Source organism: Streptomyces sp. NPDC093801 (genome assembly GCF_040701585.1).
GTDB lineage: Bacteria > Actinomycetota > Actinomycetes > Streptomycetales > Streptomycetaceae > Streptomyces.
The window spans coordinates 230,687-284,455 of record NZ_JBFBDP010000007.1; the positions used below are offsets into that span (position 1 = coordinate 230,687).

At 72.4% G+C, this 53,769-nt stretch carries 60 protein-coding genes and 1 tRNA gene (2 of these 61 only partly in view); 17 read left to right on the plus strand and 44 right to left on the minus strand.

Annotation, left to right across the window (positions count from 1 at the left end; all coding sequences use genetic code 11):
- A protein-coding gene (locus tag AB0469_RS10460; protein ID WP_366450924.1) for a TetR/AcrR family transcriptional regulator crosses the window boundary here: on the plus strand, positions 1-167 show its 3' portion. Its footprint begins 463 nt before the window's first position; only the last 167 of its 630 coding nucleotides appear in the window; its start codon lies beyond the left edge, outside the window; it ends in the stop codon at positions 165-167.
- Positions 168-229: 62 nt separating this feature from the next.
- Positions 230-305: transfer RNA gene (locus tag AB0469_RS10465), tRNA-Arg, on the plus strand.
- Positions 306-369: 64 nt separating this feature from the next.
- Here AB0469_RS10465 and AB0469_RS10470 read toward each other — a convergent pair.
- The 18 genes from AB0469_RS10470 to AB0469_RS10555 form a co-directional block, all read right to left on the minus strand.
- Positions 370-1,515: a site-specific integrase gene (locus tag AB0469_RS10470; RefSeq protein WP_366450925.1), complete on the minus strand. Its 1,146-nt coding sequence runs from the start codon at positions 1,513-1,515 to the stop codon at positions 370-372.
- Positions 1,515-1,679, minus strand: coding sequence for a helix-turn-helix domain-containing protein (locus AB0469_RS10475; protein WP_366451003.1), 165 nt, complete (start codon positions 1,677-1,679; stop codon positions 1,515-1,517). Before AB0469_RS10475 ends, AB0469_RS10470 begins: the two co-directional genes overlap by 1 nt.
- Positions 1,680-2,221: 542 nt before the next feature.
- Positions 2,222-3,697 carry an ATP-binding protein gene (locus AB0469_RS10480; protein ID WP_366450926.1) on the minus strand — a complete coding sequence of 492 codons (1,476 nt, stop codon included), beginning with the start codon at positions 3,695-3,697 and terminating at the stop codon, positions 2,222-2,224.
- A gap of 2 nt (positions 3,698-3,699) precedes the next feature.
- Positions 3,700-4,545, minus strand: coding sequence for a bifunctional DNA primase/polymerase (locus AB0469_RS10485; protein WP_366450927.1), 846 nt, complete (start codon positions 4,543-4,545; stop codon positions 3,700-3,702).
- Entirely contained in the window at positions 4,542-5,225 is a 684-nt protein-coding gene (locus AB0469_RS10490; RefSeq protein WP_366450928.1) for a DNA cytosine methyltransferase, read from the minus strand. The genes AB0469_RS10485 and AB0469_RS10490 overlap by 4 nt, the downstream gene beginning before the upstream one ends.
- A gap of 84 nt (positions 5,226-5,309) precedes the next feature.
- Positions 5,310-5,654: a hypothetical protein gene (locus AB0469_RS10495; RefSeq protein WP_366450929.1), complete on the minus strand. Its 345-nt coding sequence runs from the start codon at positions 5,652-5,654 to the stop codon at positions 5,310-5,312.
- A complete protein-coding gene (locus AB0469_RS10500) occupies positions 5,654-5,842 on the minus strand; it encodes a hypothetical protein (RefSeq protein WP_366450930.1) in 189 nt (62 codons plus the stop codon). The genes AB0469_RS10495 and AB0469_RS10500 overlap by 1 nt, the downstream gene beginning before the upstream one ends.
- A gap of 34 nt (positions 5,843-5,876) precedes the next feature.
- Positions 5,877-6,119: a hypothetical protein gene (locus AB0469_RS10505; RefSeq protein WP_366450931.1), complete on the minus strand. Its 243-nt coding sequence runs from the start codon at positions 6,117-6,119 to the stop codon at positions 5,877-5,879.
- A gap of 151 nt (positions 6,120-6,270) precedes the next feature.
- Positions 6,271-8,337: a cell division protein FtsK gene (locus AB0469_RS10510; protein WP_366450932.1), complete on the minus strand. Its 2,067-nt coding sequence runs from the start codon at positions 8,335-8,337 to the stop codon at positions 6,271-6,273.
- A gap of 93 nt (positions 8,338-8,430) precedes the next feature.
- Complete coding sequence (locus AB0469_RS10515; RefSeq protein WP_366450933.1) at positions 8,431-8,643, minus strand: DUF6257 family protein; 213 nt, start codon at positions 8,641-8,643, stop codon at positions 8,431-8,433.
- Between the two features lie 360 nt (positions 8,644-9,003).
- Positions 9,004-9,387, minus strand: a complete 384-nt coding sequence (locus AB0469_RS10520) for a DUF6251 family protein (RefSeq protein WP_045949199.1) — start codon at positions 9,385-9,387, stop codon at positions 9,004-9,006.
- A gap of 18 nt (positions 9,388-9,405) precedes the next feature.
- Positions 9,406-9,675 carry a hypothetical protein gene (locus AB0469_RS10525; protein WP_045949198.1) on the minus strand — a complete coding sequence of 90 codons (270 nt, stop codon included), beginning with the start codon at positions 9,673-9,675 and terminating at the stop codon, positions 9,406-9,408.
- An 18-nt stretch (positions 9,676-9,693) separates the two neighbouring features.
- Entirely contained in the window at positions 9,694-10,086 is a 393-nt protein-coding gene (locus tag AB0469_RS10530; RefSeq protein ID WP_366450934.1) for a DUF3307 domain-containing protein, read from the minus strand.
- 21 nt (positions 10,087-10,107) lie between these two features.
- On the minus strand, positions 10,108-10,446 hold the full coding sequence (locus AB0469_RS10535) for an RRQRL motif-containing zinc-binding protein (RefSeq protein ID WP_366450935.1): 339 nt from the start codon (positions 10,444-10,446) through the stop codon (positions 10,108-10,110).
- A complete protein-coding gene (locus AB0469_RS10540; protein WP_366450936.1) occupies positions 10,443-11,579 on the minus strand; it encodes a conjugal transfer protein in 1,137 nt (378 codons plus the stop codon). Before AB0469_RS10540 ends, AB0469_RS10535 begins: the two co-directional genes overlap by 4 nt.
- Positions 11,576-11,854 (minus strand): DUF6303 family protein, encoded by a 279-nt coding sequence (locus AB0469_RS10545; protein ID WP_366450937.1) that lies wholly within the window; start codon positions 11,852-11,854, stop codon positions 11,576-11,578. The genes AB0469_RS10540 and AB0469_RS10545 overlap by 4 nt, the downstream gene beginning before the upstream one ends.
- Positions 11,851-12,120, minus strand: coding sequence for a DUF6284 family protein (locus tag AB0469_RS10550; protein WP_366450938.1), 270 nt, complete (start codon positions 12,118-12,120; stop codon positions 11,851-11,853). The genes AB0469_RS10545 and AB0469_RS10550 overlap by 4 nt, the downstream gene beginning before the upstream one ends.
- A 106-nt stretch (positions 12,121-12,226) precedes the next feature.
- Entirely contained in the window at positions 12,227-12,475 is a 249-nt protein-coding gene (locus AB0469_RS10555; RefSeq protein WP_366450939.1) for a hypothetical protein, read from the minus strand.
- A 438-nt stretch (positions 12,476-12,913) separates the two neighbouring features.
- Between AB0469_RS10555 and AB0469_RS10560 the strand changes: the two genes are divergently transcribed.
- Positions 12,914-13,756 (plus strand): sigma-70 region 4 domain-containing protein, encoded by an 843-nt coding sequence (locus tag AB0469_RS10560; protein ID WP_045949191.1) that lies wholly within the window; start codon positions 12,914-12,916, stop codon positions 13,754-13,756.
- A 1-nt stretch (position 13,757) separates the two neighbouring features.
- Complete coding sequence (locus AB0469_RS10565) at positions 13,758-14,606, plus strand: protein phosphatase 2C domain-containing protein (RefSeq protein ID WP_366450940.1); 849 nt, start codon at positions 13,758-13,760, stop codon at positions 14,604-14,606.
- A 191-nt stretch (positions 14,607-14,797) separates the two neighbouring features.
- Here AB0469_RS10565 and AB0469_RS10570 read toward each other — a convergent pair whose 3' ends face one another.
- The 3 genes from AB0469_RS10570 to AB0469_RS10580 all read right to left on the minus strand — a co-directional run bounded on the left by AB0469_RS10570 (position 14,798) and on the right by AB0469_RS10580 (position 19,826).
- On the minus strand, positions 14,798-15,019 hold the full coding sequence (locus AB0469_RS10570) for a hypothetical protein (protein WP_366450941.1): 222 nt from the start codon (positions 15,017-15,019) through the stop codon (positions 14,798-14,800).
- Between the two features lie 109 nt (positions 15,020-15,128).
- Positions 15,129-16,847 (minus strand): MFS transporter, encoded by a 1,719-nt coding sequence (locus AB0469_RS10575; RefSeq protein ID WP_366451004.1) that lies wholly within the window; start codon positions 16,845-16,847, stop codon positions 15,129-15,131.
- Positions 16,848-17,084: 237 nt separating this feature from the next.
- Positions 17,085-19,826 carry a hypothetical protein gene (locus AB0469_RS10580; RefSeq protein WP_366450942.1) on the minus strand — a complete coding sequence of 914 codons (2,742 nt, stop codon included), beginning with the start codon at positions 19,824-19,826 and terminating at the stop codon, positions 17,085-17,087.
- 311 nt (positions 19,827-20,137) lie between these two features.
- Here AB0469_RS10580 and AB0469_RS10585 point away from each other — a divergent pair, with 311 nt between their 5' ends.
- The 3 genes from AB0469_RS10585 to AB0469_RS10595 all read left to right on the plus strand — a co-directional run bounded on the left by AB0469_RS10585 (position 20,138) and on the right by AB0469_RS10595 (position 22,564).
- Positions 20,138-20,878, plus strand: a complete 741-nt coding sequence (locus tag AB0469_RS10585) for a GPP34 family phosphoprotein (protein WP_079427798.1) — start codon at positions 20,138-20,140, stop codon at positions 20,876-20,878.
- 337 nt (positions 20,879-21,215) lie between these two features.
- The gene (locus AB0469_RS10590) at positions 21,216-22,100 is read left to right on the plus strand and encodes a helix-turn-helix transcriptional regulator (RefSeq protein ID WP_366450943.1); all 885 of its coding nucleotides are present in this window, start codon (positions 21,216-21,218) and stop codon (positions 22,098-22,100) included.
- 251 nt (positions 22,101-22,351) lie between these two features.
- Positions 22,352-22,564, plus strand: a complete 213-nt coding sequence (locus AB0469_RS10595; protein WP_042817928.1) for a DUF397 domain-containing protein — start codon at positions 22,352-22,354, stop codon at positions 22,562-22,564.
- 110 nt (positions 22,565-22,674) lie between these two features.
- Here the strand turns inward: AB0469_RS10595 and AB0469_RS10600 are convergent, their stop codons facing one another.
- The gene (locus AB0469_RS10600) at positions 22,675-23,532 is read right to left on the minus strand and encodes a hypothetical protein (protein WP_366450944.1); all 858 of its coding nucleotides are present in this window, start codon (positions 23,530-23,532) and stop codon (positions 22,675-22,677) included.
- Between the two features lie 127 nt (positions 23,533-23,659).
- Between AB0469_RS10600 and AB0469_RS10605 the strand changes: the two genes are divergently transcribed.
- Positions 23,660-24,865 carry a PLP-dependent aminotransferase family protein gene (locus tag AB0469_RS10605; protein ID WP_366450945.1) on the plus strand — a complete coding sequence of 402 codons (1,206 nt, stop codon included), beginning with the start codon at positions 23,660-23,662 and terminating at the stop codon, positions 24,863-24,865.
- A gap of 7 nt (positions 24,866-24,872) precedes the next feature.
- On the opposite strand, the gene AB0469_RS10610 is transcribed toward AB0469_RS10605, so the two are convergent.
- Together AB0469_RS10610 and AB0469_RS10615 are read right to left on the minus strand one after the other, a co-directional pair.
- On the minus strand, positions 24,873-26,438 hold the full coding sequence (locus AB0469_RS10610; RefSeq protein WP_366450946.1) for an alpha/beta hydrolase: 1,566 nt from the start codon (positions 26,436-26,438) through the stop codon (positions 24,873-24,875).
- A 195-nt stretch (positions 26,439-26,633) separates the two neighbouring features.
- The gene (locus AB0469_RS10615; RefSeq protein ID WP_366450947.1) at positions 26,634-28,499 is read right to left on the minus strand and encodes a long-chain fatty acid--CoA ligase; all 1,866 of its coding nucleotides are present in this window, start codon (positions 28,497-28,499) and stop codon (positions 26,634-26,636) included.
- 237 nt (positions 28,500-28,736) lie between these two features.
- On the opposite strand from AB0469_RS10615, the gene AB0469_RS10620 reads away from it, so the two are divergent.
- A complete protein-coding gene (locus AB0469_RS10620) occupies positions 28,737-29,510 on the plus strand; it encodes a hypothetical protein (protein ID WP_366450948.1) in 774 nt (257 codons plus the stop codon).
- On the opposite strand, the gene AB0469_RS10625 is transcribed toward AB0469_RS10620, so the two are convergent.
- On the minus strand, positions 29,507-30,451 hold the full coding sequence (locus tag AB0469_RS10625; protein WP_366450949.1) for a DUF1648 domain-containing protein: 945 nt from the start codon (positions 30,449-30,451) through the stop codon (positions 29,507-29,509). The genes AB0469_RS10620 and AB0469_RS10625 overlap by 4 nt on opposite strands.
- Positions 30,448-30,795, minus strand: coding sequence for a GntR family transcriptional regulator (locus AB0469_RS10630; RefSeq protein ID WP_366450950.1), 348 nt, complete (start codon positions 30,793-30,795; stop codon positions 30,448-30,450). The genes AB0469_RS10625 and AB0469_RS10630 overlap by 4 nt, the downstream gene beginning before the upstream one ends.
- 175 nt (positions 30,796-30,970) lie before the next feature.
- Between AB0469_RS10630 and AB0469_RS10635 the strand changes: the two genes are divergently transcribed.
- The gene (locus AB0469_RS10635) at positions 30,971-32,842 is read left to right on the plus strand and encodes a serine/threonine-protein kinase (RefSeq protein ID WP_366450951.1); all 1,872 of its coding nucleotides are present in this window, start codon (positions 30,971-30,973) and stop codon (positions 32,840-32,842) included.
- A gap of 28 nt (positions 32,843-32,870) precedes the next feature.
- A complete protein-coding gene (locus tag AB0469_RS10640; RefSeq protein ID WP_366450952.1) occupies positions 32,871-33,191 on the plus strand; it encodes a hypothetical protein in 321 nt (106 codons plus the stop codon).
- An 18-nt stretch (positions 33,192-33,209) separates the two neighbouring features.
- Here AB0469_RS10640 and AB0469_RS10645 read toward each other — a convergent pair whose 3' ends face one another.
- The gene (locus tag AB0469_RS10645) at positions 33,210-33,644 is read right to left on the minus strand and encodes a MarR family transcriptional regulator (RefSeq protein WP_366450953.1); all 435 of its coding nucleotides are present in this window, start codon (positions 33,642-33,644) and stop codon (positions 33,210-33,212) included.
- 111 nt (positions 33,645-33,755) lie between these two features.
- Between AB0469_RS10645 and AB0469_RS10650 the strand changes: the two genes are divergently transcribed.
- The 3 genes from AB0469_RS10650 (at position 33,756) to AB0469_RS10660 (ending at position 36,712) form a co-directional block, all read left to right on the plus strand.
- Entirely contained in the window at positions 33,756-34,637 is an 882-nt protein-coding gene (locus AB0469_RS10650; RefSeq protein ID WP_366450954.1) for an MBL fold metallo-hydrolase, read from the plus strand.
- A 176-nt stretch (positions 34,638-34,813) separates the two neighbouring features.
- The gene (locus AB0469_RS10655) at positions 34,814-35,080 is read left to right on the plus strand and encodes a hypothetical protein (RefSeq protein WP_366450955.1); all 267 of its coding nucleotides are present in this window, start codon (positions 34,814-34,816) and stop codon (positions 35,078-35,080) included.
- A gap of 429 nt (positions 35,081-35,509) precedes the next feature.
- Positions 35,510-36,712 carry a hypothetical protein gene (locus tag AB0469_RS10660; protein WP_366450956.1) on the plus strand — a complete coding sequence of 401 codons (1,203 nt, stop codon included), beginning with the start codon at positions 35,510-35,512 and terminating at the stop codon, positions 36,710-36,712.
- A 7-nt stretch (positions 36,713-36,719) separates the two neighbouring features.
- On the opposite strand, the gene AB0469_RS10665 is transcribed toward AB0469_RS10660, so the two are convergent.
- The 6 genes from AB0469_RS10665 to AB0469_RS10690 form a co-directional block, all read right to left on the minus strand.
- The gene (locus tag AB0469_RS10665) at positions 36,720-37,688 is read right to left on the minus strand and encodes a glycosyltransferase family 2 protein (RefSeq protein ID WP_366451005.1); all 969 of its coding nucleotides are present in this window, start codon (positions 37,686-37,688) and stop codon (positions 36,720-36,722) included.
- A 102-nt stretch (positions 37,689-37,790) separates the two neighbouring features.
- Positions 37,791-39,113: a dicarboxylate/amino acid:cation symporter gene (locus AB0469_RS10670; RefSeq protein ID WP_366450957.1), complete on the minus strand. Its 1,323-nt coding sequence runs from the start codon at positions 39,111-39,113 to the stop codon at positions 37,791-37,793.
- A 389-nt stretch (positions 39,114-39,502) separates the two neighbouring features.
- Positions 39,503-39,808: a DUF4229 domain-containing protein gene (locus AB0469_RS10675; RefSeq protein WP_366450958.1), complete on the minus strand. Its 306-nt coding sequence runs from the start codon at positions 39,806-39,808 to the stop codon at positions 39,503-39,505.
- Between the two features lie 117 nt (positions 39,809-39,925).
- Positions 39,926-40,450, minus strand: a complete 525-nt coding sequence (locus AB0469_RS10680; RefSeq protein WP_366450959.1) for a GNAT family N-acetyltransferase — start codon at positions 40,448-40,450, stop codon at positions 39,926-39,928.
- A 108-nt stretch (positions 40,451-40,558) separates the two neighbouring features.
- Positions 40,559-41,722 carry an aminofutalosine synthase MqnE gene (gene mqnE / locus AB0469_RS10685; protein ID WP_366450960.1) on the minus strand — a complete coding sequence of 388 codons (1,164 nt, stop codon included), beginning with the start codon at positions 41,720-41,722 and terminating at the stop codon, positions 40,559-40,561.
- Between the two features lie 60 nt (positions 41,723-41,782).
- Entirely contained in the window at positions 41,783-42,238 is a 456-nt protein-coding gene (locus tag AB0469_RS10690) for an Lrp/AsnC family transcriptional regulator (protein ID WP_042811055.1), read from the minus strand.
- Positions 42,239-42,359: 121 nt separating this feature from the next.
- Between AB0469_RS10690 and AB0469_RS10695 the strand changes: the two genes are divergently transcribed.
- Positions 42,360-42,494: a hypothetical protein gene (locus tag AB0469_RS10695; protein ID WP_281187172.1), complete on the plus strand. Its 135-nt coding sequence runs from the start codon at positions 42,360-42,362 to the stop codon at positions 42,492-42,494.
- Positions 42,495-42,514: 20 nt separating this feature from the next.
- On the opposite strand, the gene AB0469_RS10700 is transcribed toward AB0469_RS10695, so the two are convergent.
- Positions 42,515-43,186, minus strand: coding sequence for a UbiX family flavin prenyltransferase (locus AB0469_RS10700; RefSeq protein ID WP_366450961.1), 672 nt, complete (start codon positions 43,184-43,186; stop codon positions 42,515-42,517).
- Positions 43,187-43,268: 82 nt separating this feature from the next.
- Between AB0469_RS10700 and AB0469_RS10705 the strand changes: the two genes are divergently transcribed.
- On the plus strand, positions 43,269-43,871 hold the full coding sequence (locus AB0469_RS10705; RefSeq protein WP_366450962.1) for a rhomboid family intramembrane serine protease: 603 nt from the start codon (positions 43,269-43,271) through the stop codon (positions 43,869-43,871).
- Here the strand turns inward: AB0469_RS10705 and mqnP are convergent.
- The 3 genes from mqnP to AB0469_RS10720 are packed head-to-tail and all read right to left on the minus strand — an operon-like array spanning position 43,868 to position 46,712.
- Positions 43,868-44,791 (minus strand): menaquinone biosynthesis prenyltransferase MqnP, encoded by a 924-nt coding sequence (gene mqnP / locus AB0469_RS10710; protein ID WP_366450963.1) that lies wholly within the window; start codon positions 44,789-44,791, stop codon positions 43,868-43,870. The two genes, AB0469_RS10705 and mqnP, sit on opposite strands and share 4 nt — an antisense overlap.
- Positions 44,788-45,258, minus strand: a complete 471-nt coding sequence (locus AB0469_RS10715; RefSeq protein WP_366450964.1) for a hypothetical protein — start codon at positions 45,256-45,258, stop codon at positions 44,788-44,790. The genes mqnP and AB0469_RS10715 overlap by 4 nt, the downstream gene beginning before the upstream one ends.
- A complete protein-coding gene (locus AB0469_RS10720) occupies positions 45,255-46,712 on the minus strand; it encodes a menaquinone biosynthesis decarboxylase (protein ID WP_366450965.1) in 1,458 nt (485 codons plus the stop codon). The genes AB0469_RS10715 and AB0469_RS10720 overlap by 4 nt, the downstream gene beginning before the upstream one ends.
- 91 nt (positions 46,713-46,803) lie before the next feature.
- Here AB0469_RS10720 and AB0469_RS10725 point away from each other — a divergent pair, with 91 nt between their 5' ends.
- Positions 46,804-47,115 (plus strand): PLD nuclease N-terminal domain-containing protein, encoded by a 312-nt coding sequence (locus tag AB0469_RS10725; protein WP_366450966.1) that lies wholly within the window; start codon positions 46,804-46,806, stop codon positions 47,113-47,115.
- Here AB0469_RS10725 and AB0469_RS10730 read toward each other — a convergent pair.
- From AB0469_RS10730 to hemL, 7 genes are all read right to left on the minus strand, one after another.
- Positions 47,112-47,603 carry an SRPBCC domain-containing protein gene (locus AB0469_RS10730; RefSeq protein ID WP_366450967.1) on the minus strand — a complete coding sequence of 164 codons (492 nt, stop codon included), beginning with the start codon at positions 47,601-47,603 and terminating at the stop codon, positions 47,112-47,114. The two genes, AB0469_RS10725 and AB0469_RS10730, sit on opposite strands and share 4 nt — an antisense overlap.
- Positions 47,604-47,628: 25 nt before the next feature.
- A complete protein-coding gene (gene ccsB / locus AB0469_RS10735; RefSeq protein ID WP_366450968.1) occupies positions 47,629-48,714 on the minus strand; it encodes a c-type cytochrome biogenesis protein CcsB in 1,086 nt (361 codons plus the stop codon).
- Positions 48,711-50,411 (minus strand): cytochrome c biogenesis protein ResB, encoded by a 1,701-nt coding sequence (locus AB0469_RS10740; RefSeq protein WP_366450969.1) that lies wholly within the window; start codon positions 50,409-50,411, stop codon positions 48,711-48,713. Before AB0469_RS10740 ends, ccsB begins: the two co-directional genes overlap by 4 nt.
- A gap of 13 nt (positions 50,412-50,424) precedes the next feature.
- Positions 50,425-51,201 (minus strand): cytochrome c biogenesis protein CcdA, encoded by a 777-nt coding sequence (locus AB0469_RS10745; protein WP_366450970.1) that lies wholly within the window; start codon positions 51,199-51,201, stop codon positions 50,425-50,427.
- A 4-nt stretch (positions 51,202-51,205) separates the two neighbouring features.
- Positions 51,206-51,835, minus strand: a complete 630-nt coding sequence (locus AB0469_RS10750; RefSeq protein WP_366450971.1) for a TlpA disulfide reductase family protein — start codon at positions 51,833-51,835, stop codon at positions 51,206-51,208.
- 89 nt (positions 51,836-51,924) lie between these two features.
- A complete protein-coding gene (locus AB0469_RS10755; RefSeq protein WP_366450972.1) occupies positions 51,925-52,599 on the minus strand; it encodes a histidine phosphatase family protein in 675 nt (224 codons plus the stop codon).
- A protein-coding gene (gene hemL / locus AB0469_RS10760; RefSeq protein WP_366450973.1) for a glutamate-1-semialdehyde 2,1-aminomutase crosses the window boundary here: on the minus strand, positions 52,596-53,769 show its 3' portion. 149 nt of this gene lie beyond the right edge of the window; only the last 1,174 of its 1,323 coding nucleotides appear in the window; the start codon falls outside the window, past its right edge; it ends in the stop codon at positions 52,596-52,598. Before hemL ends, AB0469_RS10755 begins: the two co-directional genes overlap by 4 nt.

Consider the following 53,769-nt stretch of genomic DNA (forward strand, 5'->3'; position numbering starts at 1 on the left):
TGGTCGACGCCCTGGCCGGCGCCCTGTGGATGCGGATCCTCGTCCGCCGGGACGGGGCGTCCGACGACTACACCCGCGAGCTCGCGGGCCTCCTGATGGACGGAGCCGCACGCTCCGCACCGTCCGCCGCCCCCGGCGGGAAACCGGGCCCCGCAGCCGGTACCTGATCCGCTACGCTGTGCCTGGGCCGCTTTCACCGCGGCCCGGGGCTCCCCGCGGAGCCCGGAACGCCTTCGTAGCTCAGGGGATAGAGCACCGCTCTCCTAAAGCGGGTGTCGCAGGTTCGAATCCTGCCGGGGGCACCAGGGAAAACGGCCCGGAGCGATCACGCTCCGGGCCGTTTGACTGCACCGGCTGACGGCAACGGGGTCACGAACCAGGGCGCTGGCGCCTCAGCATCCGGTCCATGTGGCTGATCGCTTCCCGCTTCGTGTCGTCCACAACGTGTGTGTACACGTCCATGGTGATGCTGATCTGGCTGTGCCCGAGGATCTCCATGATGACCCTGGGCGCGACGCCGGCGGCGGTGAGCAAGGTCGCGCACCCGTGACGGGCGTCGTGCAGGCGGACGACCCTCAGGCCAGCGTCGGCCGCGACGCGGGTGAAGGCCCGGTAGACGTTCCTCGGCTCCACCGTCCGACCGTTCCGGGTGGCGAAGACGGGCCCGGCCTCGGACCACTCGACGCCGGTCTCCCGGAAGATCGCACGCTGCTTGAGCCGGTGCCACCGCAACGGGGCGATGCACATCGCGGGAAGCGGCACAGCCCGCTGACGGCGACTCTTCGGGTCGTCCTGGTAGAGCTGCCCGCGCCGGCGCTGCGTTTGCTGGCGGACGTGCAGCACCCGCTTGTCCAGGTCGAGGTCCGACCACCGCAGCCCGACCAGCTCACCGCGCCGGAGCCCCATGGCGATGGCCAGCACGAACGCCGCGTAGAGCGCCTCGCCCCGCGCAGCCTCCAGAAACGCGAGCGTCTCCTCCAGCGTCCACGGCCGAATCTCCCGCTGCTTCGCCCTCGGCGGCTCGACCAGGGAAGCGACGTTCCGGGTGATCAGCTCATCCCGCACCGCTCCCGACAGCGCGGTGCGCAGGACGCGGTGGGCCTCCTTGGCCGTGGCCACCGTCTTGTCCTTCTGCACGCGGGTGAGGAAACGGCGCACGTCGGCGGTGCTCAGCGACTCCAGACTCCGGGCCCCGAGGAGGGGCACGAGGTGCAGCCGGACGTGTGTCTCGTACTTGTCGTAGGTGCTGAGCTTCCGGCGCGGCTCGATGTGCTGCTCCAGCCAGTAGGGCAGCCACTCCGATAGGCGGGCGGACCGGGTGGGCGTCGGGACGCCCTGCCGGTCGCGCAGGACTAGCTCCTGGCGCTTCTCGTCGCACTCCTGCCAGGTCTTGCCGTAGACGGTCTTACGGGCGCGGGTGCCGTCCGGCTGAGGGACGTACACCCGGGCCTCATAACGACCGTCCTTGCGCTGCCAGATGCTGCCAGCGCCGTTGGGGTTCTTCTTGCCTGCCATCAGGCGGCACTCTCCAGTTCGGTCTTGATGAAGCGGTGTACGGCGTCGGCGGGGATCCTGCGGGCCCGTCCGACGGTGATGCTGGGCAGCCGCTTGGAGCGGATGAGGTTGTAGACGCTGTGCCGGCCGAGCTTGAGCGTGGCCATGACTTCGGGAACGGTCATGAGCAGGGCCGGGGGCGGAAGCGCGGTCGGCACTGGGGCTCTCTCCTGTCGTGGGCTGAAGTGGCTCGGGGGTGCAGGCATGACCGGCGGGCGCGGGGGGCTCTGGGGCACCCCGCACCTGTCCGAGGCTGGGATTTCTGCGTCACCGCGTCATTCGCGTCACTCGGGCGCCTGACCTGCGGTTTTCGGTGACGCTGGCTGCGGTCGTGTGTCACCGGTCTGCGTCACCGCGTCATCGGGTGACGCGGCCTGGTGACGCAGGTGACGCGAGGTGACGCAGCCGTGGGCCGTCTGCGTCACCCATGTATGCGCAGGTCACAGGCGGTTTGCGGGGCTGTGGTGACGCAGGTGACGCAGCTTCTCTTTTCTTAGGAAAAGAGAGAGGGGGTGTTTGTTGTTGTGCGGCGGCTCAGAGCGCGAATGCGGAGCCGCTGCGCGGCACGTCCTTTGGGCCGGCGTTCCGCCGGAACTGCAAGAGAAGCACGCCTCGCCGGGGCCGGGTGCTCCTCTTGCTTGTGCCGGTCCCGCCGTGGCGCCGCCGGTCAGAACATCGGGGCGGGCTGTTCCGGCGGCGGGACGGCGGTACGGGTGAGTTCGATGTAGCGGGCCGTGTTCTTACGGCCCCAGTCCACGAGAACGCCGCGAGCGGCGAGGGTGGGCTGAAGCCGCTTGAGGCGGTCGGAGAGGACCTTGCCGGTGGTGGGCCAGCCCTTGGGCAGGGGGCGGCACTCCTCGCCCGTGTAGAGCTGGGTGAGGGCGTGCAGCCACTCGGCGGACGTCATCCGGATCTCCGCGCCGGGGTCGATGCCGGCGGCGTGCTTGAGGACCGTCTGGGCGAGCAGGTCTCCTTCGATCACGTCGTCGTTGAGGTCGTCCAGGCTGGCCCGATAGGCGGTCAGCGAGGCCAGGCCGGTGGCCGCGTCGAGCTGGGCGCACAGGTGGGCGAAGTCGGCCATGCGCAGATCGGTGGGGATGTCGGCCTCGGTGGCCCGCACCTTCACGGTCAGGTCCAGGAGCGAGCCGAGGATGACGGGCAGGACCTGGGCGTACTCCGCCCACAGCTCCGCTTCCGTCCGCCGGACCCGGGGCCGCTCCAGGCGGAGCGGGAGGAGGCGTTCGGCGAGGTCGGGGCGGATGACGCCCACGTCGATGCCGGTCAGCAGCAGCGGGCGGCGGTAGCGGGAGCGGTGCACGTCGCCGTCGCTGAACAGCGCGCGCTTGATGCTCTCGGCGCCGGTGACGATGCAGCACATCAGGTCGGACAGGTCCGGGGGCAGGTGGGAGAGGTTGTCCAGGGCGGTGACCCACCCGGCCGCAACCGCCGTGATCAGGTTCTCCTCATCCTTCGGCGCGCGGCGCAGGTCGCCGGTCATGCCCTCGATGATCCGCACGAGCATGCGGCCGCCCGTGGACTTGCCGGCGCCCTGGGGGCCGGTGAGGAACGGCGCGGGGACGGGCACGGACGGCTCCAAGCAGCCGATCAGCCACGCGACGGCCAGGCACTCGCTCTCGGCGTTCGCGAAGTTGCACAACCTCAGCAGCAGGTCGATGCCCTTGCCGTCGGTGTCCTTCTCCGGGAGCGGGAGTTCGCCGGTGAGCTGGGTGCGCCGCCAGCACACCTCACGCGGGTCGGGGATGCGGATGTCCCACCCAGTGGAGTGGATGCGGACGGACCGGCCGTCATCGCGGCCCAGGTCCAGCCACGTCGCCCCGTCGAACCCCGGGGCCACCCGGATGTGGGTGGCCTGGACGTCCTGGCTGAGCGCGAGCGCTTCGATCAAGTCCAACGCCTCTTTGAGGGCGGTGCCGTTGAACACGCCGAGACCGTCGTTGAACATGCCGACCATGAGTTCCTGCCGGTGGCTACCAGTCGTGCCCTGGGACCGAACCGGCCGGGCGACAGGGTGGCCGTTGCGCTGCGCGTATACGGTGCCCTCGGTCGTGCGGAAGTACCGGAAGTGGGCCTGCGCGTAGTCGGTGATGATCTCGCGGGCCGGAGTCTTCTCGTCCTCGGCCACGGCTACACCCCCAGTGCGGTGCGGGCGTTCGTCCATGCCGTCGTGCAGTGCCGCGGGGACTCCCCCTTGGCCTGCGCGGCGGTGAACAGCCGCTCGATGTGCGTCTCGGTCAGGCAGCCACACCGGCCGTGGACGGAGAGGACCGCCAGGAACGTCCGGTAGACCGTGTGGTGGATGGCGCTGTCGGCGGCGGTGATGCGCTGCTCCGCCATGGTGATGCCGCGTTCCAGGTAGGCGGGCGAGCGGTGGCGGCATTCCCCGCCCCCGGCCGGCGCGGGCACGGCAGCGGCCAGCACGGGCCGCACCGGGGCCGGTTCCTTGACGGCCAGCGCCCGCACGGCGTCCGGGAGGGCCGTCATGGTGCCGGTGCCAGGGCCGCGCCACCGGGCGTAGGCCATCGTGGACTTCAGGTCGACGCCCGGGCGAACGCCGTTCACGGACCGCATGGTGCCCTGGTAGATCCAGTGTTCACCCCGCGTCGTGGCCACGGTCGTGGTCGCGGGAAGGGTCTGACGGGCCCACGCGACGGCGCCCGGGGTGTCGAGGTCCACAACGGTGAGCCCGGCACCGCCGGGGTGGTAGGCGACAGCTTCGGCGTTCCGCCAGGCACGGGCCCAGGCCGGGGAGGTGAGGACGGCCGGATCGGTCGTGGCGGCGGCCCAGCCGTGGCAGGGGGCGGGGCACTGGCAGGGGCCGGCGGCCTTCATGTGGGGCCGGTCCCCGCACGCCGAGCCCGCGCAGGCCGGGCAGTTGCCGACGGGGGTCTTGTCCTGACGCAGCGGCATGACGGGAAGCCCGGATTCGGCGAGCTGGAGAGCGGTCCGCAGGTGTCCGGTCACGGTGCTCATGCGGCCACCGCCTGGGCGGTCAGGTGGGCGAGGGCCTGGCGGCCGATCCACTGGGCGTAGGCCGGGGGGATGCACTCGCGAATCCCGTCGCGGTTCATCCAGGGCACGCCCATGTCGGCCCGGACGTAGGGCACGTTCGAGAAGTTACCCACGGCGTGGTACCAGTCACCCTCCCGCAGCGGGCGGCCCATCTTCGTCAGCGGCGCGGTGTGGGGCTGGTGGGCGGGCGGGGTGAGGGTGAAGCCGCCGCCGGTCTCGAAGAGGCGGTGGCGGTAGGTGCGCATCCCGAACACGGCCGCGCACATCACCACCGGGTTCCGCAACTCCGGGGCGGCCTCGACAACGTTCTCGATGACCCACGGCCGACCGGTGGCCTCCAGGGCTTCGCGGACCGGGGCGATCAGGTCAGGGTGCTGGCGGCCCTGGATCTTCTGCGCACGGGAGTAGCGCTGGCAGGGCGGGGAGGCGTGGATGAAGTCGAACCCGGCACCGAACTTGCGGATGAAGTCGATGGCGTCGTCCTGGTGGAAGCCGAGCGGGTAGCGGGTCTGGGCGTCCTTGTCGACGCCGGTCACGTCGAATCCGGCCTGGTAGTAGCCCATGCCGGCGCCGCCCTGGCAGCAGAACGCGTCCAGGAGCCGCAGCGTGCGGCCTCGCGGAAGGGGGACGGTGTGGGTCATGCTGGAGTCCTCCAGTTCAGTGGAGATTGCTGGATGAGGGCGGCCCCGGACTTTGCCGAGACGGGGGCCGCCCTTTCGCGCTGTTCAGGCGGCGAACAAGCCGTCCTGGTCCCCGGCCCCAGCAGGGGCGGGGCGCTGGGGGTTGTGGCGGGTGATGACGGCCGGCCGCCGCAGGGTCGGGGTGGTGGGGCCGTCGTTGTGGAAGCGCCAGGTGCCGACGTCGTGCTGGGTCCGGCCCGGGGCGGGCGGGGTGTAGCGGCGGGGTTCGTCCGGGTGGGCGGCGTTCCACTCCTCTGCGCACACCTTGTGGACGGCCTCGTCGGCGTGGGAGCGCATCGGGGTGGGCTTGCCGCACAGGCAGCACGGCCGGGTGGCCCGGGCGTCGAAGTGGCTGCTGTCGCCCCAGTCCAGGAGCGGGACGGCATCCATCAGAGGTTGGGGATGGCGTGGATGATGGCGGCGGCCATCTCGTTGATGGGCCCGGCGGCGCCGGTGGAGGCGAGGAAGAACCCGAATCCGGCGGCGACGAACGCGCTGCCGGGGCCGAGGCTGCGGGAGCGCAGGAGGAAGAACAGGACGAGTCCGAAGAGGGCGACGAGCGAGATGGTGATGACCACGGTCGTGGGCTCCGTTCGGCTGGTGGCGTGGTGGTCAGCGGGTGCCGGCGCGGTGGATTTGGCGGCTGTGGTTGTGCAGGCGGCGCCCGACGCGCAGGCGCTTGCCCTGGCCCTTGCAGCGGCGGCAGGGCCTGACCTTCTTGACCTTCCCGGCGCGGTTGACGGTGGGCTTGGCGCCGGCGCCGTCGCACTTGCGGCAGGTCCCGAAGGGGCTGGCCATGCACAACAGCGTGTAGGCGGCGAGGGCGGCGAGGATGAGGGCGCTAGCGATGAGCATGCGGGTCTACTCCCAAGGCTGGGGCGGTTTCCGGGGCTATTCGCGGGCAGGCCGCTAGACGCTAGTTCCCAGGTCAGAGGCCTGTTGGGGTGCTAGCGGGGGTGCTAGACCTAGCAGGAGCGGGTGCTAGGTCTAGCAGGCGTAATGCGGGTCAGGCGGCGGCCCGGTCGGCGTCACGGCGGGTGATGGCGGCGGTGACGTCGGCGCGCTTGATGCCGCGCCGGTTCTTGCCCTCCCCGTTCTCGTCCTGGCCCCAGACCTGTCCGGGCTTGATGCCCCAGGGCTTGAGTGCGGCGGTCACGCTCTCGCCCTTCCACCCGGCATACGCGTCGGGGCGCAGGGCAGTGAGGCGGGCGGCGATCCGCTCGCACCACAGCGCATCCTCATCGGCCGCCATGACCGCGAGGACGTCGGCGAGGATGTCGAGCCCGGCGGTGGCCTCGGGGCCCTTGCCGATGGCGTGGCCGGTGACGTTGCCGTACTCGTCACGCATCTTGCGGGCCCGGGCCACGACCTGTTCGGCGCCCACCGCGTCCACGAACGCCGAAGCGACAATCTTCGGGTCGTCTCCCTCGCCGGCCATCCAGCAGATGCCCCGGTCGGAGCGGGAGAACATCGTCGCCCGGTACCCGGCCTTGTACATCGAGGTGCCCAGGATCATGTCGTTGGCGGGCTGGCCCATGACCTTGAGCGCGAACCGCAGCACCGCGTTGGCGCTGATGCCGGTGGGCAGGGACTTGGCGTCGGGGCGCTGGGTGCCGAACATGCCGACGATGCCCAGGGCGGGGCCGCGCTTGGTGATGTCGGTGCAGATGTCTTCGAGCTCCGCCCCGTACTTCTCGTGCTCGAACGGCACCTGGCACTCGTCCAGGCCGACGACGATCGGGTGCAGCCCCAGGGACTTGTCGGACGCGAGCTCGGGGGTCACCTTCGACTCCGGGCACCGAGAGCGGGGCAGGGACTTGATGACCTTTGCCCGCCGCCTGAGTTCCTCCTTCACCTCGCGCAGGGCCTGGACGACGTACTCGATGTCCTCGTCTTCCTCGCCGGCGCGGTAGCGGTGGCAGACCGGTTCCAGGGCGGAGAAGTCGCCGGTGCCCTTGAAGTCGAACGCGTGGATCTCGGCGCGCGGGTCGAGAGCGGCGATCAGCAGGAACAGCCGCATGAGGAAGGTCTTGCCCATGCGGGGGATGGAGCCGACGACGACGGCCGCGAACATGAGGGTGACGGTCACGTCGCGCATGCGCTGGTCGTTGCCGAACACAACAGGCTTGAACAGGTCGACCTGCCCGGACTTCAGGAGCGGCCAGGCCGGTTTGGTGGTCTCGTTCATCGGCTTGTCCCCGACCCACAGGATCAGCCGTCCCTCGTGCTCGGACGGGTCCGGGGACGGCCAGACGCAGCCGACCTTCCGGCGCAGACCCGAGGCCAGGGGCTTGCGGGCCTCCATGATGTCCTCGGGCGTCACGCCGTAAGGGAGGTCGAGGTCGGCGCGGTAGCCGGGCCCGTCCCGCACGATCTCCGAGGTGAACCGCAGGCCGTTCATGTCGCCGCCCTTCTTGATGGCGGCGGAGATCTTCGCGTTGCCGATGCTGTCCAGCCCGCGCAGGACGATCGAGCCGGTCATCTTCTGCAGCTCCGTCTTCAGCACCGCCGGGCCGATCACCGGCGCGTCGGGCTGCTGCCCGGCGAACCCCAGCAGCAGGACCCCGCCGGCCGCGAACGCGTACAGGTAGGCCGGGGCCAGCACGTACAGCCACAGGGCGAACCCGAGGCCGAACACGGCGCTGACCAGGGTGACCAGGCCGCGAAGCTGGACGCGTCCCTGCCGGAGCTTGGCCAAGCGCATGTACTCGTCGACGTCCTCGGTACGGACCGCGAAGTCCCGAAGCGGGGCCGCTTCGCGGTCCCACACCCATCGGTTGGTGGAGGAGATGAACCGGCACGCTCCCCGCGGCGACATCAGCGCCAGACGGCCCGCGTAGACGGGCAGGCGCACCCCGTGGAAGAGGGCGGCGTACCCGAGGTTCGCGGCGGCGTGCTTGGCGGTGGCAGTGAAGTCGCGCCGGTTGGTCAGCCATCCGGCGAGGACGGGCTTGCGCTTCTCGTTGCGGACCTTGGGGTCGGGCAGGTTCGGGTTGTCGACCATCTTCGGGATCACCGGCTCGACGTCCTCGTCCGGGACGGCCCGCAGGTGAGGGGTCGGGGAATCGGTCATGCTGTGAACCTCTGCTCTCGCTGAATGGCGGGTGGGCAGGGGCCCCGGAGCGGCGCGGTTTCCTTGGCCGGGACGGCCACTCCGGGGGCACCTCTACTTGCGCTTGCGCTTGGCGTTCTTCGCCTCGGCGGCCTCGCGCTCCTCGCGCTCGGTCCGCTCGCGGGCGGTGTCGATGATCCGGTCGACCTTGCGGGTCAGGTCACCGATGTGGACGTTCTCTCCGGCGATACCGCGCTTGGCCATCCGGGCCGTGTACCAGCCGATCTGGGCGATCTCACGCGCGGTGAAGTTCGGGTCCTTCGCCATCACAGGCTCCGTTCTGGAGGCCGGACTGTCCGGCTCCCCTCACCACCCGCACAGGTCGGGTGGATCGGGCAGCCGTCAGATCTCGGCGAACGGGCGGGGCCGGAAACGGTCATTGCCGGGGTGCCGCTGAGCCACGTGCACACGAAGCTCCTCCATGGCCCGCGCACCGGTGGACCAGTACCGCCCACTGTTACGGCCACACTTGCACTGGTACTTGTAGCGGCGGTGCGACGACTCCGTGCCGGCGTTGTAGACGTACGAGTAGCGTGCGCCTTCCACAGTGCTTCCCTTCCAGGCCGGGGCTGTCCCAGCTCCCCTCACCACCCGGACTCCGTGGGGGCCGGGTGGATCGGGCAGCCGTCAGCCGCGCCGGCGACGGGCGGTGGCCTTGCGGACGTTCTTGGCGGCCTGCGTGCCCTCGGGGCCACCCACGGACTTCACGACCGTGTGCACGCCCCAGCCCAGGACCAGGGCGAGGAAGGCCAGGAACGCCAGGTTCGCGGCGATGGCCGTGAGAGCGCCGATCAGTAGCGGGCCGAAGTAGACCCCGGCCGCGACCGCCCCGGCGCCGACGCCGGAGCCAAGGGCGATCCGCTGGACGGTCCGGTCAGGCGGGGCCTGGTGGATGTGCTGGTGAACGACCTGCGGCCCGGCGAACGTGGCGGGGAGCTGGTCGGCGTAGACGGGGGTGCCGTCCGGAAGGTGGACGACGGCGCCGGGGCGGTGTTCGGGAAGCTGGTGCACGGGTTCTCCCTTCGCGAGTCAGAGGTCCGTGAGGGCATCGGTGGGGATCTCGTAGATGTCGGTCACCGAGTCGACGTCGCGCCAGCGGCCGGGGCCGATGTGGACGTGGGCGACGTGGACGCTGCTGCCGTCGCGGGCGGTCGTTTGGCGGATCTCGACGGTGTCGCCGCTGCGGCGGGCCCGGCGCAGGCACTGCCGGGCGACGTCGACGCTGATCGGCTCGTGCCAGCGGTCGGTGCCCGGCTTGCTGGCGTACTGGACGAAGGTGGTCACCGTGACGGGACGCATGGGTTGAACTCCTTCGAGTCAGGCAGCGAGGAAGAGTGCGGCGAGGGTCAGGGCGAGGACGTGGGCGGTCTGGTCGACGTGGGCGGCCCCGCCGTGCGCGGCCCAGCCCTGCTGACGGGCGATCCGCATCCACACCGCGATCGGCCAGCGCCGGTCGATGAACCCGTGGGTGACGCCGATCCACAGCAGGGCACCGGCGGTGGGCAGGAGCGGGAGGTGCCAGCCCAGCAGCACCGTCCCGAGGGTGAGCATGGCGCCGCAGGTCAGGAGGTGGGTGGCGGCGTGGGTGACGTTGGCGGTCCAGCCCTGCCGCCCGCACTTGGCCTTGTGGGCGGCCTGGTGGTCGGTCTGGAACGGGTAGTCGGCCAGCAGGTGCCCGACGTAGAGGAGAAACGCGATCTCAGCGAACACGGTGAGCCCCTTTCGGGCAGGTCAGGCAGCAAGTTCGGTGTCGGGGTAGGCGCAGGGCACGCACATGCCGAGCGAGACCGGGATGACGTACCCGGCATCCCGGTGGCAGGCGGGGCAGGTACGGCGGGCGGCGTTCGCCCGGTCCAGGGCCCGGCGTTGCGCCGGCGTCATGGGGCGGACCGGCACGGCCAGGTCGACCCGGTAGAGGTAGGCGACCAGCGGGCCCCGCCGGAAGCGGGGCCGCTGGAGTTCGCCGACGACCGGCTGACCGCCCGGCCGTAGCCCCGCCGCACGCAGCTGCCGGCGGGTGGCCAAGCCCTCGGGGGCAAGGCGCCAGAGGTAGACGGGTACCGCGCTCATGCGACGTCCACCGCAGCCGCCTCAGCGGCGGCGGATGCTTCCCGCTCGCGGCGTAGCGTGTCGCGGAGCATCCGGCCGTTCGCCGGGGAGGTCCGCAGCGTCTTGCGCAGCCGATCGGCAGTCAGCTCCTTCACCGACCATGCTTCGGTCAGCGACCTTGCCTCGGCGAGGAGTTCGTCACGCGATCGAGTCGGAGTGGCCGATCGGGCCGACTCCGGGACCCGGCCGGTCGCCCGGCGCGGACGCGGACGGTCCGCCGCCACCACCATGGCAGGACGGGTCGACTCGACTGCCGGACCTACATCGGCCGGGACCGGATCGGGGGCCATGTCCACAACGGGGACGGCTACTTCGGCGGTCGGCAGGGCGGGCGCCAGGGGCTCCCGATCGGCCGACTCCTCCCGGTCAAGGGTAGACCGGTATGTGCCGGTCTGCCCTGATTCGATCGCCGGGGTGGGATGGGTCGATTCGGCGGTGAGGGCCGGTGTGGTCGGGGTGTCGAACATGGCGGCCAGGGCCGAGTCGGCTCCGGCGGTGATCCGATCGCGCTGGACGTCGAGGAGCCGATCGCCCAGGGCGAGATCGCCGGTGCCGACCTTGCGGGCCAGCTTCCAGGCCTCAAGTTCCGACTTCCGCCGGACCTTCTCGTCTGGATGGTGCTCGGCCCGGGCGCGGTGGTAAGCCAGCGCCTGGACGACCTCGGCGGCCCGTCGCTCTGCCTCCCCGTCGCGTCCGTCGCGGTGGACCACGATTCGCCGGGCCAGGAACGCGGCCCCCTCGGCGGAAGCGGTCATGCCCATCGGGGTCAGGGCGTAGATGACGATCTCGCCCGGCGACTTGGCGGCCATGGAGGACATGGCCGACGCGGCGGCCGGGAGCGCCCACAGTCCGGAGCGGATCACCAGCGGCGAGGACTGCCCCAGCATCGTCAGCCCGAGGAGCACCAAGGCCAGGACCGCCGTGGCGCCCTCGCCGGCCGCGACCGCACCCACCGCCGTCCCCGACCCGTAGGCGGTCGAGATGTTCGTGTAGGTGCCGAACCCGCCGGCCAGACCCGTGCCGACCATCGGCACGAACGCCAGCCCCAGGACCGTCTTCTGTGCTGGCGTCAGCGGCTTGCCGGCCGCACTCACGGTGCGGCCTTGGCGGTGACGGTGCGGACCGTGAGGGAGGCAGTCAGCTCGACGCGCTCCGCGAACGTGTTCTGGCTCTCCGTCCACGCCCACTCGCCGGCCTGCGCCGACTCGTAGCCCAGAGCGGTCAGGGCGGCCGTCCGTTCGGCAAGCGTGGGGACCGGGCCGGTCCGGCCGAACTCGTGGAACGGCCAGTCCCGTGTGGGGGCGTCGGTGACGACGTACAGCTCCCACTCGCCCATGAACGAGTTGGTCAGGCGCGCGACGTGGCTCATGCCGCACCGCCCGGCAGGTTCACCGCGAGGGCCTGGTTGGTCAGCGCCCGCCGGATGGCGAGCATCTTGCGGCGGGCCCGGCGGATCCGCCGCTGGTCCAGCTCGGACGGCGTGCGGTCCAGGACGCTGATCTCGACGTCGAGGAGGTCGCGCTCCGCCAGGATCAGCGGCAGCTCCCACTCGATCGCCTCAAGCTCCGCGTCCGTCGGCTCCAGGTCGACGGGCAGCGGGGTAACGGGGGTGTGACGTGCAACGATGGGCTTCATTGGGTCGTGCTCCTCTCAGACAGGAACGGGGCCCGAACCGAAGCCCCCGGCGTTGCAGCGCTGGGGGCTTCACTTCGTCAGGCAGATGCGCCGACGGTCCGGGGTGTCAGTCGTCGTCGCCGAACTCGTCGGGGTTGACCTGGCGGTCCAGGTCGTAGTGGAGGCTGTCGGCCGCCTTCGTGATCCACTCACTGAGGTTGGCGACCCGCCGGTACTGCACGAGCCGCAGCTCCTCGGTCAGCACCGGGGCGATCAGCTCGTCCGCGATGCCGGCCAGGGCCCGCAGGATCCGGCCCAGCTCGCCGGCGGACACGATGCCCGGGTTGGGGAGATCCTCCCCGTCACGGATGCTCATGGGTTCTCCCGATCGGAAGGGGTGGAGCGGAAATCCGGCTCCCCTCAGCCCCGCCCGTACACCGCCGAAGCGGCGGACGGACGAAGGAGGCAACCGGCCGCAGCCGCGAGGGCTGCGGAGGTCGAATGCGCGGACCTCTGCCGCGCTGGCCGCCTTACTGAGGAGGCGGCGGCCTCAACTTCACGTCCACTGTTGAGTTCTCAAGGAACAGCAGCTCTCCGACGTGCGCGGTAAGCCTCGAAGGGCCTCCCGTTTGCACGGGACACACCGGACGCCAATAGGCGTTCAAGCAGGTCAGAGGGTGCATAGGCCCCCTTAGCGATTTTCGCCTAGGGGGTCTATGCGCTGACCTGATAGCCAAGGTAGGCACCCACCCCCATGGCCGTCAAGCCCCCCTCGCGGTATGGTTGCTAGACCCCCTAAGCGTGGAGGCTGTAGGTGCACGAAGAGATCCAGCGGGTGGCCCAGGTGGAGCCCCCTGTAGAGCGAGCCAAGGCAGCAATCGCCCTGATGGGCGACTACCAGGGCCGAGTCACGGAGCTGTCCCGCATCCGGCGCGAGGCCATCGAGGAGGCGGCGGCGAGCGGCATGTCTCAGTCTGAGATCGCAGCCCTACTCGGCGTCAGTCGTGGTCGGGTCGGCCAGCTGGCCGCGCAAGGGCCGCCGCCCGAGCGGGCGTTCTTCGGCACCGATCTCATGACCATCTCGCTCGGAGGCAAGTACGAAGCCGGCAAGGAGACTGGGGAAGCGGGCGAGGTCGTCACGCGTGAGGACTTCGGGAACTTCGAGCACCTGCGGAAGCTGCTCAGCACGCTGAAGCTCGACGCGCAGTACGAGGTCATCCCGCCAACAGGGATCGTGAACCTCAACCGCGACAACCACGTCGTGGTCTGCGGTCCGCGCCTGTCGCCGATCATCGCCCAGGTCCTGGAGGGTGACGATCACCTCCGGTTCCAGAAGGACCGGGCTTGGCACCTGGTGGATCTGAAGACCAAGGAAGTCCATCGCTCGCCGATGGACGAAAGCGGCGAGGCCGGAGACGTCGGGTACCTCGCCCGCCTCCCGCGACTGGACGGCAAGGGGACCTTCATCTACATCGCTGGCATCCACGCCATCGGGGCCAACGGGGTGGTTCACTACCTCGAAAACCACCTGGCGGAGCTGTACCGCGAGGTCCGCACCAACCGGTTCTCCACGCTGATTTCGTGCCGCTACGACCCCAAGACGCTTGAGGTCCTGGAGAGCAAGCGCGTCAGCCCGATCTACCGACACGAGGGATGACATGTACGTCAGCGTTGCGACCGAGCCCGGGGGCTCCGCCCCCAACGAGGACTGGGTGGGCGGTACGCCGTCCCTTGCCCTGGTGCTGGATGGTCTCAGCACAGCGGGGCTGGGGACCGGCTGCCGGCATGGCGTGCCCTGGTACGTCGCCCAACTCGGCAGCCAGCTCGTCGCAGCGCTGGCGACAGGCGAGCGGCCGCTGGCGGAGGGGCTGGCGGAGGCGCTCGAACGCGTTGGGCGACTTCACCCCGAGTGCGATCTCCAGAACCCCGGCACTCCGTCCGCGACGGTGGCCATCCTCCGCGAACGGCCGGGCCACTTCGATCACCTCGTGCTCGCGGACTCCCCCATCGTGCTGGAGGGGGCCGACGGGATCACGGTGCTGACGGACCTCCGGGTGGATGAGGTGTGCCAGGACCTGCGTGCCGAGACGGAACAGTTCGCGACGGGCACCCCGGAGCACCGGGCGAGCGTCGCCAGACTCGTCGCCGCGCAGAGGAAGATCCGAAACACCCCGGAGGGCTACTGGGTGGCCGCAGCATCACCGGACGCCGCGTCTCACGCGCTGACGGGAACCGTCGCCGCCGCCGACGTGCGGTCGGCGGCCGTCATGTCGGACGGCGTCTCGCGTCTGGTCACCGAGTACCGGATGGCCACCTGGGAGGGGCTGCTCGCCCAGCTCAGGACGAGTGGACCCGCCGCCCTTATCCGCTCGATTCGCGAGGTGGAAGCGACCGACCCCCACGGCCAGCGCTGGCCCCGGTACAAGGCCGGCGATGACGCGGCCGTCGCCTTCTGCTCCTTCGCCCAAGGCCCGCAGGATGCAGCGCTTCCTGACGGCAGTGCCTGACGGCAACGTCCGGGAACGACGGCAACCGTCCGGGCCCACTGGGTGCAGACAGCTCGCGCCCTCAGACGTCCCAGGTCAGACAGGGGATGAACTCCTAAAGCGGGTGTCGCAGGTTCGAATCCTGCCGGGGGCACAAGGAAGAACGGCCCGGAGCGATCACGCTCCGGGCCGTTTCGTCTGTGCCGCCGCCGTCAGCTCAGACCCCTGCTGCGTTCGCCGATCCGGTCGCCCTGGGGGGTGCCGGCCCGCTTGAGGTCCGCTTTCGTGTGCGCCCCGCCCTTCACCTTGGTGCGGAGGGGGCCCTCGAAGCCGTGGTGGGGGCCGTGGCCCTGCGCGCGCCGCGTGTTCAGCTGGAGCTGTTCCACCGCCTTCGCGACGGCAGCCTGGACGTCCTGCTTCTGCTCTTTGCTCATCCCGTCGTCAACTCCCTCGGGAAGCACTCGACCCCATTACTGGGATCGTATGCAGATATACGGACCTGTGCACCTGGATGGGGTGCAAGCGGGCCCCGTCCGGACCGGATCAGCGCCGGCCCGGAGTGGCCTGGCCTGCGCGGACCAGCTCCTCCGGGCAGGGCGTGCCGCGCGGGAGCTGGTACTTCGCCGCGATCCGGTACTCCCCCGGCGCCGGGGCCAGCAGCTCCGTCCACACGTCCCCCTCGCCGTCGGGGGCCGCCTTGGCCAGGCAGCCGGCGGTGTTCGCGTACTCCTTCGGCGCCCCGGACCGCGCCGCGCCCCGCGCCTTCGAGGCCGGGGTCTCCTGCGGGGGCTCCACGGCCTTCCCCGAACCGTCCACCAGGCCGAGCCACGGCGAGTGCGGGATCCGCACCAGCACCCGGCCGGGCGCCCGGACGTCGAGGACCAGCTGGTCCGCGCCCGCCCGGACCACCCCCGCCGGCCCGGTCACCAGGCTCGTCGGATCGTCCACCTGGAACAGCCGCCAGTTCTCGTCGCCCCAGATCTGCCGCAGGTACGGCAGCCCCCCGCGCAGCAGCTCGGCCTCGGCCTCGCCGCCCGAGTCCGGCTTGTCCGCGGGCAGCACCACGTAGTGCACGGCCCAGCGCTCCAGCCAGGCCCGGTAGCTCTCGGCGCTGAGGGTGTCGTCGTAGAAGAGCGGGTTGCGCTCCAGGTCGGCCTGGCGGTTCCAGCCGCGCGCGAGGTTCACGTACGCGGGGAAGGCCGAGGACTCCCGGTGGCTGCTGGCGGGGACCACCTCCACCCGGCCCCGGTCGGCGCCGGCCTTCTGCAGCTGGTCGACCAGGGGGGCCAGCTCGCGGTTCCAGGCGGCCACCGGGGTGGTGCGGACGATGTCGGTGATGCTGTTGGTGGTGATCCAGGCGGTCAGGCCCACGAAGGCCAGCAGCAGGGCGTACCAGCGCCGGGTGCGCGGGGCCTCGTACGGGAGGGCCGCGAGCAGGACCGCCCCGCCGAAGAGCATGACCAGGCGGGTGGCGTTCGAGCCGATCTGGGAGTCGACCACCCAGGTCAGGAACACCCCGAGGGCGTAGACGACGGCGGCGATCCGGACGGTCTTCCACCGCTTGGGCACGAGGAAGGCGATGGCCAGCCCGAAGACGAACGGCAGCCAGGCCGAGCCGATCTTCATCGGCTGGGTCCCGGAGAAGGGGAACAGCCAGGCCGACAGCCCCACCACGGCCACCGGGGCCAGCCCCAGCGCGTACGCGCCCGGGCGCCGCCCGCTCAGGAACAGGGCGGCCGCGACCACCCCGAGGAACAGCCCCGCGACGGGGCTCGCGGCCGTGGCCAGCCCGGCCAGCGGCGCGGCGACGGCGGCCTTGGCCCAGCGCCTCCGGGCCCACTTGCGCGGCCAGCAGAAGACGGCGGCGACGGCCCCGAGGGCGAAGAGGGTCCCGAGCCCGAAGGTGACGCGGCCCGAGAGGGCGTTGCAGAACAGCCCGTAGACCCCGGCCAGCGCCGGCCACAGGGGGCGCCGGACGGCGCCCCGGCAGCGGGTGAGGATCAGGGCGAGGAGACCCGCCGAGCAGGTCCCGGCGATCATCATCGTGGTCCGGACGCCGAGCACGTGCATGACGTACGGGGACACGACGCTGTACGAGACCGGGTGCATCCCCCCGTACCAGGCGAGGTTGTACGCCGTGTCCGGGTGCCGGCCGACGAACTCCGCCCACGCGTCCTGGGCCGCGAGGTCCCCGCCGCTGTTGGCGAAGCAGAAGAACCAGACGACGTGCAGGACCGCCGCCGCCGCGGTGGCGATCGCCACCGGGTGGCGGTGCGCCCGGGCGAGGGGGCCGTCCGCCGGCCGTCCGGCGGAGGACGGCCGTCTCTGTCCGGGCACCCGGCTCCCCGGCTTGTTCTGCTCAGCTGTGGTCACGACCGACGCCTTCTTCCCGACACCTCTTCCCGACACGACACGCGAGTCCCGTCCCGGCTCCCTGAACGCGCCGCGGCGCCCCGGGGTTGCCCGGGGCGCCGCGGCCCTGCGGCCCTGCGGCCCGTATCAGCCGATACGGGTCAGCTTGCTGCCGACGCCCGGCGCGGCCAGCTCCGACTGGAGCGCGACCGGCACCTTCACCTGGCTGGCCCCGTCGCCGACGGTCAGCATGCCGACCGCCGTGCCGGCCTTCGCCGTCTCGGGGATCTTCGTGCCGCCGTCGCCGAGCTTGATGTCCACGGTCAGCGAGGACCAGCCGACCGCCTGGACGTCGGCGGTGGCGATGACCTTGGTCCGGCCGCCGACGCCGTCGTCCACGTACCCGACGACGTCACCCTTCTTGACGACCGGCGCGCCCACCAGGGACTTCTGGGTGGCGACCAGCAGGTTCCGGCTCGCGGCGATCACCGTGTCGATGATCGACGGCTTGTGCTGGCCGAGGACCGCGCCGACGATCAGCTGGTTGGTGTCGCCGACCTTCTTGTAGGCGGCGAAGAGGAGGTTGCCGCCGGCCTTGGTCGTCGTACCGGTCTTGATGCCGAGGGACTCGTTGTACGGGACCAGGCGGTTCCAGTTCGGCCAGTTCTTGCCGGTCTGGTCGGTCCAGCTGGGCTTGCGGGTGATGTCCACCAGCGCGTCCAGCTCGACGATCTTGAGGCCGAGCTTGACCTGGTCCTCGGCGGTGCTGACGGTGGTCGCGTCCAGGCCCGAGGGGTCGGTGTAGGTCGTGTTCGTCATGCCGAGCTGCTTGGCGGTGTCGTTCATCTTCTTGACGAACGCCTCCTGGGAGCCGGAGTCCCAGCGGGCCAGCAGCCGCGCGATGTTGTTCGCCGACGGGATCATGAGGGCGGCGATCGCGTCGTACTCGGAGATCTTCTCGCCCTCCTTGACCGTGTTGAGGGTGGACTCGTTGTCGGACTTGTCCTTCTGGCCCTCGGTCTCGGCGGTCTTGTCGACGTCGATCATCGCGCCCTTCTCCCCCTTCTTGAAGGGGTGGTCGCGCATGATGATGTACGCCGTCATCGACTTGGTGACACTGGCGATCGGCACGGGCTTCTGCTCGCCGGACGAGCCGATCGTGCCGAGGCCGGCGGCGGCCATCGAGGCCTGGCCCTCGGTGGGCCAGGGCAGGTCGGGCGCCCCGCCGGGGAAGGTGTACTGGGACTTCGCGGTCAGCACGAGCTTGGGCGCGGGCAGCGGGCGGACCAGCTGCACGACGGCCAGGACGACCACCAGCAGCAGCACGATCGGCGCGTAGATCTTGACGCGCCGTACGACCGTCCGCATCGGGCTGGGCGGCGGGGGCGGGTTGTTGGTGAGGTCCGCCAGCATGTCGAGCGGCGGCCTGGGCGGCAGCGGCTGCTGCGTGGTGCGCTCGCTGGGGTCCAGCCGCCGCACCGTGGGGGCGGTCGCCGGGTCGGGCTTGGGGGCGGCCGGGGCCGGGGCGGGCCCGCCCTCACCGCGCAGCGGTACGAACGTGCTGACCCGCGCCTCGGGGGCCGGAGCCGCCTTCTGCCCGGGTGCGGGCGCGGCGGCGGGCTTCCCGGCGGCGTCCGGCTTCCCGGACGCGTCCGTCCCGGGGGCGCCCGGCTTCCCCGGGGCGCCCGGCTTCCCGGGGGTGCCCGCCGGGGCGGAACCCGGCTTCACGGCACGGAAGACGGCCGTGCGCTCGTCGGACTCGGCGGCCGGCTTCGCGGCACGCGGGTCCTGCGCGGCGGGCTTGCCGGGCTCGGCGGGCTTCCCCGGCTCGGCGGGCTTGCCGGGCGCGGCGGGCTTGCCGGGCTCGGCCGGAGCGGCCTTGCCGCCGTCCGCCGGACGGGTACCCGGCTTGACCGTGCGGAAGACGGCCGTGCGCTTGTCCGACTCGGCCGCGGGCGCGGAGGAACCGGCCGGCTCCTCCTTCTTGCCGGCGTCGGCCGGGGCGGAACCCGGCTTCACGGCACGGAAGACGGCCGTCCGCTCGGAGTCCTCGGACGGCTCGGCGGGAGCCTTCTCACCCGCCTCCCCGGCCTTCCCGGGCTTCCCCGCCTCCGCGGCGTCCGGCGCCGGCTTCGCGGCACGCGGGTCCTGCGCAGCGGGCTTCCCCGGTCCGGAAGGAACCGCCCCGCCCTCGCCCGCGGCGGAGCCGGGCCTGACGGTACGGAAGACCGCCGTGCGCTCGGATCCGGCGGAAGCGGAACCGGAACCCGGCTTGGCGCCCGCCGGGCGGTCCTCGCCGGAGTCCGCCGGAGCGGAGCCGGGCCTGACGGTACGGAAGACCGCCGTGCGCTCGGATCCGGCGGACGGCTTACCGGCGTCCGCGGACGCGGGCCGGTCCTCGTTGGAGGCACCCTGGGCGCCACCGGAAGCGGAGTCCCGCCCGCCGGTCGGCTCCGGGCGGGCGTCCGCGTCCCGCGGGGCGGGGTCGGAGGTCACCACGCCGAAGGCAGTGGTTCGCACGTCCCCTGCGGGCTTCTTGCCGGATCCGGCGGAAGCGGAACCGAAACCCGGCTTGGCGCCCGCCGGGCGGTCCTCGCCGGAGTCCGCCGGAGCGGAGCCGGGCCTGACGGTACGGAAGACCGCCGTGCGCTCGGATCCGGCGGCGTCCCGCCCGGACGGCTTCCGGTCCGCGGCCTCGGGGGCGGAGTCCTCCGCGGTCTCCTCGGAATCCTCGGAAGCGGAATCCTCGGAAGCGGAACCCTGGCGGACCACCGCGGCCTTCGCCGGCGAGGGTTCGCCGTCCACCCGCGCGTCGACGCCGCCGTCCGCGGCCGCGCTGTCGTCCGCGTCCGCGTCCGAGGCGCCGGCGGCGGCCGCCCGGGCCGCCACGGCGTCCTTCACCGGGACGCGCGGCTGGAACAGCGAGACCCTCGGGTCCTGTTCCCCGGCCTCTGAGGACTTCGCCGCCCCCGACGCTCCTTCACTTACCGACTTGTCGGGGGACTCGCCCGCCACCGTTCCTCCTCGATCGCCGTCCGGTCACTGCCCGAACCGTCTAACAGTGTCCCGTCTCGGGGGCCTCGCCCACGTGCTAGACGAGAACGACATAGCTACTGGTTCCCCCACAAAGCGTCCAGGCGCTCTCGACAGATGAATGTGAGAGGCGTCACCCTGTCACTCATCCACGCGGGGAGGCATGGATGGGCAGGAGCCGCAGAACAATTCCAGAGGAGCTTTTGCTGCTCGCCCTGGACCCGGCCACGGGTACCACGGCGCAGCCGCAGTCGCTCGACCTCGGCCTGGCCGGGGCACAGCTAGTGGAGCTGGCTCTGGCAGGACGGATAGCCCCTGACGGGGATCGTATCGCCGTGGTGATGCCACGGCCGACAGGAGATCCGACTCTGGACTCCGCACTGGAGCTGTTGCGCAGGCGCGGCAGCCCGGTACGGGCGGTCCACTGGATCGGCGGACCCCGGCTGGGGCTCCGCCAGATCTACCTCGCGCACCTGGAGCGCTGCGGCATGGTGCATGCCGTCGCGGGACAGATGTGCGGGGTGTTGCCGACGACTCGCTACCAGGCGACCGACACGGCGATCAGCCGGGAGATCCGTGCCCGGCTCGACAGTGCGATCCGCACCGGTGTACCGCCGGACCCGCGGACCGCGGCGCTCGCCGCACTGGCCCACGCGGTCGGACTCGGCAAGCACCTGTACCCCGGCAACGAGGGGCGGTCGTCCAGGTCCCGGCTGCGGGACCTGATCCGGCACGACCCCATGGGCGGTCTGGTGGCGCACGCCGTCATGGACGTCCAGAACGGCGTGGCCGCACAGCCGCGCCGCGACCGCGCTCCGGCTCCGCAGCCGGCCGCCCGGGCCACGGCGGGCGGCGTGCCGCTCCAGCCGCGCCGGACGGGTGCGATGGCCCGGGCGGCCGCGCACTGAGCGCACGGCACGTACGACACGCACGACACGCACGACATGTACGACACGCACGGCACGTACGACCCGAAGGGCCGTGAGACCCGGAGGGCGCAGAACCCGCTACACCCCTTGGTCCACCAGCGGGACACCGATCCACCTCCGCAGCCGGCCGTCCCCCCAGAGACCCGGTGCGCGAGCCGCGGACACGCGGGGTGGCGGGGCCGATACGTCGGCCCCGCCACCCCGCGTGGCTGCTTTCCGGGCCGTTCCCCAGCGCCGTCGCACCCTTCGGTGGCAGTCTGCTGAACATCAGACACGCAGAGAGACAGCTACTGAAGAAGGCGGAGGTGCCGATCCCGTGGCGTCCAATGTCAATCCCACCGTCCGACGCCGCCGACTGGGCATGGAGTTGCGCAAGCTGCGCGAGGACAAGGGCATGACGGCCGAGCAGGTCGCCGAGCGCCTCCTCGTCTCCCAGTCGAAGATCAGCCGTCTGGAGAACGGCCGCCGCTCCATCAGCCAGCGCGACGTCCGCGACCTGTGCGAGGTGTACGAGGTGGAGGACCCCCGGCTGGTGGACTCGCTCATGCAGATGGCCAAGGACTCCCGCCAGCAGGGCTGGTGGCACGCCTTCGGCGACATCCCGTACAGCGTCTACATCGGCCTGGAGACGGACGCGGCCAGCCTGCGCACCTACGAGCCGCAGATGGTCCCGGGGCTGCTCCAGACCCCCGAGTACGCCCAGGCCCTGATCCGCGGCGCGCTGCCGGAGACGGCGCCCGCCGACGTGGAGAAGCGCGTCCAGGTCCGGATGCACCGGCAGAAGCGGCTGTCCGAGACGGAGAACAACAATCCGGAGGTCGGGCCGCTGCGCCTGTGGGCGGTCATCGACGAGGCGGTGCTGCGCCGGCACGTGGGCGATCCCCAGTTGATGATCCGGCAGTTGCAGTTCCTGATAGAGCAGTCGCAGCAGCCGTACATCACCGTGCAGGTGATGCCGTTCTCGATGGGCGCCCATCCGGGAGTGAACGGGCAGTACGCGATTCTGGAATTCCCGGACGCCTCGGACTCGACGGTGGTCTACATCGAGGGCGTCACGAGCGATTTGTACCTGGAGAAGGCGAACGACGTCCAGAAATACAGCGTGATGTACGAGCACTTGCGCGCGCAGGCCCTCAATGTGGAACAGACCCGGGAGTTCATCTCCGGGATCATCGACCACTACGCGGCCCTGACGAAGTAGCCGGAGGCGTCCCGCGGGTAGCCGGAAGTAGTCGGGCATGTGCGGGAAGTAGGGAGGTGGCGGGGGGTCCGGCACGGTACACCGTCGGTCCCCGGCCACAGAAGGCCTGAATGGAATATGCCACCCGGTCGAGTGAATGTCTCCTTCCCCTCTCGGAAGGTGCCGGTAGCGTCGATCACGTCGGCCCGGGGAATTGGTGCCGGCGTTCAGCCGGGAACTCCCGGAACCACTCTCTGAACCGGAGAAGAACCATGGGCATTCGTCAGGGCGGCACCGAGAACTGGACCAAGTCCTCCTACTCCGGCGGAAACGGCGCCTGCGTCGAGGTCAAGTCCCCCGTCACCGAGGCGATCGCGGTCCGCGACTCCAAGGTGCAGGACGGTCCCTCGATCACCTTCGCCCCCGGCTCCTGGACCTCCTTCGTGACCGGCGTCGCCGAGGGCGGGCTGGGGCACCTCGTCTGAACCCCGCACCACGCAACACCCACTGGAGCCCTCTCGACCGGCCCGCCGTCCTGGCCGAGGGGGCTCGGCCATGTCCGCGTGCGGACGGCCGGCCCCCTCTGCGCCCGGGGTCAGCGCAGCCGGTCCACGTACCGGTCGGTCCCCGGCACCGTCGGGATGAACGGCGCCACCAGCTCCACCCGCCCCGTCCCCGCCTCCGCGACCTCCGCGTCCAGCCCCTGGAAGCGGTCCCAGCAGGTGCGCGGGTCGGCCTCCAGGAACCACAGCAGCGTGAGGCGGGTGTCCACCCCCTCGACCTGCTTGACGTAGGTCATCCGGTCCCCGGGCAGCGGCGTCGGCCGGAAGACGGTCACCATCGCCGCCGGCGAGCCGTGCAGCCGGCGCGGCAGGGCCCGGGAGCGCAGCCACTCCAGCAGTTCCGCACGCCGCTCGGGACCCTCGGCGTCGACGACCTGGAGGACGAGCCCGGCGTACGGGTGGTCCAGGGCGTGGAAGTCGCGGGGGCCGGCGGCGCCGTCGCGGTAGACGGTGGCCTCGTGGTCCTGGAAGGCCGTGAAGACGTGCGTACGGTCCCGGTAGACCCTCCCGTCGCGGTTGAGCCGCTTGTTGATGCCGACGGTCCACTTCATGTGCTCGTCGTAGCGGCCCTCGGTCACCCAGTACGTCGACAGGTAGCAGCCGGCCGTGACCGGCTGGGCCACCGCCGACTTCTCCGGGTAGCGCAGCTCCTGGAGGTCGCGGGTGGCCACCCAGCGGCGGCCCGCGAACATCCAGGGCATGGCCATCGCGCCCGCGTAGTAGTGGTCGTCCTCGTACCAGCGGTTGTAGGCGTGTTCGTGGCCCGGATGCGGTTCGACCATGGTGATCAGCGCGTGGCCGGGGCGGACCCCGTACGGGCCGACGGCCGCGAGCTCGGCGTAGTCCCCGGCCCGGGTGTCCTCTGGTTCCCGCTCTCGTCTGCTCGTCATGGCACCGGTGTAGCTGATACACCGTCAGTTCGCGAGGGGGCGGGCGCCGTTCACTCCTCGAATTGGTAGGTGCCGTCTGCATCTTTGCTGGCTAGGCTGCGGTCACCCGCCATCCGAAGGAGCCCCCATGCCCCTCGAAAGCCGCGACGCCGCCGCCCTGCCCGGCTTCGCCTCCCGCGCCGCCACCGTGGGCGGTTCGCCCGTACGGGAGATCCTGGCGCTCACCGAACGGCCCGGGGTGATCTCCTTCGCCGGCGGCCTGCCGGCCCCCGAGCTCTTCGACACCGCCGGACTGCGCGCCGCCTACGACAGCGCCCTCGCCGGAGCCGGAGCCGCCTCCCGCGCGCTCCAGTACTCCACCACCGAGGGCGCCCCCGAGCTCCGCGCGGCCGTCGCGGCCCGCGCGGGCCGTCGCGGACTGCCCACCACCGCGGACGACGTGCTCGTCACCACCGGCTCCCAGCAGGCGCTGACCCTGGTCACGACCACCCTCGTGGAGCCCGGCGACACCGTCCTCGTCGAGAACCCCACCTACCTGGCGGCCCTCCAGTGCTTCGGGATGGCCGGGGCCCGCGTCATACCCGTCCCCTGCGACGAACAGGGCCTGCTCCCCGACGCCCTGGCCGAGATCACCGCCCGGGAACGCCCCAAGCTGCTCTACACCGTCCCCACCTTCCAGAACCCGACCGGGCGCACCCTGCCCGGTGAGCGCCGGGCGGAGGTGGCGCGGACCGCGGCCCGCCTCGGGCTGTGGCTGGTGGAGGACGATCCGTACGGGGACCTGCGCTACGAGGGCGACCACGAGCCCTGGCTCGCCGCCCACCCGGGCGCGGAGGACCGCACCGCCCTGATCGGCAGCTTCTCCAAGATCATGGCCCCGGGGCTGCGGCTGGGCTGGCTGCGCGCCCCGGCCGCCCTGCGCCGGGCGGCGGTGGTCGCCAAGCAGGCGGCCGACCTGCACACCTCGACGGTGGACCAGCTGGCCGCCGCCCACTACCTCCGCGCCCACGACCTCGACGCCCACGTCGCCCGGGTCCGCGAGGCCTACCGGGCCCGGCGCGACGCCCTCCTGGCGGGCCTGGCCGGGGCGCTCCCGGAGGGCTCGGAGTGGAACCGCCCGCAGGGCGGCATGTTCGTCTGGGCCCGGCTCCCGGAGGGGTACGACGCGACGGCCCTGCTGAAGTCGGCCGTCGCGCACGACGTGGCGTACGTGCCCGGTGCCCCCTTCTTCACCGGCACCCCGGACCCGCGCGCCCTGCGGCTGTCGTTCACCACGCACACCCCGGACGAGATCGCCGAGGGGCTGGACCGGCTGCGCCGGGCGCTGGGGTAGGGGCGGTTCACTCGCCGGCGGGGCAGGCGCGCGTTCCGGAGGGGAGGCGGCCTCCGGTCAGGAAGTCGTCGACGTACGCCCGGACGCAGGCCGAGGAGGGGTAGCCGGTGTGCCCGTCGCCCTTGTGGTCGACGACCACGGCCGAGCCGAGGCGGCGGGCCGTCTCCTCCGTCCACTCGTACGGCGTGGCCGGGTCGCCCCGTGTGCCGACGAGCAGCATGCGCGGGGCTCCGGGGTGGTCGATGCGACGGATGAAGTCGGTGCCGGCGGGACGCCCGTAGCAGGACAGGAGGGTCATCAGCTGGCGCGGGCCGAAGACCGGCGAGGCCTCGCGGAACTCCGCGCGCAGGTCGCCGATCCGCTGGGCGATCGCCGCCGCGGTGGCCCCGTCGTCGCTGCGGTCGGGGTCGTCGGCGCAGTTCACCGCGGTGAGGGCGGCCGTCGCGTTGTCGGCGGGCACCGTGGAGGGGGCGCTCGCGGGGTCCGGTCCGGCGGGTGCGAGGAGCTGTTCGAGGCCGCCGGGGTCCGCCCGGCGCTCCGCCCGGTCGAGGGCGTCGGCGAGGTCGGGCCAGAGGGTGGTGGAGTAGAGGGCGGCGCCGATGGCGAGGACCGCGTCGTCGCCGCTGAAGGGGGTGCCGCCGGTCCCGGCCATCGGGCGCTGGTCGAGGCGGGCGACGAGGGCGGCGACCTCCTCCCTGGCGGTCCGGGTGTTGGTGCCGTAGACGCAGCCGGCGCGGTGGGCGCACCAGGCCAGGAAGCCGTCCAGGGCACGCTGCTGGCCGCGCGCCGAGGCGAGGGCCTGCTCGGTGAAGGGCTCGGTGAGGGTGTCGACCCCGTCGAGGACCATCCGGCCGGTGTGCTGCGGGAACAGGGCGGCGTAGACGGCCCCGAGCCGGGTGCCGTAGGAGAACCCGAGGTAGTCCAGCTTCTTCTCGCCGAGGGCCCGGCGGATGGCGTCCAGGTCCCGGGCGACGTGGACGGTGCCGATGTACGGGAGGACCCGCCCGGAGTGCCGCTCGCAGCGGCGGACGTGGGCGCGCAGCGCGGCCAGCTGGGCGGCGGCGTCGCCGGCCGCCGCGCCGGAACCGGCCGGCCGGGGGCCGCAGGAGACGGGTTCGCTGAGGCCGACGCCGCGGGGGTCGAAGGCGACGAGGTCGTAGCGCTTGCCGAGTTCCGCGAAGAGGACGGGGTCGGCGGCGAGGGAGGCGATGCCGGGGGCGCCGGGGCCCCCGTAGTTCAGCAGGAGGGAGCCGAGGCGGCCGTGCCCGCGGGCGTCGGCCGGGATCTTGGCGAGGGCCACCCGGGTGGTGCCCTTGGCGGGGTCCTCGTGGTCGAGGGGGACGGTCAGGGTCGCGCACCGCATCCCGGCGGGCACGGGCTTGCGGGGGCAGTCCCCCCACCGTATGCGCGGGGCGGGAGCCGGGTCCTCCCCGGCCGGGGCGGTCGGGGCGGAATCCGTGCCCCGGCCGGGCGCGGGGGCGGCGCCGTCGGCGGGGGCGGCCGTGAGGGCGGCGGCCGCGAGCACGGCTGCGCAGGCGGCGCGGACGCGGGGACGGTGGTGGGCGCGGGGCACGGGACCCTCCTCGGGCGGCCCCCCGAACCGGTCAGCCCACGATAAGCGGCCCGCGGCGCACCCGCCCGCCGGGCGGGCACGCCGCTGCGCGGAGCCGCTCCCCGCCCCTCGGCCCGCCCCTCCCCCGGCTACCGCTGGGAGTGCCTCCGGGGGCTCCGCCCGGTCGCGCTTCCGCGCGCCGCGCGACCCGTGCGCTCAGACTCCGCGCGGGGCCCGGTACAACTCCTCGATCTCCTGCGCGTGGTCCCGTGCGACGGCGGCCCGCCTGAGCTTCATGGAGGGGGTGAGGTGCCCGCGGTCCTCGGTGAACTCCCCGGGCAGGACGGCGAAGCGGCGGATGGACTCGGCCCGCGAGACCAGCTTGTTCGCCTCGTCGACCGCCCGCTGGAGCTCGGCCAGCAGCTCCGGGTCCGTGACCAGCTCGCGGAGCGGGACGCCCTGTCTCTTGTGCATCTGCCGCCAGTGCGCCAGTCCGTCCGGCTCCAGGGTGATCAGGGCGGCGATGTAGGGCCGGTCGTCGCCGATCACCATGCACTGGCCGACCAGCGGGTGGGCGCGCAGCCAGTCCTCCAGGGGTGCGGGGGCGACGTTCTTGCCGCCGGAGGTGATGATCAGGTCCTTCTTGCGGCCGGTGATGGTGAGGTAGCCGTCGGCGTCGAGCTCGCCGATGTCCCCGGTGGCCAGCCAGCCGCCGGGCGGCTGCGCGGAGACGTTCCAGTACCCGGCGAAGACGTGCCCGCCGCGCAGCAGCACCTCCCCGTCGTCGGCGATGCGCACCGCCGTGCCGGGCAGCGGCCAGCCGACCGTGCCGAGGCGGGGCCTCAGCGGAGGGGTGACCGTCGCGGCGGCGGTCGTCTCGGTGAGCCCGTAGCCCTCGAAGACCTCGATGCCCGCGCCCGTGTAGAAGGCGGCGAGGCGCCGGCCGAGGGGGGAGCCGCCGCTGAGGACGTAGCGGACGCGGCCGCCGAGCGCGGTGCGGATGCGCCGGTAGACGAGCGGGTCGTACAGGGCGTGGGCGGCTCGCAGCGCGAGTCCGGGCCGTACGCCCTCGGGTGTCTCCCCGATGCGCCGGGCGATCCCGGCGGCCCGGTCGAAGGAGGAGGCGCGGCCCATCCGCTCGGCGGTGGCGCGGGCGGTGTTGTAGACCTTCTCCAGGACGTAGGGGATGGCGAGCAGGAAGGTGGGCCGGAAGCCGGCGAGGTCGGCGAGGAGGTCCTCGGTGGCGATGCTCGGCGCGTGGCCGAGCCTGACCCGGGCGCGCATGCAGCCGACGGCGACCATCCGCCCGAAGACGTGCGACAGCGGGAGGAAGAGCAGGGTGGAGGCGGGGTCCTCGCTGACGGACCGGAAGACCGGGTGCAGCAGCTCCACCGCGTTGTCGACCTCGGCGAAGAAGTTGCCGTGGGTCAGTACGCAGCCCTTGGGCCGGCCGGTGGTGCCGGAGGTGTAGACGAGGGTGGCGTAGGACTCGGGCGTACGGGCGGCCCGGCGGGCCTGCACGATCGCGTCGGGGAGGTGCTCCCCGGCCTTGACCAGGCGGGCGATGGCCCCGGTGTCGAACTCCCACAGGTGCGCGAGGCCGGGGAGGTGGGCGCGCTCGGCGCTGATGAGCCGGGCCTGGACGGTGTCCTCGACGGCGCAGGCGACGGCGCCGGAGTCGTGGATGATCCAGCGGGCCTGGAGGGCGGAGGAGGTGGGGTAGATGGGGACGGTGACCAGCCCGGCGGCCCAGCCCGCGAAGTCCAGCAGGGTCCACTCGTAGGTGGTCCGGGCCATGATCGCGAGCCGGTCGCCCTCCGCGAGGCCCTCGGCGATGAGCCCCTTGGCGACGGCGAGCACCTCGGCGGCGAACTCGGCGGCGGTGACGTCCCGCCAGGTGCCGTCGCGTTCCTTGCGGGCGAGCACGGGCTCGCCGGGTGCCTCGCGGGCGTTGAGGAAGGGCAGGTCCCCGAGCGACCCGCCGGCCGGCGCCCCGGCGAGTGCGGGCACCGCCACCTCGCGCACCACCCCGGCGACGATCGTCTTGACGGGTTCGACCAGCTTCGGCTCGGCAGCGTCCACGGCTCGTTCTCCTCGGTCGATCGCGGGTTACCGCCGGTAATCTACGCACGCGCCTCCCCCGGGGAACACCCCCCGGACCGGCCCTCCTCCACAGCTCCACACCCCGCGAACGATCTCCACCCCTGGTCCGCACACCTGCGGGACGGGCCCGGCGGCCCGGAACGGCTGCGTCGGCGAGGGCGGAGGGGGAAGAATCCGTGAAGTCCGCCAGGGCACCGCCACCTTGAGGAGCAGCCGGTGTCGCCACAGGAGATCCAGTTAACGCTCACCCCCGCGCAGGCCGCCGGCGGCACGACCGTCGACGTCCCGCTCCCCTCCGGAACCGCGCGGCTGCGGATACCTCCGACCCGGAGCGGCGACCTCGTACGGGCCCGCGTCGGCGACCAGGAGGTACTGCTGCGCATACGGGTGTCCGGCCCCGGGGCGCCGGACCCCTCCGGGTTCACGACGCCGGGCCCGTTCGGCCCCGTGTACGTCCCCCAGCCCGCGCCCGGGAAGAAGTCCGGCCCCCTCGGCTGCCTGCTGGCGCTCGGCGTCGGCGCGGCCCTGATCATCGGCATCGCCGTGGCGAGCGGCAGCGAGGACGACCACCGCCCCGCCGGCGGAGCCACGCCCTCGTCCTCGTCCTCGTCCTCGTACACGCCGTACAGCCCGCCGGCCCCGACCGACCGTCCGACGACCGGTCCCGCCACCGCACCGGCGTACGAGACCCCCACCCCCTCGCCGACCACCGAGGCCCCCCGCCCCTTCGACGAGGGGACCTGTCTCAACGGGCAGCTGCCGGACTCGACGACGGCCACGCGCGTCACCGGCGTCCACGAGGTCCCCTGCTCCGCCGACGACGCGCACTACCGGGTCGTCCAACGCTTCCCCGGCACCTCGGACATGAGCCGCTGCGACCAGAACCCCGCCACGGAGTACGGCTTCTCGTACCGCTACACCCTGGGCGGCAGCGTCATCAACGAGTACGTGTACTGCCTGGTCGGCCTGGGCTCGTACGCCCGCGGCTAACCCCTCTTCGCGGGGAGCGAGTTCAGCAGGGCGGCGCCGCGGGCGGCGTCGTCCACGCTCACCGCGAAGTCCCGCCCCTTCGCCCGTACGACCAGGCATTCGCCGCCCCGCAGCATCACCGTCGTGCCGAGCCCGCTGACCCGGTAGCCCCAGCCGCCGGCCCGGGCCGGCGTGCGCTCCTCCACGCGGGCCGACTCGATGTCCTCGGCGGCCCACCGCCGCACCGGGTACCCGAGCGGGCCGAAGGCCACCTCCAGCCCGCGCTGCGTCACCCGCGCCCGGACGGAGGAGCAGACCAGGACCGCCAGGGCGGCGAACGCCAGGGTCGCGGCCGTCGGCCACGACCCGTCGAACAGCCCCGCCAGCCCGGCGAGCAGGCCGCCCAGCGCGCCCAGCCCGAGGAGGCCCGCCAGCAGCTGCAGCCAGGGATTGGCGGCGCTCGACAGCCAGACGAGCCGCTCGCCGCTCGGGATCTCCATCCGCGGCCCCTCCGCGGCCGCGGGCTCCACGGCCGGGGACCGGCGCCCCAGCGCGGCCCCGCCGACGCCGGCCGACGCCGCGACCGCGACCACCACCGCCACGCCCCACCCCGTCACGGACCCGGCCTGCCGCCAGTCGGGGGCGTCCAGGTTGGCCCGTACGATCGACGCCTGCGTCCCCGCGAGTAGCACCCCGGCGGAGGCCAGGGTCGCCAGGGCCCACCCGCGCTGGGGCCCGCGCCGGGCCCCGAGCGCCACGGCGGCCACCACGACCACCCACACCAGCGCCGGGAACAGCACCGCCGCCCACAGCCCCATCGACCCGTCGGGCGCCCCGGAGCCGCTCCAGTGGGTGGCCACCGGGTCGGGCAGCCGCCCGCCCGCGGCCGTCGGCAGCCCCACCACCAGGGCCAGCACCCCGGCCCCCCACCCGACGACCCCCCACACCCCGCGGTTCCTCACGACATCCCCCTGATCATCTCGATGAGCTCGGCCCTGCCGTAGCCCAGCCGCGCCCCGTCGGCCACCAGGGCGCGCACGCGTTCCAGCAGCTCCGAGCGCCCGTCCGCCCCGCCGGCCACGGTCACCCCGCGGCCGCGCCGGAACTCCAGCAGCCCCTCGTCGCGCAGGGCCCGCAGGGCGCGCAGCACGGTGTTGGCGTTGACCCCCAGCGCCTGCGCGAGGTCGCGCGCGGGCGGGATCCGGTCGCCGGGGGCGCATTCGCCCTCGGCGATGGCACGGCGGACCGCACCGGCCACCTGCTCGTGCAGGGGGCGGGTGTCGGCGGTGTTCAGCCTCAGCAACATGGTGCCAATGACGCTAGCACCATTGCTTCGACGGGGCCACCGTCCCGGGGAGCCGCGGCGCGAACCCCGGGAGCGTGGCGACGGGGCGCGTCCGCCACCCGCTGACGGACCCGTGTTGCAGAATGGCCCCGGCCGCGGGGGCGGTCGGAGCGGTCCGGGGCGGCAGGGGGTGGCGATGCGGACGGGAGAGGAACTGGCCGGGCGGTACCGGCTCGACGTCCCGCTCGGGCAGGGCGGGGTCGGCGAGGTGTGGCGGGCCCATGACACCGAACTCGGGCGGGCCGTCGCGGTGAAGGTGCTGCTGGAGTTCGACGCCGACGAGGAACTGCTGGGCCGCTTCCGGCGGGAGGCGGAGATCGGGGCACGGCTCCAGCACCCCGGGATCACCGTCGTCCACGACACGGGGCGGCACGGCAAACGGCTGTTCATCGTGATGGAGCTGCTGGAGGGCCAGGACCTCGCCCAGCGCCTGGCCGCGCGCCCCGGCCGCGGGCTGCCGCTGCCGGAGGTGCTCGACCTCGGGCTCCAGGCGGCCGAGGCCCTGGGCGCGGCGCACGCGCAGAAGGTGGTCCACCGCGACCTGAAGCCCGCCAACCTCTTCCTGCTGACCGACGGCCGCCTGAAGATCTGCGACTTCGGCATCGCCCGCACCGCCGATGCCACGGCAACCCTCACCGCCACCGGCCGGGTCTTCGGCACGCCCGCCTACATGGCGCCCGAGCAGTGGCGCGGCGAACAGGCCGACCCGGCCTGCGACATGTACGCGCTCGGCGGCGTGCTGCACGCGCTGCTGACCGGCGCGCCGCCGTTCCCGGTCACCGAGACCCCGTGGGTGCTGATGCGGCGCCACCTGGACGAGAGCCCGCCCGCGCCGGACACCGTACGGGCGGACGTCCCGGGCCCCCTGTCCGCGCTGGTCGCCGACCTGCTGGCCAAGGAGCCGCAGGCGCGGCCGGACGCCACCGCCGCCGCCGCGCGGCTGCGCGCCCTGCTGGATCCCGACGCGCCCGTCGCACCGCCCCGGATCCCGCCCCAGCCCCGGCCCGCCCGGCCGGCGGCCCCCGGGCCGGCGCGGCGCACCGTCCTGCTCGGGGGCCTGGCCGCCGCGGCCGGGGTGGCCGGCGGGACCTACGCGGTGCTGCGGACGTACGGCGGGAGCGGCGGTCCGTCCGCCGGCCGGCCGGGGACCGTCATCACCCACCACACCGACGCCGTCGGGTCGGTGGCGTTCAGCCCGGACGGCAGGCTCCTGGCGAGCGGGAGCAGCGACCGCACGGCCCGGCTGTGGGACCTCGCCGCCGGCTCCGGCTCCTCCCCGTCCCCCGCCCGCGCGGCGACCGTGACGTGCGTGGCGTTCAGCCCCGACGGCAAGGTCCTCGCGAGCGCGGGCCTGGACCGCTCGATCGCCCTGACCGACGTCGAGCGCCGCAGTGACCGGGCCGGGCTGAAGGCCTCCGCGGGCGTGCTGTCGGCGGCGTTCAGCCCGGACGGCACGCTCCTCGCCGACGCCGAAGACCGGACCGTCCGCCTGTGGGACCTCGCCTCCGGCACGGTCGCCGCCACCCTCGACGCCCACGGGGGCACCGTGCGCTCGGTGGCGTTCAGCCCCGACGGCAGGACCCTCGCCAGCGGCGGCGAGGACGGCACCGTCCGCCTCTGGGACGTCGCCGGCCGCACCGCCGCCGCCACCCTCACCGGCCACGGCGGGCACGTGGCCTCGGTGGCGTTCAGCCCGGACGGCAGGACCCTCGCCAGCGGCGGCGCCGACGCCACCATCCGCCTCTGGGACCCCGCCGCGGCCGCCGCCACCGCCACCCTCGACGGCAGCAACAGCACGGTCCGGTCCGTCGCGTTCAGCCCCGACGGCAGGATGCTGGCCGCGGGCGGCGGCCGGACCGTGCGGCTGTGGGACGTGGCCGCGCGCTCGGCGGCGGCCAGGCTCAACGGGCACACCGGGGCCGTCGCCTCCGTGGCCTTCAGCCCGGACGGCGTCCACCTGGCCAGCGGGAGCGACGACTCCACCGTCCGGGTGTGGCGGATCCCCTGACGGCCCGTCCGGCGGCGATGATGTGAGCATGACCTACCGCAGCCGCGAGAGCATCGACCTGCCCGAGGACCGGGGCTGCCTGCGGTGGGTGCTCGGCGCGCCGCTGGCCGTATGCGTCTACCTGCCGGCCGCCTACCTCTGCTGGGTCTCCCTCACCCTGCGGCCCGACGGCCCCTACGACCGGATCCGGGACGACGCCCTGTTCACCGCGCACGCCTGTGTCGTCCTGTGCTTCGCCGGTGTGCTGCTGACCGCCGTACCGCTCTTCCACCGCACCCTGGGCCGCTGGTGGTACGCGGCGCCGTTCCTCCTGGCGTCGGTGGCGTTCGTGCGCGGCCAGACGGTCTGACCCCGGCCCGGCCGGCCCTCAGGGGCCGGTGACGGCCCGCTCCAGCAGGTCGCGGAGCAGGTCCTGCTCCTGCGGCGCGAGGCCGGCCAGCGGCGAGTCCGCGTGGAGGAGCGCGAGGAGGCGCTCGCGCAGCGCCGTGCCCTCGCCCGTCAGGACGAGCTGCTTGGCGCGGCGGTCGGTGGGGTGCGGGTGGCGCTCGACCAGCCCCTGCTTCTCCAGCCTGTCGATGACGAAGGTGGTGTTGGAGGGCTCGCAGCTCATCCGCTCGGCGAGCTCCCGCATGGTCATCGGCCCGCTCATCTCCCGCAGCGCGGTCGCCTGGGACGCGGTGAGGCCGAGGGTGGCGGCCCGCTCCCGCACGTGCTCGCCGATCCGCTGGGCGAGCCCGTTCACCAGACCGCACAGCTGCCGTTCGGCGACGGCCTGCGCCTGCGGGTCCGGGGGCTTCGTCATACCGCCCACCCTAACAACCCCATCAAGCCAAAACATTTACAGCTTGAATGATTCAAGCTTGATGCTTATGGTGATCACCGCCGCCCTCCAGCACCTCACCAGGGAGAAGACATGGCCGACTCGACGGCACCCGCCCACCTCCACCCGGCCCCGGACGCACGACTGCGCCGCCCGTCGGGCATCCGCTCCCTCCACCTGGGGGACACGAAGGTCTCCTACGTCCCGGACGGCGACGTACGGCTCCGCCCGCTGAGCCTGCTCCCCGACAGCGGCGACGCGACCTGGGCCGCGCACCCGGAGTACCTGGACGAGACCGGCCACCTGGTGGGCAGCGTCGGCGCCCTCCTCGTCGAACACGGCGACCGCGCCCTGCTGATCGACGCGGGCATCGGCCCGCACGCGTTCGAGAGCCCGGAAGGCCCCCTGCGCGCGGGCCACGGCGGAGCCCTCCCCGACAACCTCGCCGCACTGGGCAGGCGCCCGCAGGACATCGAGGCCGTGGCCTTCACCCACCTCCACGCCGACCACCTCGGCTGGGCCTGCGAACCCCTCCTCGGCCACGCCGATTTCCTGGTCGCCGAGCCGGAGTGGCAAGGCCGCGACCTGCTGGCGGCCCAGGGCATGACCGACCAGGTCAAGGCCCTCGCCCCGAACGTCCGCACCCTCACCGACGGCGAGGAGGTCTTCCCGGGCGTCCGCGTCCGCATCGCCCCGGGCCACTCCGTCGGGCACGCCGAGTACGTCATCACCGGCGGCGGCCGGCGCCTGATCGCCTTCGGCGACGCGATGCACTCCCCGATCCAGGCGGGCCGCCCGGGCTGGTCCTCGGGCTTCGACCACGACCTCACCGCCACGGCCGGCCACCGCCACCGCCTCGTCGCCGAACTGGCGGAGCCGGACACCCTCGGCTTCGGCGTCCACTTCGCCGACGTGGTCTTCGGCCGCGTCCGCCACGACGGCGACGGCCCGGCCTGGCACCCCGTCGACTCCTAGCCGGGCCGCGCCGTGACCGGGTGCGGGCGCCGGTGGGGTGTTCTAGCGTCGGAAGGGCGGGGGTGACCGATGCGTCGAGCCGGCCACCCCCCGGAGTGCCCGCTCCGCGCCGCCCCCGCCCGCGGTCCGCCACGCTCTCGGATCGCGCGACCGACCGAGAGAGCAGGTGCATCCGCATGCGTCGTCCGTCGGCCCGTATCCCCAGCATCCTCGCCGCCCTGGTCCTCGCCGGCGCGGGCGCCGCCTTCGCCGCCCCGGCCGCGTCCGCCAGCGTCCAGGACTGCACGCAGTACGTCGTGTCGCACGGCAAGAAGTCCACGCCCGACATCACCCAGGGCTGCTACCAGGGCTCCATAGGCAACCAGACCAGCTGCGTGGCGACCCTCCAGGCGGCCGGCGTCTCCTCGAACGACGCCAACGGCGCCTGCCGCGCGTCCCACTAGGGCCCGTCGTCAAAGTCCCGCCGTCGCCCGGAGGGCGGCCCCGGGAGTGTGACGACGGGCCCTGGGCGAGCCGCGCCCATCCCCTCCGGCGGGCAGGCACTGCAGCGGCCGGGGGGGGCGGGGGCCCTCGCCCGGGATGCCGGTCCCGGCGGGGGCCGTCTCATGTCTGCGGTTGTCGCGGCGAGCATGCGCCAGGCAACCGCCCCCGAATCCAGCCCAGTTGGCACAGTTCACCCATGCGGGTGACGGCATCGCACGGGAGAACCGGAGGGGGCCGGAAGGGGGCCGGAAGGGGGGCCGGATGGTTCACCCACCGGGTACTTTGCCGGCGTCGAAGGCCCCCGGATCCCGACGTCCCGCACCACGGGCCGCCCCTGCGGCCCTCCTCCGGGTGCGGTCCCCCGGCCCCTTCGCCAGACTGGCCCGGAGATGATCGAATCCCCCCGGGCCGGCCGGCTCCACCGCCTGCTGCCGCCGGTCGTCGCCTGGCTGGTCTCCGACCTGGTCACCTGGCTGGTGGCGGCCGCCTCCGTCGCCGGCGACGGGTCCCGGGTGGCCTACTGGTCCACGGCCGCCCGTCGGCGCTGGGACTCCGAGCACTACCTCTCCATCGCCCGGGGCGGCTACGAGATGTTCCGGTGCCGGGACCGGTACCCCGATTTCCCGGACGTGGTGTGCGGGAACGTGGCCTGGTTCCCCGGGTATCCGATGGCCGTGCGGGCGCTCTCCGGCACCGGGCTCTCCTACGAGCTCTCCGCCGCCGTCGTCACCGAGGCGGCGCTGCTCGGCATGTTCGCCGTGCTGTGGTGGCTGCTCGGGGGCGTGCTCACCCGGGCCACCGGACTCACCCTCGCCATCGGCGCCGTGTTCCCCGGCGGCGTCTACTTCCACGCGGTGTTCCCGATCGCCCTCGCGACCCTGGCCCTGCTCGTCTGCGTCGCCGGGGTGGAGCGCGGGTCCTGGTGGACGGCCACGGCGGGCGGCTTCGTGGCGGTCTCCTGTCACCCGGTGGGCGGCGTCGCCGTCGTCATGCTGTTGTCGAGCGCCCTGTTCGCGTGGCGCGGGGACGCGTGGCCGCTGCGGTGCGCCAAGGCGGGGCTGTCGGCGGCCGTCGCCGCGTGCGGGGCGCTCTGGGCCGCATGGCTGATGTGGCAGGCGACGGGCCGCTGGGACGCGTACGCGACGATCCAGCGGGTCAGCTACGGGCAGGGCGACCTGCGCGATCCCCTCGCGGAGCTGGTCCGGGCCTACGACGTCCCGTTCAGCCTCTGGTACACCCCCGAGGGGCGGCTGCCGTGGCTGGTGGAGCACGCCCTCGCCGCCCACCGGCCTCAGCTGTGGCTGAACGCCGCCTTCGTGCTGCTCGTCGTGGCGACGGCCGCGGTCCTGCTGGTCCGGGAGCGGCGGCTCGCCGTCGCGGAGTGGGCCGCCCTGGTCCTGACGGTGGCGGTCTTCCTGGTGCCGTTCGTCGCCGGGGCGCAGATGTCCTGGTACCGCAACCACGCGCAGATGTTCGTGGGCCTGGTCCTGGTCCGGCGGACGTCCCCGTGGGTGCAGGTGCCGCTGCTGGCGGCCTGCGCTGCCCAGTACGCCCTGCTGGGCGCGATGTTCTTCGCGGGCGTGCTGGTGTGAAGGCCCGCTAGAGCCTCTCCTCCTCCCCCGTGTCGCGGGCGACGACGTAGGTGGGCCGGGCCTGGACGGCGGTGTGGATGCGGGCGACGTACTCGCCGAGCATGCCCAGGCAGAAGAGCTGGACGGCACCGAAGAACAGCATGGTGATGATCAGGGAGGTCCAGCCGGGCAGCGGGTTGCCCGTGGCGTAGACGGTGAGGGCCCAGATGAGGAAGGCGAGGCAGACCACGGAGCTCAGGGCGCCGATCGCCGTCGCCAGGCGCAGCGGGACGGCCGAGAAGCCGGTGACGCTGTCGAACGCCAGCAGGACCATCTTGTGCAGGGGGTACTTCGAGGTGCCCGCCGCCCGCTCCGCGCGCTGGTAGGCGATCCGGCCGCTGGGGAAGCCCAGCCAGGGGATGAGCAGGCGGTAGATCTGCTGCTGGTCGGGGAGGGACTTGAGGGTCTCCACGACGGCGCGGGACAGCAGCCGGAAGTCGCCCGCCTGGGCGGGGACGTAGGCGCCGGCCAGGCGGCGCATCAGCCGGTAGTAGGCGGCGGCGGTCCGGCGCTTGAACGCGCTGTCCGTGGAGCGGTCGGTCCGTACGCCGTAGACGATGTCCAGGCCCTGGTCGCGGGCGAGGGCGAGCATGTCGGGGATGATCTCCGGCGGGTCCTGGAGGTCGGCGTCGATGCTGACCACGTAGGCGCCGCGGGCCCGGCGCAGGCCGGCGGTGAGGGCGGCCTGGTGGCCGCTGTTGCGCCGCAGGGTCACCACGCGCAGCTGCGGCCAGGCGGTGCGCAGGTCCTCCAGGAGGCGGGGGGTCGCGTCCGTGGAGCCGTCGTCGACGGCGAGGACCTCGTACGGCTCGCCGCACCCGTCCAGGACCGGGCGGAGCCGCGCCGCCAGGACGGGCAGCACCTCCTCCTCGTCGAAGACGGGGACCACGACCGACAGGGTGGTCGCGTCCCCGGGTGTGTCGCGCACAGCCCTCATCATCCGCGAAGCCCCCCGCCCCGGCACGCGGAGCACGGACGCGCCGCGGCCCCCGCCCGGACGGGGGCGGGGGCCGCGGCGTGCGGTGCGCGGGCGCGTGCGTCAGGCGGCGACGGCGACCGGGGCCGGGGTGGCGGCGGGGGCCTCGTCGAGCGGGGAGGACGAGGCGGCGGCGTAGGCCTCCTTGTCGAGGATCCCCTCACGGGCGGAGACGAGGACCGGGACGACGGCCTGGCCGGCGACGTTGGTGGCCGTGCGCATCATGTCCAGGATCGGGTCGATCGCCATCAGCAGGCCGACGCCGGCCAGCGGGAGGCCCAGCGTGGACAGGGTCAGGGTGAGCATGACCGTCGCACCGGTGAGGCCGGCCGTGGCGGCCGAGCCGACGACCGAGACGAACGCGATGAGCAGGTACTCCTTGATGCCCAGCTGCACGTCGAAGATGTTCGCGATGAAGATCGCGGCGAGGGCCGGGTAGATCGCGGCGCAGCCGTCCATCTTGGTGGTGGCGCCGAACGGGACGGCGAAGGAGGCGTACTCCTTCGGGACGCCGAGGCGCTCGGTGACCTTCTGGGTGACCGGCATCGTGCCGACCGAGGAGCGGGAGACGAAGGCCAGCTGGATGGCGGGCCAGGCGCCCTTGAAGAACTGGACCGGGTTGACCTTGGCGACCGTGGCGAGGAGCAGCGGGTAGACACCGAACATGACGAGCGCCGAGCCGACGTAGATGTCGGCGGTGAAGGTGGCGTACTTGCCGATCAGGTCCCAGCCGTAGCTGGCGATGGCGGTGCCGATGAGGCCGACGGTGCCGATCGGGGCGAGGCGGATGACCCACCACAGGGCCTTCTGGAGGAGCTCCAGGACGGACTCGGCGAGGTTCAGGACCGGCTGGGCCTTGGAGCCGAGCTGGAGGGCGGCGATGCCGGCGACGGCGGCGAGGAAGACGATCTGGAGGACGTTCAGCTCGGTGAACGGGGTGACGATGTCCTTGGGCACGATGCCGGTCAGGAAGTCGATCCACGAGCCGTGCCGCTTGGGCTCCTTGCCGTCGGCCGGGGTGAGGCCGGTGCCGGCGCCCGGGTCGGTCAGCAGGCCGATCGCGAGGCCGATGCCCACCGCGATCAGCGAGGTGATCATGAACCAGAGCAGGGTGCGGGAGGCGAGGCGGGCGGCGTTGTTCACCTTCCGCAGGTTGGTGATGGACACCAGGATCGCGAAGAAGACGAGCGGGGCGACGGCCAGCTTGAGCAGCTGGATGAAGATGTCGCCGACCTGCTCCAGGGTGGTCTTGAGCCAGCTGACGTCCTGGCTGCGGGCTATCCAGCCGAAGAGGACGCCGAGCGCGAGACCGGTGACGATCTGGGCCCAGAAGGGGAACTTGAACGAGGCCTTGGCGGGAGCCTGGGCCTGGGGGGACGCGGACACGGCATTCTCCGGGGGACGCGCGGACGTACGGCGGAAGGTTTCTGCGGGGGATGCGGTACGGCGGCAGCCGGAAAGGGGCCGGGCCGGCCGGCGACCGCTGCTGCGGGCGCTTCAGCGGCAACAGCAACAGGCCGCGGACACGCGGCGGCAGAGGTCGACGTGCAGGCGCGCCACGAGCGGGAGGCTCGGGCCCATCGGGTGCGCGGCTGCGGTCAACATGTCGAACACGCTAACACTTCCACTTTGAGAAACCCAAAGAGATGCTTTGAGCACTGATCGCGCGGGGCTGGATCCGCGGGGCCCGCGCGCCCCCGGGAACGCCGAAACCCCGGCGCAGCGGGGGGTGTTCCCGGCGCCGGGGTCCGTCGAGGGGGACCGCTCGTGTCAGTTCACGCGCGGGCGGCGTCGTCGGCCGCGTCCTCCTGGCTGCGGTTCGCGGCGAGCTTCTGCTTCGCATCCGCGACGCGTCCGGAGATCTGCTGGGACATCTCGTCACGCTGCTTGCGCAGCAGGATGAAGGAGAGCGGCGCGGAGAGCACCAGCGCGAGGAGCACGACCCAGGCGGGGTTGGCGGCGCCGAGCCCGGCGGGCACCCAGCCCAGGTTGACCAGGACGGCGACGAGGACCAGGCATCCGACGAAGATGCCCAGGCGCATCGCGGTGTAGCGGATCGTCGCACTCGGCTTGAGGGACACGATGACCCCTTCTTTCTCATCGGAAACGTCGGCCACGTCGGCACGTGCCCGTCCAGTGAAGCACGCCCGGCCCCCGCCGCGGCCCGGCGGGGGTCGGTGCGGGGGCGGAGCGGGCGGTCAGTGCAGGGGCAGCAGCATCGTGATGCCGTCGCGGTCGTCGCCGGGGGCCACGCGGATGGCGCCGGGGATCCGGCCGACCTCCTTGTAGCCGCAGGCCGCGTAAAAGTGCTCCAGCCCGAGGCCGCCGCGGCACTCCAGGACGACGGCCTCGATGCCCTCCAGCGTGCGGGCCGCGTCGGCGAGGGCGGCCATCAGCGCCCGCCCGGCGCCGCGGCCCTGGTGGGCGGGGCCGACCATGACCGTGTACGCGTACACCCAGTGCTTCATGAGGCGGTTCGGGTTGAAGGCGAGGAAGGCCGCGGCGGCCACGGCCCCGTCCTCGTCGTGCCCGACCAGCAGCCGGTGGCGTCCCTCGGCCATCGCGACGAGGTGCTTGACCAGCGCGGGCCGGATGTCGTCGAGGGTGACGGGCGGGACGAAGCCGACCGCGCCGCCGGCGTTGGAGACCTCGGTCCACATCTCCGCGATGCCGTCGCGCAGGGCGGGGTCGACGACGGGATCAAAGGTAAAAGTAAGGGTCACTGATCCAAACTATCCATTACCGCCTGGTGCGGCAACGGGTTTTCGGCACGCGAAAGGCCCCGGTCCGCAGGGGGCCGGGGCCTTCGGGGCTTTCGGAGCCGGGCGGCGTCAGACGCGCATCGCCTGCGGGGTCTCGCGCAGCGAGGCGTCGGGGCCCGGGTACTCGCGGATGACCTCGTAGCGCGTGTTGCGCTCGACCGGGCGGAAGCCCGCCTCGCGGATCAGCTCCAGGAGGTCGTCGCGGGTCAGCTTGTTCGGGGTGCCGTAGTTGTCCGCGTCGTGCGTGATCTTGTACTCGACCACCGAGCCGTCCATGTCGTCGGCGCCGTGCTGGAGCGCGAGCTGGGCGGTCTGGACGCCGTGCATCACCCAGAAGACCTTGACGTGCGGCACGTTGTCGAACAGCAGCCGCGAGACGGCGAAGGTCTTGAGCGCCTCGGCGCCCGTCGCCATCGTCGTACGCGCCTGGAGCCTGTTGCGGACCTTGCCGTCCTTCATGTCCACGAAGTCGTGCTGGTAGCGCAGCGGGATGAAGACCTGGAAGCCGCCGGTCTCGTCCTGGAGCTCGCGCAGCCGCAGCACGTGGTCCACGCGGTGGCGCGGCTCCTCGATGTGCCCGTAGAGCATGGTGCTCGGGGTCTTGAGCCCCTTCTCGTGCGCCAGGCGGTGGATGCGCGACCAGTCCTCCCAGTGGGTGCGGTGGTCGACGATGTGCTGGCGCACCTCCCAGTCAAAGATCTCCGCGCCGCCGCCGGTGAGCGACTCCAGGCCGGCCTCGATCAGCTCGTCCAGGATCTCGGACGCCGAGAGACCGGAGATCGTCTCGAAGTGGTGGATCTCGGTCGCCGTGAACGCCTTCAGCGAGACGTCGGGCAGCGCCTCCTTGAGGGCCGACAGCGACCGGGGGTAGTACCGCCACGGGAGGGAGGGGTGCAGGCCGTTGACGATGTGCAGCTCGGTGAGGTTCTCGTTCTCCATGGCCTTGGCCAGGCGGACGGCCTCCTCGATGCGCATCGTGTACGCGTCCTTCTCGCCCGGCTTGCGCTGGAACGAGCAGTACGCGCAGGAGGCGGTGCACACGTTCGTCATGTTGAGGTGGCGGTTGACGTTGAAGTGGACGACGTCGCCGTTCTTGCGGGTGCGCACCTCGTGGGCGAGACCGCCCAGCCACGCCAGGTCGTCCGACTCGTAGAGGGCGATGCCGTCCTCACGCGTCAGCCGCTCGCCGGAGCGGACCTTCTCCTCCAGCTCGCGCTTGAGCCCAGCGTCCATGCCGGTGTCTCCCTGTCTTTCCCTGTCCCAGCCTGTGTGCAACCGCCACCCACCGTACTCTCAGGCGTCCTCGGGCAGCTCGCCGACCCGGTTCTCCCACTTGGTGGAGAGGACGATCGTGGTGCGGGTGCGCGAGACGCCCTTGGTGCCGGAGAGCTTGCGGATGATCTTCTCCAGGCCGTCGACGTCGCTGGCGCGGACCTTGAGCATGAAGGAGTCGTCGCCGGCGATGAACCAGCAGTCCTCGATCTCGGCGAGGTCGCGCAGCCGGCGGGCCACGTCCTCGTGGTCGGCGGCGTCGGAGAGGGAGATGCCGATCAGCGCGGTGACGCCGAGGCCGAGCTCGGCGGCGGCCACGGTCGCGCGGTAACCGGTGATCACGCCGGCCGTCTCAAGACGGTTGATCCGGTCGGTGACGCTGGGGCCGGAGAGGCCCACGAGACGGCCCAGCTCCGCGTACGAGGCACGCCCGTTCTCCCGGAGTGCCTGGATGAGCTGCCTGTCCACCGTGTCCATTACGTGGAGCCTTCCATTATTCGGCGATCCTGCAAGTTTAGGTATAGAATCAAAGGCGCACAGGGTCAACACCCTGTGAATCTTTCAACAGATCAAAGACGATCTTCAGGAGTGGTTCACCGTGTACACGATCGAGATGGCCTACGCGCACATGCGACAGCTCCAGGAGCTGGCCAACCGATCCCGCACCGACCAGCCCGCCGCCGCCTACCGGAACGACAAGACCCGCAGGCCGCTCCGCGCCAAGAAGCGCTAGTCAGACCGCCCGTCAGGGCCCTACTCACGGGGGCGGGCGCTGCCAAGCTCCCCCTCCCAACGGCGGTACAGGCCGTGCGGCACCCCTGCCGCATCGAGCACCCGCCCCGCGACGAAGTCCACGAGGTCCTGGATGTGCGTCGCACCCGCGTAGAACGCCGGAGAGGCGGGCAGCACGATCGCGCCCGCCTCGTCCAGCGCCACCAGATGCCGCAGCGTCTGCCCGTTCAGCGGGGTCTCCCGCACCGCGACCACCAGCCGGCGCCGCTCCTTGAGCGTCACGCTCGCGACGCGCTGGAGCAGGTCCTTCGACAGCCCGAGCGCCACGCCGGCCACGCAGGCCGTGGACGCGGGGACGATCAGCATCCCCTTGACCGGGTACGAACCCGAACTCGGCCCGGCGGCCAGGTCCCCGGCCCCCCAGTAGCGCACGTCCGACAGGTCCCCGGCCCCGAAGGTCCCCGGCTTGCCGTCGGCGCCGCGCGCCAGCCACTCGGCCAGATCGTCCCGCCAGTGCGCGTCCCGGAAGGCGATCCCGGTCTCGTCCAGCAGAGTGAGCCGCGAGGCCCGGCTGACCACCAGGTCCACCGGCTCGCCCGCCGCCAGCAGCCCTCGGATCACCGAAGCCGCGTACGGCGTCCCGGACGCCCCGGAAACCCCCACCACCCAGGGGGTGCGCTTGCGCTCAGTCATACCTCCGAGACTATCCGGCCACACCGGAAGGACACTCGTTAAGGTGTGCCGGACGCACGACACGCCCCGGGGGACATGGCACATGAGTACGAGCACGGTGGACACGACGGTCCCGGAGTGGAGCCGGAAGGAGCGCGCACGCGCCGCCGCCAAGCTCATGCTGGGCTGGGTGGCCCTGCTGTGGCTGATCGAGGCGGTCGACTACGCCACCGGCCACGCCCTCGACCCGTACGGCATAAAGCCGCGCGAGACCGACGGCCTCACCGGCATCCCCCTGGCGCCCTTCCTCCACTACGGCTTCGACCACGTGGCGGCCAACAGCCTCCCGCTGCTGGTCCTCGGCTTCCTCACCGCCCTCGGCGGCATACGCCGCTTCCTGACCGTCTGCCTGCTGGTCATCGCCGCCGACGGGCTCGGCGTCTGGCTGATCTCCCCCGCCCACAGCCTCACCGTGGGCGCCTCCGGCCTGATCTACGGCCTCTTCGGCTACCTGCTGGTGCGGGGATTCGTGGAGCGCAAGGTGCTGGGCGTCGCGGTGGGCATCGCGGTCGCCGCGTACTACGGCGGCGGCATGTTCCTCGGCCTCCTGCCCCTGAACCCGATCGTCAGCTGGCAGGCCCACCTCTGCGGACTCGCCGCCGGCGTCGCCACGGCCCTCTGGTACCGCCGCCCGGTCCGCGCCTAGAGCGTCAGGCCCCGCACCACCAGGTCGGCCAGGGCGCACACGAAGAGCGCGATGCCGATGAAGCCGTTCACCGTGAAGAACGCCCGGTTCAGGCGGGACAGGTCGTGCGGCTTCACGATCGTGTGCTCGTAGAGGAACGCCGCCGCGACGATGAGGAGGCCCAGCCAGAGGAGCGCGCCGCCGTCCGTCAGGACCGCGTACCAGGCCAGCAGGGCCGTGGTGATCGCGTGGCAGGCGCGGGCGCCCCAGAGGGCGCCCGGGACGCCGAAGCGGGCCGGGACGGACTTGACGCCCTCGGCGCGGTCCGACTCCACGTCCTGGCAGGCGTAGATCAGGTCGAAGCCGCCGATCCAGAAGCCGATGGCCAGGCCGAGGACCACCGCCTCCCAGGACCACTCCCCCGTGACCGCGAGCCAGGCCCCGACCGGGCCCATCGCCTGGGCCAGGCCCAGGATGGCCTGCGGGAAGTTCGTGAACCGCTTGCCGTACGGGTAGACCACCATCGGGACCACCGCGACCGGCGCCAGCGCCAGGCAGAGCGGGTTGAGGAGGGCGGCCGACCCGAGGAAGACGACCAGGGCGATGGCCGCGCCCGTCCAGGCCGAGCGCACCGACACCACGCCGGTGACCAGCTCGCGCCCGGCGGTGCGCGGGTTGCGGGCGTCGATCTCGCGGTCGATGATCCGGTTCGCGGCCATCGCGAAGGTGCGCAGGCCCACCATGCACACGGTGACGAGCAGCAGCTCCCGCCAGTGCATGTGCCCGTCCAGCCGGAACATCGCGGTGAGCGCGGCGATGTAGGCGAAGGGCAGCGCGAAGACCGAGTGCTCGATCATCACGAGGCGCAGGAAGGCCTTGACCTTGCCGGTGGGCTGCGGCGCCTGTCCGGGGCCGAGCACGCCTTCGGCGGTGGTCGTCATGCGAGGCTCCCGCGGAACTCTTCGAGGTCGGCGCGGAGCGCGTCGGCGTCCACCCCCGGGATGTCCAGGGTCACCGGTGCGAGCTCCTCGCCCTCGGGCGGGGTGATCGTGGAGACGAAGCGGCAGCCGTCGCCGGCCGGGTAGGCCCGGATGTGCAGCACCTCGCCCGCGCCGACGGTGAACGGGCCGGACTCGAAGGACAGCTCGGCCAGCAGCCGGTCGGCGAAGTCCTCGGCCTCCGCGTCCCGCAGGCCCGGCAGCTCGAAGCCGCCGCCCTCGCCGCCCTCCTGCTCCCACATCAGCGCCCAGACGGTGCCCGGGCCGGCGAACTCCTCGGGGCTCACGCCGGCCTGCTCGGCGGCCTCGCGGACCTCCGGGTCGGCCGGGTCCAGGCGCGGGCGCGCGAGGGCCACGTAGGCGGTGTCGGTGCCGATGAAGAGGGCGGGGCCGCCCATGGCCGTGCTCACAGGCCGTACTCCTTCCAGCGGCGGTCCACCAGGGCCGCCGTCGCCGGGTCGGACTCGACCATGTCGGGCCAGCCGCCGTCGCGGGTGTAGCCCTCCTCCGGCAGCTTCTTGGTCGCGTCGATGCCCGCCTTGCCGCCCCAGAACTGCTGGTACGAGGCGTGGTCCAGGTGGTCCACGGGCCCCTCGACCACGGTGAGGTCGCGGGAGTAGTCGGTGTTGCCGAGGGCCCGCCAGGAGACCTCGTGCAGGTCGTGGACGTCGCAGTCCTTGTCCACCACGATGATCAGCTTGGTCAGCGACATCATGTGCGCGCCCCAGATGGCGTGCATGACCTTCTGGGCGTGCTTGGGGTACTTCTTGTCGATCGAGACGATCGCGCAGTTGTGGAAGCCGCCGGACTCGGGGAGGTGGTAGTCCACGATGTCCGGGACGATGATCTTGAGGAGCGGGAGGAAGAAGCGCTCCGTCGCGCGGCCCAGCGGGCCGTCCTCCGTCGGCGGCCGGCCGACGACGATCGACTGGAGCAGCGGCCGCTTCCGCATCGTCACGCAGTCGATCTTCAGTGCGGGGAAGGGCTCCTGCGGGGTGTAGAAGCCGGTGTGGTCGCCGAAGGGGCCCTCGGGGAGCATCTCGCCGGGCTCCAGCCAGCCCTCGATCACGACCTCGGCGTTGGCCGGCACCTGGAGCGGGACCGTCTTGCAGTCGACCATCTCGATCCGCTTGCCGGCGACGAACCCGGCGAACAGGTACTCGTCGATGTCGCCGGGCAGCGGCGCGGTGGAGGCGTAGGTGACGGCCGGCGGGCAGCCGAAGGCGATCGCGACGGGCAGCCGCTCGCCGCGCGCGGCGGCGACGGCGTAGTGGTTGCGGCTGTCCTTGTGGATCTGCCAGTGCATGCCGATGGTGCGCTTGTCGTGCCGCTGGAGGCGGTAGAGGCCGAGGTTGCGCACGCCGGTCTCGGGGTGCTTGGTGTGGGTCAGGCCGAGGTTGAAGAAGTCGCCGCCGTCCTTGGGCCAGGTGAACAGCGCCGGCAGCATGTCCAGGTCCACGTCGTCGCCGGTGAGGACGACCTCCTGGACGGGCGCGGACTCGCCCTTCACCTTCTTCGGCGGCACGTGCACCATCGAGCCGAGCTTGCCGAAGGCCTCGCGGACGCCGATGAAGCCCTGGGGCAGCTCGGGCTTGAGCAGGCCGCCGATCTTCTCGCTGATCTCGCCGTACGACTTGAGGCCGAGGGCCTTCAGGAGGCGGCGGTCGGTTCCGAAGACGTTCATGGCCAGCGGCATCGCGGAGCCGCGGACGTTCTCGAAGAGCAGCGCGGGGCCGCCCGCCTTGTTCACTCTGTCGACGATCTCCCCGACCTCCAGGTACGGGTCGACTTCGGCCTTGATGCGCTTGAGGTCGCCCTCCCGCTCCAGGGCCCGGAGCAGGGAGCGGAGATCGTCGTAAGCCATGGGCCCCAGTATCCGTCACCACATACCCTGGGGGCGTCACCGGGGCCCCGCGCGGGCCCGCCGCCACTGCCCGGGGAGTCGGTCCCACACCGTGCTGCGCTATCTGCCGTTCCTGCTGATCCTCGCGCTGACCATCTACGCCTTCATCGACTGCCTGAACACCCCGGAGGAGGAGGTCAAGAGCCTCCCGAAGGGGGTGTGGGTGCTGATCATCCTGCTGTTCTCGATCGTCGGCCCGGCGGTGTGGCTGCTCGCGGGCAAGAAGCGGACGGCGGCCGGCGGGGGCGGATTCGGCGGGGGCGGCCGGGCGCGCCGCACGCAGTGGGTGGCGCCCGACGACAACCCGGAGTTCCTGCGCTCGCTGCGCAAGGACGAGGACAAGGACAAGGACGACCAGGGCTAGGCCGCGTACGAGGCGCGCAGCTGCGCGCGGCGGGTGCCGGTCCAGGAGGGCCAGTCCGCCGGGTGCCCGTCGAGGGCGGCCTCCAGCAGTTCGAAGTGGTCGTGCCAGCCGGCCAGGGCGTCGAGCCGCTCGGCGTCGCCGCCGCCGCGCTCGTTCAGGAAGCGGATCACCGTCGAGTCGGTGCCGACGGGCTCCAGGTGGAAGCGGATCCGCCCGTCCTCGGAGAGCGTGTACTCGGCGACCCGCTCGGTGTCCCAGGCCGTGACCTCCCCGGACTCGGTGATGCCGGAGTCGGGCCAGTGCAGGGTGACGGCCCCGCCGAGGCGGCGTTCGAGGACGCGGGCCTCGGCCAGCCAGGTCCGCAGCCCGTCGTCCGTGGTCAGGACGGGCCACAGGGCCTCGTAGGCGGAGGGGACGTGCACCTCGAAGCGCAGGAGCCAGCGGCCGGGGCCGCGGGGCTCGCTGGTGGCATGGCTCACGGGAGACATACCACCAGCGTCCCACCGACCGGGCTCAGACGCCCGCGTAGGAGTGCTTGCCGCTGAGCAGGATGTTCACGCCGTAGTAGTTCCAGATCCAGCAGGCGAAGGCGAAGAGCGCCAGGTAGGCGGCCTTGCGGCCCTTCCAGCCGGCGGTGGCCCGCGCGTGCAGGTAGCAGGCGTACGCCACCCACGTCACGAACGACCAGACCTCCTTGGGGTCCCAGCCCCAGTAGCGGCCCCAGGCGTCGCCGGCCCAGATGGCGCCCGCGACGATGGTGAACGTCCACAGCGGGAAGACGGCCGCGTTGATCCGGTACGAGAACTTGTCGAGGGTGGCCGCCGACGGCATCCGCTCCAGGACCGAGGTGCGGAAGCGGCCGGGGGTCCTCCCGGCTTCCAGGTGGCTCTCGTACGCGTCGCGGAAGAGGTAGAGGACCGCGCCGGCCGCGCCGATGTAGAAGACCGCGCCGCAGAAGATGGCGGTGGAGACGTGGATCCACAGCCAGTACGAGTGCAGGGCCGGGACCAGCTGGTCGCTGGCGGTGTAGAGCCAGGTGGTGGCGATGCCCAGGTCCAGCAGGACGGAGGTGACCAGGATCAGCCCGAGCCAGCGGACGTTCTTCTTCAGGGCCAGGAGCGCCAGGTAGGCCCCGACGGCGACCGTGGAGAAGGTCAGGTTGAACTCGTACATGTTGCCCCAGGGGGCACGCTCCACCGACAGCGCGCGGGAGACCACGCCCCCCGCCTCGATGAGGAAGCCGAGGACGGTCAGCGAGACCGCGATCCGCCCGTACAGGTCGCCCTTCTCGGTGCCGCCGGCGGCGCCGGGGCCGTCCGGGACGTCGCGGACGCCGGTGGCGGAGCGGGTGACGACCTTCGGCCTGTCGAGGACGGCCGTACCGCCGGCCTTGGTCCGCACCTGCACGGCGGGCGCGGCGCCGGCCGCGGCGGCCGGGGTCAGCGCGGCGGCCGTACGGCCCACCTTGCTGCGGCTGCCGAAGACCCATTCGGTGATGTGCGCGAAGAAGGCGAGCATGTAGACCGCCATCGACGCGTAGACCAGCTTGTTGCTGAGATCGGCGAGGCTCTCGTTCGTGGCCGCCGCGAGCAGCGTCATGCGCGCTCCCCTTCTTCTTCTGTTGTGGTGTCGGCTTCCGCCGGCCCGGTTTGCGCCGGGCTCGGCGCCGTCTCGTAGAGGGCGGCGGAGAGCGCCGACAGCTCCTCGGGGAGCTTGGCGGACTCGCTGCGGCCCAGACCCGCCATCTCGACGACGGTCACCCCGTCCTCGCCGCGCACCGCGCGGACCCAGATCCGGCGGCGCTGGACGAACAGGGACGCGGCCAGGCCGCCGATGGCGACGACGGCGCCCGCGAGGGCCAGCCCGGAGGCGGGCTGGTGGGTGACCGAGAAGGTGGCCCAGCGCTCGATGCCCTCGAACTTCACCGTGCCGGCGCCGTCGGGGAGGGTCATCGTCTCCCCGGGCAGCAGCCGCTGCTTGAACAGCTGCCCCTCGGGGTCCTTGAACTCCTGCATCTTGGAGGTGTTCAGCTGGTACACGTTCTGCGGCAGGCCCGCGTCCACGCCCAGGCTGCCGTGGTAGGCGCTGAGGGCGAGGACGGGGAAGTTCAGGTCCGGGAACTGGGAGAGCATCGTGCCCTTGCCGGCGCCCGCGAACGTCGGCACGAACATGGCGTTGAAGCCGAGCTGCTCCTTGTCGCCGTTCTTGTTGCGGTAGCCGTCGGGGACCTTCACGGCGCCGGAGGAGCTGAGGTTGCCGTCGAAGGGCAGCATCGGGACGGCGTCCCGGTAGACGACCTTGCCGCTCGGGTCGGTCACGGAGATGACCGGGGCGTAGCCGTGGCCCAGCAGGTAGATCTTCGAGCCGTCGATCTCCAGCGGCTTGTTGACCTCGATCTCGGCCTTCTTCGGCTCGCCCTCGGCGCCCTCGCTGTAGGTGACGTACGCCTTGAAGTCGCGGGCGGTGCCCTTCTGCGGGCCGCCCTTCTCGTAGCTGGCGTCGAACTTGTCCAGGGTGAACGAGAACGGCACGAGGTCGTCGGCGGAGAAGAGGCTGCCGGACTTGAAGTCGTCGTACTGGGTGAGCGTGTTCGAGAAGCCCTTGCCGCGCAGGACGAGCTTGCCGCCCTCGGACTTGAAGAGCTGCCCGCAGGCGAAGGCGACGAGCATCACGATCAGGGCGATGTGGAAGGCCAGGTTCCCGGCCTCGCGCAGGTAGCCCTTCTCGGCGGCGACGGCTCCGGCGGAGGCCTCGGTGCGGAACCGGCGCCCGCCGAGCAGGCCCTTCGCGGAGGCGAGGACCTCCTCCGGGGCCTTGTCGGTGCGCCAGGTCGTGTAGGCCGGCAGCCGGTCCAGGCGGCGCGGCGCGCCCGGCGGGCGGCCGGTGAGCTGGCCGACGAACTGCCAGGTGCGCGGGACGATGCAGCCGATCAGCGAGACGAACAGCAGGATGTAGATCGCGGAGAACCACACCGAGCTGTAGACGTCGAAGAGCTGGAGCTTCTCGGCGGCCGGGACCCAGAACTCGTGGGTCTTCTTCCACTCCGCGACCTTCATCGCGTCGACCTGGGTCTGCGGGATGAGGGAGCCGGGGATGGAGCCGAGGGAGAGCAGGAAGAGCAGGATCAGCGCCACCCGCATGGAGGTGAGCTGGCGCCAGAACCAGCGGGCCCAGCCGATCACCCCGATGCCGACGGGGGCGGCGGGGTTGTCGTCGACGGGGGCCGTGGACAGCTGCGCGCGGGCGGCCGCTTCCTCGTTCGGCGCCTCGGCGGGCGCCTTGTCGGTCGTACTCATGTGCGTGTAGTCCTCAGATCCCCACCGTGAAGCCTTGGGTCCAGCCCTGCATCTCGTTGACGATGCTGAACCACATTCCTGTGACGAGCAGCAGACCGGTCAGGATCAGCATGCCGCCGCCGATGCGCATCACCCACGCATAGTGCTTCTTCACCCACCCGAACGCGCCGAGCGCCTTGCGGAAGGCGACGGCCGCGAGGATGAAGGGCACGCCGAGGCCGAGGCAGTAGACGGCCGTCAGCAGGGCGCCGCGGCCGGCGGTGGCCTCGTTGATGGACAGGGTGCCGACGGCCGCGAGGGTCGGGCCCATGCAGGGGGTCCAGCCGATGCCGAAGAGGACACCGAGCACGGGAGCCCCGAGCAGGCCCGCCGTCGGCTTCTTGTGGAAGCGGAACTCGCGCATCGTCAGGCCCGGGATCCAGCCCATGAAGAAGAGGCCGAGCAGGATCACCAGGACGCCCATCACCCGGGTGATGATCTCCTTGTTCTCACCCTGGAAGACCTGGCCGAACTGGCCGAAGAGCGCGCCGGTCGAGACGAAGACGGCGGTGAAGCCGAGGACGAACAGGCCCGCGCCGGCCACCATCCGCCCGCGCCGGGCCTCGGCGAGGTCGGCGCCGCTGACACCCGTCACGTAGGACAGGTAGCCGGGGACCAGCGGGAGGACGCAGGGGGAGAAGAAGGAGACGAGCCCCGCGAGCAGGGCGATCGGCAGGGCGATCAGCAGCCCGCCGGTCAGCACGGTCGTGTTCACGCCGGTCGACTCGGCGGCGAGGAGGTGCTCGACCACGAGGTCACTGCTCCGCGAGGAGCGGGTCGATCATCGAGCGCAGCTGCTCCTCGTTGACCGCGGCCAGCGTACGGGCCGCGATCTTGCCCTCCTTGTCGAGGACGACGGTGGAGGGGATCGCCGACGGGTTCAGGGTGCCCTTGGGGAAGCGCAGGATCAGCTTGCCGTCCGGGTCGTACAGGCTCGGGTAGGTGATCCCGAAGTTCTGCTCGAAGGCGGCGGCGTTCTGCGTGCTGTTGTCGCGGGTGTTGATCCCGACGAACGCCACGTCCTTGCCGGCGTCGCCCAGCTCCTTGCTCACCTTCGCGAAGTACGGGGCCTCCGCCCGGCAGGGCGGGCACCAGGAGCCCCAGACGTTGAGGACGACGACCTTGCCCTTGAGGGCGGTGGTGTCCAGCGTCTTGCCGTCGACGGTCGCGCCGTCCAGCTTCGGGGCCTCGGCCCGGTCGCCCCGGGCGACGGTGGAGATGCCGGTGGGGCCCGTCACGTAGTTGCCGCCGGCTGAACCGGCCGAGGTGCTGCCGCTGTCGCTGCACGCCGTCAGGGTCAGGGCGCTCGCGAGGGTCACCGCGGTCAGCAGGATGGCGCGGCCGCTGGTCGAGCGGCGGCGACGGGGGGCGCGGCTAAGGCTCATGTGAAAAGTTTCGCATGAGCGATTTGCGGATCTTCCGCACCCCCCGGCGGGGTGTCAATGCGCAGGTCAGGCCCGGGCGCGCCCGAGGGCTACGCGCCGAAGGCCTTCGACTTGCCCTTCACCGGCTTGGCGCCGGCCAGCAGGTGCGCCGGGACAAGGTCGCGCGCCGGCTCGCTGTAGCCCACCGACACCAGCCGGTCGTCCTGGTACGTGAACGACGTCAGCGAGGCCAGCGTGCACTGCCGGCGCCGCGGGTCGTGCCACAGCCGCCGCTTCTCCGCGAAGCAGCGCACGATCCAGATCGGCAGCTGGTGGCTGACCGCCACCGCCTCGTGGCCGCGCGCCGCGTCCCGGGCCGCCTCGATCGCGCTCATCATCCGGACGACCTGCTCGACGTAGGGCTCGCCCCACGACGGCTTGAACGGGTTCGTCAGGTGCTTCCAGTTGCCCGGCTTGCGCAGCGCGCCGTCACCGACGCCGAAGGTCTTGCCCTCGAAGACGTTGCCCGCCTCGATCAGCCGGCCGTCGGTGGCCAGCTCCAGGCCGTGCACCTTCGCGATCGGCGAGGCCGTCTCCTGCGCGCGCTCCAGCGGGGAGGCCACCACGTAGGTGACGTCCCGGTCCTGGAGGTGCTCGGCGACCCGGTCGGCCATCTGCCGGCCCAGTTCGGACAGGTGGTAGCCGGGCCGGCGGCCGTAGAGGACGCCGTCCGGGTTGTGGACCTCTCCGTGCCGCATCACGTGCACGACGGTGATGTCGCTCATGCGGACGCCTCCGCGGCGGCTCGGGCGGCGGCGGGCAGCGCGGCCGCGACGCGCTCGATCGCGCGCGCGTCGTGGGCGGTGGACACAAACCAGGACTCGAACGCCGACGGGGGCAGGTAGACGCCCTGCGCCAGCATCGAGTGGAAGAACGCGTTGAAGCGGAAGCCTTCCTGCTGCTTCGCCTCGTCGTAGTTGCGGACCTCGTCCGGGGTGAAGAAGACGGAGAACATGTTGGACGCCGTCTGCAGGCGGTGCGCCACGCCCTCCTTGGCCAGCGCCGCCGTCACCAGGCCCTGGATCTCCTCGGAGACCGCGTTCACCTTCGCGTACGCCGCGTCGTCCAGCAGCCGCAGCTGCGCGAGGCCGGCGGCGGTGGCGACCGGGTTCCCGGAGAGGGTGCCCGCCTGGTAGACGGGGCCGGCCGGGGCCAGGTGGCCCATGACGTCGGCGCGGCCGCCGAACGCCGCCGCCGGGAAGCCGCCGCCCATGACCTTGCCGAAGGTCATCAGGTCGGGCTTGACGCCGTCGACCCCGTACCAGCCGGCGCGCGAGGTGCGGAAACCGGTCATCACCTCGTCGGAGATGTACAGCGCGCCGTTCTCGCGGCAGAGGTCGGCGAGACCCTGGTTGAAGCCCTCCAGGGGGGTGACCACGCCCATGTTGCCGGGGGCCGCCTCGGTGATCACGCAGGCGATCTCGCCCGGGTGCGCGGCGAACGCCGCGCGCACCGCGTCGAGGTCGTTGTAGGGGAGCACGATCGTGTCGCCGGCCTGCGCGCCCGTCACGCCGGGGGTGTCGGGCAGGGCGAAGGTCGCCAGGCCGGAACCGGCGGCGGCCAGCAGCGCGTCGACGTGACCGTGGTAGCAGCCGGCGAACTTGACGACCTTGGCCCGGCCGGTGAAGCCGCGGGCCAGCCGGATCGCCGACATGGTCGCCTCGGTGCCGGAGGAGACCAGGCGGACCTGCTCCACGGGCTCGATGCGGGCGACGATCTCCTCGGCGAGGGCGACCTCGCCCTCGCCGGGCGTGCCGAAGGAGGTGCCGCGGGCGACCGCGGCCTGGACGGCCTCGATCACTTCCGGGTGGGAGTGGCCGAGGATCATCGGCCCCCACGAGCAGACCAGGTCGACGTACTCGCGCCCGTCGGCATCGGTCAGGTAGGGACCGGTA

Bases quoted from the DNA above. Each gene is read 5' to 3' on its own strand.
- AB0469_RS10505 (WP_366450931.1), bottom strand. From the start codon at position 6,119: ATGCTCATCGCTAGCGCCCTCATCCTCGCCGCCCTCGCCGCCTACACG.
- AB0469_RS10600 (WP_366450944.1), bottom strand. From the start codon at position 23,532: ATGACGAGCAGACGAGAGCGGGAACCAGAGGACACCCGGGCCGGGGAC.
- AB0469_RS10470 (WP_366450925.1), bottom strand. From the start codon at position 1,515: ATGGCAGGCAAGAAGAACCCCAACGGCGCTGGCAGCATCTGGCAGCGC.
- AB0469_RS10555 (WP_366450939.1), bottom strand. From the start codon at position 12,475: ATGAGCATCCGTGACGGGGAGGATCTCCCCAACCCGGGCATCGTGTCC.
- AB0469_RS10705 (WP_366450962.1), top strand. From the start codon at position 43,269: ATGAGTACGAGCACGGTGGACACGACGGTCCCGGAGTGGAGCCGGAAG.
- AB0469_RS10510 (WP_366450932.1), bottom strand. From the start codon at position 8,337: ATGACCGATTCCCCGACCCCTCACCTGCGGGCCGTCCCGGACGAGGAC.
- mqnE (WP_366450960.1), bottom strand. From the start codon at position 41,722: ATGGACGCTGGGCTCAAGCGCGAGCTGGAGGAGAAGGTCCGCTCCGGC.
- AB0469_RS10495 (WP_366450929.1), bottom strand. From the start codon at position 5,654: ATGGATGCCGTCCCGCTCCTGGACTGGGGCGACAGCAGCCACTTCGAC.
- AB0469_RS10750 (WP_366450971.1), bottom strand. From the start codon at position 51,835: ATGAGCCTTAGCCGCGCCCCCCGTCGCCGCCGCTCGACCAGCGGCCGC.
- AB0469_RS10655 (WP_366450955.1), top strand. From the start codon at position 34,814: ATGCGTCGTCCGTCGGCCCGTATCCCCAGCATCCTCGCCGCCCTGGTC.
- AB0469_RS10595 (WP_042817928.1), top strand. From the start codon at position 22,352: ATGGGCATTCGTCAGGGCGGCACCGAGAACTGGACCAAGTCCTCCTAC.
- AB0469_RS10485 (WP_366450927.1), bottom strand. From the start codon at position 4,545: ATGAGCACCGTGACCGGACACCTGCGGACCGCTCTCCAGCTCGCCGAA.
- AB0469_RS10525 (WP_045949198.1), bottom strand. From the start codon at position 9,675: ATGCGTCCCGTCACGGTGACCACCTTCGTCCAGTACGCCAGCAAGCCG.
- AB0469_RS10545 (WP_366450937.1), bottom strand. From the start codon at position 11,854: ATGAGCCACGTCGCGCGCCTGACCAACTCGTTCATGGGCGAGTGGGAG.
- mqnP (WP_366450963.1), bottom strand. From the start codon at position 44,791: ATGACGACCACCGCCGAAGGCGTGCTCGGCCCCGGACAGGCGCCGCAG.
- ccsB (WP_366450968.1), bottom strand. From the start codon at position 48,714: ATGACGCTGCTCGCGGCGGCCACGAACGAGAGCCTCGCCGATCTCAGC.
- AB0469_RS10475 (WP_366451003.1), bottom strand. From the start codon at position 1,679: ATGACCGTTCCCGAAGTCATGGCCACGCTCAAGCTCGGCCGGCACAGC.
- AB0469_RS10650 (WP_366450954.1), top strand. From the start codon at position 33,756: ATGGCCGACTCGACGGCACCCGCCCACCTCCACCCGGCCCCGGACGCA.
- AB0469_RS10490 (WP_366450928.1), bottom strand. From the start codon at position 5,225: ATGACCCACACCGTCCCCCTTCCGCGAGGCCGCACGCTGCGGCTCCTG.
- AB0469_RS10740 (WP_366450969.1), bottom strand. From the start codon at position 50,411: ATGAGTACGACCGACAAGGCGCCCGCCGAGGCGCCGAACGAGGAAGCG.
- AB0469_RS10640 (WP_366450952.1), top strand. From the start codon at position 32,871: ATGACCTACCGCAGCCGCGAGAGCATCGACCTGCCCGAGGACCGGGGC.
- AB0469_RS10755 (WP_366450972.1), bottom strand. From the start codon at position 52,599: ATGAGCGACATCACCGTCGTGCACGTGATGCGGCACGGAGAGGTCCAC.
- AB0469_RS10570 (WP_366450941.1), bottom strand. From the start codon at position 15,019: ATGAGCAAAGAGCAGAAGCAGGACGTCCAGGCTGCCGTCGCGAAGGCG.
- AB0469_RS10645 (WP_366450953.1), bottom strand. From the start codon at position 33,644: ATGACGAAGCCCCCGGACCCGCAGGCGCAGGCCGTCGCCGAACGGCAG.
- AB0469_RS10700 (WP_366450961.1), bottom strand. From the start codon at position 43,186: ATGACTGAGCGCAAGCGCACCCCCTGGGTGGTGGGGGTTTCCGGGGCG.
- AB0469_RS10665 (WP_366451005.1), bottom strand. From the start codon at position 37,688: ATGAGGGCTGTGCGCGACACACCCGGGGACGCGACCACCCTGTCGGTC.
- AB0469_RS10720 (WP_366450965.1), bottom strand. From the start codon at position 46,712: ATGGCTTACGACGATCTCCGCTCCCTGCTCCGGGCCCTGGAGCGGGAG.
- AB0469_RS10585 (WP_079427798.1), top strand. From the start codon at position 20,138: ATGGGCAGGAGCCGCAGAACAATTCCAGAGGAGCTTTTGCTGCTCGCC.
- AB0469_RS10630 (WP_366450950.1), bottom strand. From the start codon at position 30,795: ATGTTGCTGAGGCTGAACACCGCCGACACCCGCCCCCTGCACGAGCAG.
- AB0469_RS10550 (WP_366450938.1), bottom strand. From the start codon at position 12,120: ATGAAGCCCATCGTTGCACGTCACACCCCCGTTACCCCGCTGCCCGTC.
- AB0469_RS10515 (WP_366450933.1), bottom strand. From the start codon at position 8,643: ATGGCGAAGGACCCGAACTTCACCGCGCGTGAGATCGCCCAGATCGGC.
- AB0469_RS10605 (WP_366450945.1), top strand. From the start codon at position 23,660: ATGCCCCTCGAAAGCCGCGACGCCGCCGCCCTGCCCGGCTTCGCCTCC.
- AB0469_RS10565 (WP_366450940.1), top strand. From the start codon at position 13,758: ATGTACGTCAGCGTTGCGACCGAGCCCGGGGGCTCCGCCCCCAACGAG.
- AB0469_RS10635 (WP_366450951.1), top strand. From the start codon at position 30,971: ATGCGGACGGGAGAGGAACTGGCCGGGCGGTACCGGCTCGACGTCCCG.
- AB0469_RS10730 (WP_366450967.1), bottom strand. From the start codon at position 47,603: ATGTCTCCCGTGAGCCATGCCACCAGCGAGCCCCGCGGCCCCGGCCGC.
- AB0469_RS10690 (WP_042811055.1), bottom strand. From the start codon at position 42,238: ATGGACACGGTGGACAGGCAGCTCATCCAGGCACTCCGGGAGAACGGG.
- AB0469_RS10535 (WP_366450935.1), bottom strand. From the start codon at position 10,446: ATGAGCGCGGTACCCGTCTACCTCTGGCGCCTTGCCCCCGAGGGCTTG.
- AB0469_RS10660 (WP_366450956.1), top strand. From the start codon at position 35,510: ATGATCGAATCCCCCCGGGCCGGCCGGCTCCACCGCCTGCTGCCGCCG.